At 58.7% G+C, this 45808-nt stretch carries 34 protein-coding genes and 3 tRNA genes; 4 read left to right on the top strand and 33 right to left on the bottom strand.

What is annotated here, in order from left to right; genetic code table 11:
* Nucleotides 1-119: 119 nt before the first annotated feature.
* The 30 genes from I1M21_RS08950 to uvrA form a co-directional block, all read right to left on the bottom strand.
* Nucleotides 120-193, bottom strand: a tRNA-Cys gene (locus tag I1M21_RS08950).
* A 34-nt stretch (nucleotides 194-227) separates the two neighbouring features.
* A tRNA-Gly gene (locus I1M21_RS08945) sits at nucleotides 228-303 on the bottom strand.
* A gap of 117 nt (nucleotides 304-420) precedes the next feature.
* Nucleotides 421-1155, bottom strand: coding sequence for an anti-sigma factor antagonist (locus tag I1M21_RS08940; protein ID WP_195193284.1), 735 nt, complete (start codon nucleotides 1153-1155; stop codon nucleotides 421-423).
* 78 nt (nucleotides 1156-1233) lie between these two features.
* Entirely contained in the window at nucleotides 1234-3579 is a 2346-nt protein-coding gene (locus tag I1M21_RS08935) for a GAF domain-containing SpoIIE family protein phosphatase (protein ID WP_195193283.1), read from the bottom strand.
* Nucleotides 3580-3638: 59 nt separating this feature from the next.
* Nucleotides 3639-3728: transfer RNA gene (locus I1M21_RS08930), tRNA-Leu, on the bottom strand.
* A gap of 593 nt (nucleotides 3729-4321) precedes the next feature.
* The gene (locus I1M21_RS08925; RefSeq protein WP_195193282.1) at nucleotides 4322-5350 is read right to left on the bottom strand and encodes an ABC transporter ATP-binding protein; all 1029 of its coding nucleotides are present in this window, start codon (nucleotides 5348-5350) and stop codon (nucleotides 4322-4324) included.
* On the bottom strand, nucleotides 5350-6441 hold the full coding sequence (locus I1M21_RS08920) for an ABC transporter ATP-binding protein (protein WP_022094887.1): 1092 nt from the start codon (nucleotides 6439-6441) through the stop codon (nucleotides 5350-5352). Before I1M21_RS08920 ends, I1M21_RS08925 begins: the two co-directional genes overlap by 1 nt.
* Before the next feature lie 2 nt (nucleotides 6442-6443).
* Nucleotides 6444-7379: an ABC transporter permease gene (locus I1M21_RS08915; RefSeq protein ID WP_035138881.1), complete on the bottom strand. Its 936-nt coding sequence runs from the start codon at nucleotides 7377-7379 to the stop codon at nucleotides 6444-6446.
* Nucleotides 7380-7393: 14 nt separating this feature from the next.
* The gene (locus I1M21_RS08910; RefSeq protein WP_195193281.1) at nucleotides 7394-8431 is read right to left on the bottom strand and encodes an ABC transporter permease; all 1038 of its coding nucleotides are present in this window, start codon (nucleotides 8429-8431) and stop codon (nucleotides 7394-7396) included.
* Between the two features lie 155 nt (nucleotides 8432-8586).
* A complete protein-coding gene (locus I1M21_RS08905; protein ID WP_229025716.1) occupies nucleotides 8587-10263 on the bottom strand; it encodes a peptide ABC transporter substrate-binding protein in 1677 nt (558 codons plus the stop codon).
* A gap of 294 nt (nucleotides 10264-10557) precedes the next feature.
* Nucleotides 10558-10812 carry a preprotein translocase subunit SecG gene (secG, locus tag I1M21_RS08900; RefSeq protein WP_006236144.1) on the bottom strand — a complete coding sequence of 85 codons (255 nt, stop codon included), beginning with the start codon at nucleotides 10810-10812 and terminating at the stop codon, nucleotides 10558-10560.
* A 163-nt stretch (nucleotides 10813-10975) separates the two neighbouring features.
* Nucleotides 10976-12529, bottom strand: coding sequence for a 2,3-bisphosphoglycerate-independent phosphoglycerate mutase (gpmI, locus tag I1M21_RS08895; protein ID WP_117877273.1), 1554 nt, complete (start codon nucleotides 12527-12529; stop codon nucleotides 10976-10978).
* A 5-nt stretch (nucleotides 12530-12534) separates the two neighbouring features.
* Nucleotides 12535-13302: a triose-phosphate isomerase gene (gene tpiA / locus I1M21_RS08890; protein ID WP_022094882.1), complete on the bottom strand. Its 768-nt coding sequence runs from the start codon at nucleotides 13300-13302 to the stop codon at nucleotides 12535-12537.
* Nucleotides 13295-14485 carry a phosphoglycerate kinase gene (locus I1M21_RS08885; RefSeq protein WP_022094881.1) on the bottom strand — a complete coding sequence of 397 codons (1191 nt, stop codon included), beginning with the start codon at nucleotides 14483-14485 and terminating at the stop codon, nucleotides 13295-13297. Before I1M21_RS08885 ends, tpiA begins: the two co-directional genes overlap by 8 nt.
* 140 nt (nucleotides 14486-14625) lie before the next feature.
* Nucleotides 14626-15651, bottom strand: coding sequence for a type I glyceraldehyde-3-phosphate dehydrogenase (gene gap / locus I1M21_RS08880; protein WP_022094880.1), 1026 nt, complete (start codon nucleotides 15649-15651; stop codon nucleotides 14626-14628).
* A 193-nt stretch (nucleotides 15652-15844) separates the two neighbouring features.
* On the bottom strand, nucleotides 15845-16774 hold the full coding sequence (whiA, locus tag I1M21_RS08875; RefSeq protein ID WP_195193279.1) for a DNA-binding protein WhiA: 930 nt from the start codon (nucleotides 16772-16774) through the stop codon (nucleotides 15845-15847).
* Between the two features lie 6 nt (nucleotides 16775-16780).
* Nucleotides 16781-17701 carry an RNase adapter RapZ gene (gene rapZ / locus I1M21_RS08870; protein ID WP_118256775.1) on the bottom strand — a complete coding sequence of 307 codons (921 nt, stop codon included), beginning with the start codon at nucleotides 17699-17701 and terminating at the stop codon, nucleotides 16781-16783.
* Nucleotides 17702-17802: 101 nt separating this feature from the next.
* Complete coding sequence (locus I1M21_RS08865; RefSeq protein WP_022094877.1) at nucleotides 17803-18489, bottom strand: N-acetylmannosamine-6-phosphate 2-epimerase; 687 nt, start codon at nucleotides 18487-18489, stop codon at nucleotides 17803-17805.
* A gap of 70 nt (nucleotides 18490-18559) precedes the next feature.
* Nucleotides 18560-19525 carry an ROK family protein gene (locus tag I1M21_RS08860; protein WP_022094876.1) on the bottom strand — a complete coding sequence of 322 codons (966 nt, stop codon included), beginning with the start codon at nucleotides 19523-19525 and terminating at the stop codon, nucleotides 18560-18562.
* A gap of 172 nt (nucleotides 19526-19697) precedes the next feature.
* Complete coding sequence (locus tag I1M21_RS08855; protein WP_035138887.1) at nucleotides 19698-20618, bottom strand: dihydrodipicolinate synthase family protein; 921 nt, start codon at nucleotides 20616-20618, stop codon at nucleotides 19698-19700.
* A gap of 68 nt (nucleotides 20619-20686) precedes the next feature.
* A complete protein-coding gene (locus I1M21_RS08850) occupies nucleotides 20687-21538 on the bottom strand; it encodes an acetylxylan esterase (RefSeq protein WP_195193278.1) in 852 nt (283 codons plus the stop codon).
* The gene (locus I1M21_RS08845; RefSeq protein ID WP_195193277.1) at nucleotides 21531-22508 is read right to left on the bottom strand and encodes an acetylxylan esterase; all 978 of its coding nucleotides are present in this window, start codon (nucleotides 22506-22508) and stop codon (nucleotides 21531-21533) included. The genes I1M21_RS08850 and I1M21_RS08845 overlap by 8 nt, the downstream gene beginning before the upstream one ends.
* Nucleotides 22509-22588: 80 nt before the next feature.
* Nucleotides 22589-23416 carry an ABC transporter ATP-binding protein gene (locus I1M21_RS08840; protein ID WP_006236159.1) on the bottom strand — a complete coding sequence of 276 codons (828 nt, stop codon included), beginning with the start codon at nucleotides 23414-23416 and terminating at the stop codon, nucleotides 22589-22591.
* Entirely contained in the window at nucleotides 23417-25432 is a 2016-nt protein-coding gene (locus I1M21_RS08835) for a dipeptide/oligopeptide/nickel ABC transporter permease/ATP-binding protein (RefSeq protein ID WP_035138893.1), read from the bottom strand. It abuts the gene before it with no gap.
* Nucleotides 25433-25435: 3 nt separating this feature from the next.
* Entirely contained in the window at nucleotides 25436-26392 is a 957-nt protein-coding gene (locus I1M21_RS08830; RefSeq protein WP_035138896.1) for an ABC transporter permease, read from the bottom strand.
* A 157-nt stretch (nucleotides 26393-26549) separates the two neighbouring features.
* Nucleotides 26550-28163, bottom strand: coding sequence for an ABC transporter substrate-binding protein (locus I1M21_RS08825; RefSeq protein ID WP_035138897.1), 1614 nt, complete (start codon nucleotides 28161-28163; stop codon nucleotides 26550-26552).
* 364 nt (nucleotides 28164-28527) lie between these two features.
* Complete coding sequence (uvrC, locus tag I1M21_RS08820; protein ID WP_324248736.1) at nucleotides 28528-30468, bottom strand: excinuclease ABC subunit UvrC; 1941 nt, start codon at nucleotides 30466-30468, stop codon at nucleotides 28528-28530.
* A 6-nt stretch (nucleotides 30469-30474) separates the two neighbouring features.
* Nucleotides 30475-32055: a murein biosynthesis integral membrane protein MurJ gene (murJ, locus tag I1M21_RS08815; RefSeq protein ID WP_195193275.1), complete on the bottom strand. Its 1581-nt coding sequence runs from the start codon at nucleotides 32053-32055 to the stop codon at nucleotides 30475-30477.
* Nucleotides 32056-32160: 105 nt separating this feature from the next.
* Nucleotides 32161-32661: a Cys-tRNA(Pro) deacylase gene (gene ybaK, locus I1M21_RS08810; protein WP_006236166.1), complete on the bottom strand. Its 501-nt coding sequence runs from the start codon at nucleotides 32659-32661 to the stop codon at nucleotides 32161-32163.
* Nucleotides 32662-32793: 132 nt separating this feature from the next.
* Nucleotides 32794-35673: an excinuclease ABC subunit UvrA gene (gene uvrA, locus I1M21_RS08805; RefSeq protein ID WP_195193274.1), complete on the bottom strand. Its 2880-nt coding sequence runs from the start codon at nucleotides 35671-35673 to the stop codon at nucleotides 32794-32796.
* Between the two features lie 193 nt (nucleotides 35674-35866).
* Between uvrA and I1M21_RS08800 the strand changes: the two genes are divergently transcribed.
* From I1M21_RS08800 to I1M21_RS08785, 4 genes are all read left to right on the top strand, one after another.
* Nucleotides 35867-38020, top strand: coding sequence for an LTA synthase family protein (locus tag I1M21_RS08800; protein WP_195193273.1), 2154 nt, complete (start codon nucleotides 35867-35869; stop codon nucleotides 38018-38020).
* Between the two features lie 145 nt (nucleotides 38021-38165).
* Complete coding sequence (locus I1M21_RS08795) at nucleotides 38166-38996, top strand: Mrp/NBP35 family ATP-binding protein (RefSeq protein ID WP_055310500.1); 831 nt, start codon at nucleotides 38166-38168, stop codon at nucleotides 38994-38996.
* Complete coding sequence (locus I1M21_RS08790; protein WP_195193272.1) at nucleotides 38997-40268, top strand: NAD(P)/FAD-dependent oxidoreductase; 1272 nt, start codon at nucleotides 38997-38999, stop codon at nucleotides 40266-40268. It begins immediately after the preceding gene.
* Between the two features lie 80 nt (nucleotides 40269-40348).
* Nucleotides 40349-41989, top strand: a complete 1641-nt coding sequence (locus tag I1M21_RS08785; RefSeq protein WP_195193271.1) for an NAD(P)/FAD-dependent oxidoreductase — start codon at nucleotides 40349-40351, stop codon at nucleotides 41987-41989.
* 65 nt (nucleotides 41990-42054) lie between these two features.
* Here I1M21_RS08785 and uvrB read toward each other — a convergent pair whose 3' ends face one another.
* The 3 genes from uvrB to coaE are packed head-to-tail and all read right to left on the bottom strand — an operon-like array spanning nucleotide 42055 to nucleotide 45562.
* Entirely contained in the window at nucleotides 42055-44295 is a 2241-nt protein-coding gene (gene uvrB / locus I1M21_RS08780) for an excinuclease ABC subunit UvrB (protein ID WP_117746698.1), read from the bottom strand.
* 51 nt (nucleotides 44296-44346) lie between these two features.
* Nucleotides 44347-44928 (bottom strand): lytic transglycosylase domain-containing protein, encoded by a 582-nt coding sequence (locus I1M21_RS08775; protein ID WP_195193270.1) that lies wholly within the window; start codon nucleotides 44926-44928, stop codon nucleotides 44347-44349.
* A complete protein-coding gene (gene coaE / locus I1M21_RS08770; RefSeq protein ID WP_117746700.1) occupies nucleotides 44921-45562 on the bottom strand; it encodes a dephospho-CoA kinase in 642 nt (213 codons plus the stop codon). Before coaE ends, I1M21_RS08775 begins: the two co-directional genes overlap by 8 nt.
* Nucleotides 45563-45808 lie beyond the last annotated feature (246 nt).

Raw genomic sequence — 45808 nt, 5'->3', positions numbered from 1 at the left:
TGGCTTTGTAAAGCCGTTTGTCTCCACCCGCGTAGCGGGTGGTTTAAAGCTGGCCGCTGCGCGGCCAGCAGACTAAACTCTTGAAAACAAAACGGGCGCCGGAGCGCCCGGATGTTGCCTGGAGGCGAAGCCCGGATTCGAACCGGGGGTAAAGGCTTTGCAGGCCTCTGCCTTACCACTTGGCCACTTCGCCGAAAAAGGACCGCCTAAACGGTCCGGAAATGCAATGGAGCGGACAACGGGGCTCGAACCCGCGACCCCAACCTTGGCAAGGTTGTGCTCTACCAACTGAGCCATGTCCGCTTGCGGGTTATTAATTTACGCGAGTTATCCAAAAGACGCAAGTACTTTTTTCAAAAAACTTGTCTGCCGCATGTTCTTAGTAGCCAAACGCGCTAAAGCGATTGGCTAGGCACACGATTACAGCGCTCCGCTAAACAGCTTCACCATCTGCACGCGCGTGCCGGCGCCGTCCGTACGACGAGCAACCTCCACGTTATCGACGAGCATACGCATAAGCTTGATACCACGGCCGCGTTCCTCAGATGCAACCGGCTCGCTCGTTTCATCGATAGAATAGCCGGCACCTCGATCAAGCACCTCAACCACAACGCGATCGCCATAGGCTTGAACCGTCAGGACGCACCCGATACCGCCCGCATGGTCATAGGCATTACCCAGCGCCTCCCCCGACGCCAATGCGACATCGTAGCGCTCGTCACGGCGCAACGGAAGCGATTCAAGGAGCTCGGCGATGCGATGTCGGTAGTATGGAAGATTCTCGATACCCTGACGGACCTCGACGCTCTTACTCCAGCGAGGCAGCTCCCCCACCGGAATAGCGGGAATAGACTCCCGTGCCGGCCCCGCGACATGAAGGATATCGACAAGACGAGCAATCTCCAAAAAGCGAACAACTTCACCTGATGCATTGACGAGCGAAAGCAGGCCTTCTCGCCTCATGAGCTCACGAGCGCGCGTAAGCAGGAATGCCAAGCCCGTCGAATCGATAAAGCCAACAGCCTGACAGTTGATGACGACACGACGCACGCCGCGGCCAATCAAAGCATCCAACCGCCGACGCAACGCAGGCACCGTGGCGATGTCGATATCGCCTGGTGGCGTCAAAACCGCTATGTCATTCCACTCATTCATACGACCATGGTTCCCCAAAAAAGCCCACTCGATGCATTCGTTTCCCCAACCGTACGGATTCAGCCCGCCCAGCGTCGTCTATGAACGACCCCGTAAAAACTCAAGGGACACCAATGCAATGTCATCGTCCAGCGCCGATTCGGTAAATCGGTCAAGCTCGCCCAAGACCTTGCCGCAAATGCCCGACACGCCCTCCCCCGAAACAGAAAGCAGAAGGTCGCGCAAGCGCTGCTCGCCAAAGAACGCTCCGGTGCGGTCGCGGGCCTCAATCGTTCCATCCGTATACATGAAGAGCATGTCGCCGGGGGCGAACGTAAACACGCCTGTCTCGTACACCATGCTCTCAAAGGCACCGATTACGCCCGATTGGCATCCAAGCAGCTCAACCTCTCCCCCACGGGCTTCGCCGCCACCCAGCGGCATCGACTCTGGCCTGATGACCATGGTCGGAGGATGGCCTGCCGAACAATACGTTGCGCGTCCGGCTTTAAGGTCAATCTTGGCGATAAAGGCCGTCACGAACGTCTCGACCCTCGAAAAGCCCATGAGCATGCTGTTAAGGGAGCGTGCCATGCGGGCCGGTCCAGCGCCCTCCCAAGCATATGCCGTCAGGGCCGTCTTGACGAGCGCGGACATCGATGCGGCCTCAATGCCTTTGCCAGACACATCACCCAGAATCATGACGGCGCAGTCGTCGGGAAGACGGATGAGCGTATAGAAATCGCCGCCAACCAACGCCGAGTTCGTGGCCGACAGGTACACCGAATCGGTTGCGATACCCGGAACATCCCCCAGGGAATTTCTCATGCCGATCTGGAGGGTCTGAGCGATATGGCGCTCCTCGCGCTTTTGAGATTCGCCTTCGTAGATCAGTTCAAAGTCATGCGCCAAGTGCACCAAGTAGTCATATTCAAGGTCATCAATCGGCTCTTGGCTACCATCACGAAGCAGCAGCGCGCGCGTCGTCGGGCTCTTCGCAACAGAAGCAGGAACAATCGCGTCGTTACTGTGCTTGCCATCGCCCTCAGAGCGCGGGCGCCCCGCCTCGATGCCGGAGTCGACGTAGAGACCTTGACAAGGCAGACCATGCGCCCTAAGCCAGCCTCCCATAGGCATCGATTCGTCAACGCGAGTTATACGGACGTGTTTAAGGTCCTCGGCACTCGTACCTCCCAAAACAGACGCCTCAAAGCCATCAGGGCCAGCCCCCAGACGTGCCGCTGGCGCCGTCGTGGAAAAGAAAAGCTTCTCGGGATCGTCCGGCAAAGCAACGCGACTGCCGCCTTCAAAATCTATGACGTAGGAGTCCAGACTGGCGTCATACTCAACAGGACAAAAATGGCAGTTGAGCATATTGCAAATCTCGGACGATACCGCCTGGGTAGCCGCGGCGGAATCGTCTAGAAAGGTAAACAACTCATCACGTAAGACATTGAGCGAGCGGCCAAGCTCGGCCGTGCGACGGGAGCGAAGGCTCGATGCCATGCCGACCAGCTGGATAGACAGGTAATCGCAAATGACCTCGAGTACATTAACGTCATAGGCGAGCGGTGCCTGGGGGCGTTTCCAACCAACTTCCAGCACGCCAAGGATCTGCGTACCGTAAAAAACGGGAAGACAAATCTCGCTGCGGTACGGAGGCATATCCTGCACGCGCAACAGGTGCTTAGAACGATTGTCCAAGTCCATGAACATACCGGAGGCGGCCCTATCGCCCTCAAGGTCCTGTTGAATCGACAAGCGACAGGCACGCGACTCGCGAAGAACATACGTCGGAATGCCAGCGCCATACGGCAAAAACTCGGGCAGGTAGCTGTCGTACAGCTCCTTGGAAACACCGCGTAGCTTAAAACCGCCGCTCTCAGAAAAATAGATAGCGGCACCCGAAGCATCGAGCGTTCCTACAAGCTGGTTCAAAACAGTATCAAGCAGGCTGGGTAGCTCATCGGAGCCCACAGTGCTCATAATGACCGAGAGCGTGCCAGAGAGGCGCTTGTTCGCCACTCTAAGCTCCGAAAGAGCACGCTTGAGCTGTCGGTCGTGCGAATACTGTTCTTCGATGCTATGGAGCGCCACCAAGACACGTGGCGCGCGGCGCCCAAAGATGCGTGGAGGCGTTACGGAGCCCGCACGAACCAAGACGGGGATAAAGGAGCCGTCACTCAGCTTGAGCATCAGTTCGTTCTCGGAGCCATCAGTTTCAAATGGCAGACGATGTTCCGTCGCACGTTCAAAAGCGGAAGAGTACAGGACGTCTTTAACATCTCCACCGATGACGTCGGCGCGTTCCTCGCACATCAAACCAAGTAAGCGATTATTCACATGCAGAATGGTTCCGTCGAGCTCGCAAATGATGACAGCATCGCTCGTGATCTCGACCAGTTGGGCAACGTCTGCCCACTCGTTGCGCTCAAGCGTTTCCATCGTGGACCTCACCGTCTATCGGTAACAAAAAAGCCTCCGAAGAGGCTTCTCAAATGCGATGGTGTCGGAGGCGGGACTTGAACCCGCATGACCAAAAAGCGGTCACTAGCACCTCAAGCTAGCGCGTCTGCCAATTCCGCCACTCCGACATGCTATGTTGTTGACTCGCGGTTCGTTTTGTTGGACCCGCGCGTTCAACGAGGAAGATAATAACCTATGATTCGAGAACTGTGCAAGCACTTTTTTCAAAAAAGTTTACGAATTTGTAAATGCGCAGGTAGACTGACCTGTTCGGGCCGGAATGAGGTTGCTTTCCAACGCGTCCTCGGGCATGCGGCATTATTTTGCTCCGCGCTTCGCGCTACAAAATAATGCCGCCCCCTGCGGAATGCGTTGGAAAGCAACCTCATTCCGGCCCTAGGGGCACATACTTCAGGCACAGTTCTCAAACATGTTCTGGGGGCTGATGCAAATTTTGTGGCTCGGCTTTACCGAGCCCTTATATAAGGAGGCCGGAGCTAAAGCTCCGGCCTCACTCAATTTCTCATCAGATTAAGTGAGCGATCAAGGAATCGCGCTCCTCCTGCAGAGCTACCGCAGGGCCCGCCCTGGTGTTGCTTTTCAGAACATCCCGCAGGACGCAAGAAACCCCCGCCGCACAAAGTGCGCAGCGGGGGTTTCTTGCATGTCCGAGGACGTTCTGAAAAGCAACACCAGGGCGGGCCCGGACGAGAACAACCGGCTACAGGTCGATGTGCGATTCCTTGATCGGGAACGGCCCCGCGAAGTGGCAGGCGCAGCAGTGGCCCGGGGCAACTTCCTTAAACTCAGGAAGCTTCTCGGAGCAGATACCCTGAGCGATCGGGCAGCGCGTGTGGAAACGGCAGCCGGTCGGCGGATCCAGCGGTGACGGCGGATCGCCGGCGAGGATAATGCGCTTGCGGGTCTTCTGGATATCAGGATCGGGCACCGGCACGGCAGACAGCAGCGACTGCGTGTACGGATGGTGAGGCTCGCTGTAGAGCGTCTTCCAGTCCGAAACCTCGACCATCTTACCCAGATACATAACGGCAACGCGATCGGAGATGTGCTGCACGACGGACAGGTCGTGGGCGATAAACAGATACGCCGTACCGAACTTGTCCTGCAATTCCTTGAGCAGGTTCAAAACCTGGGCCTGAATGGAAACGTCAAGTGCAGAGACAGGCTCGTCGCAGATGATCAGCTTGGGCTTCAGAGCGAACGCGCGGGCAATGCCGACACGCTGACGCTGACCGCCGGAGAACTCGTGCGGATAGCGGTTGATGTGCTCGGGGTTCAGACCGACGACGTCCAGCAGCTCGCGGACGCGCTCAATGCGCTCCTCCTTGGTACCCACGCCATGAATGGTCATGGGCTCGGAGACAATCTCTCCGATGGTCATACGAGGGTTGAGCGAAGCATAAGGATCCTGGAAGATAAACTGCATCTCGCGACGCATGTCCTTGATCTCATGCTTGCTCATCTCGGCAACATCTTTGCCCTGGAAGAACACCTTACCGGCGGTCGGCTTGGTCAGACGCATGATGGTGCGGCCCGTCGTGGACTTACCGCAACCAGACTCGCCAACCAGACCAAAGGTCTCGCCAGGATAAATCTCAAAAGAGATGTCATTTACAGCAGAGACGACACGCTTGGAAAAACGCTTGGCGAACATGCCGGACTCAGCGGGGAACTCCTTAGAGAGGTGTTCGACCTTCAGCAACGGAGTACGCTCGTTGGTATCTGCCATTACGCCTCGCCTCCCTTCTTGGAATCCTTGCGCGTACGGGACGTCTCAGGAGCGTTCTTGAGAAACTCGGGGTCACCGGAGTAGTGGCACGCAGAGTAATGACCAGACTCGGTGACAACGCGCTCGGGGCGCTGCTTGCGGCACTTATCGGTCGCATAGGGACAACGAGGCGAGAACACGCAGCCCTCGGGCAGGTTCATGAGCGAAGGCGGGTTGCCGTGAATCGGCGTAAGCGGCTTCTTCTCTTCGATGGCCTGCTCCGGGATGGAGCGGATAAGGCCCCAGGTGTAGGGGTGGCGGCTCTCGTAGAAGATTTCCTCAGCAGTACCGAACTCGACGGGACGGCCGGCGTACATAACCATGATCTTGTCGGCCATGTCGGCGACGACGCCCAGGTCATGGGTAATCATGATGATGGCGTTGCCGTTCTTCTCCTGCATTTCCTGCATAAGCTCAATAATCTGAGCCTGGATGGTAACGTCCAGAGCCGTCGTGGGCTCGTCGGCAATCAGAATATCGGGATCGCAGGCAAGAGCCATGGCAATCATGACGCGCTGACGCATACCGCCAGAGAACTGGTGCGGATACTCGTTGACGCGCTTCTCGGGCTCGGGAATACCAACGAGGTCCAAAAGCTCGGTGGCACGCTTGAGCGCCTCCTGCTTGGAGTAGCCACGGTGCAGACGAAGGCCCTCGCCCACCTGCTTGCCGATCTTATAAACCGGGTTCAAGGAGGTCATAGGATCCTGGAAGATCATCGCGATATCGTTGCCGCGAATGTGCTGCATCTCTTCCTCGGTCATCTCGAGGATGGAGCGGCCGCGATAGCGAACGTCACCGCCCTCGATCTTTCCCGGAGGCATCGAGATAAGGCCCATGATGGTCATGGCGGTCACGGACTTACCGGAGCCGGATTCACCGACTACTCCCAGGGTCTCGCCGCGATCGAGCGTGTAGGAGACACCGTCGACAGCGCGAACGACGCCATCCTCGGTGTGGAAATACATCTTAAGGTCATCGACCTCGAGCAGATGCTGGCCCTCGGGAACCGGTTGGTCCTTCAGGTCCACATAGTTCTTGTTCTTCTTCATCCTTATGCGTCCTTCATCTTGACGTCGAGGGCGTCGCGCAGACCGTCACCCAGCAGGGTGAAGGCGAGCACCGTCGAGAGAATTGCCAGACCGGGCATGATCATCATCCAGGGAGCGGTCAGAAGATACTGCTGACCGTCCTGAATCATGGAGCCCCACGAAGGCGTAGGCGGAATAACGCCCATGCCGAGGAAGGACAGAGCGGACTCGGTCAGAATGGCGCCACCAATGTTCATGGTTGCGTAGACCACGATAGAGGCGACGGAGTTCGGGAAGATGTGACGCACGACGATACGAGCATCGGATGCACCCATCGCGCGCGCAGCGTCAACATAGTCGTTTTCCTTGACCGTCAAGATTGCAGAGCGGAAGACGCGCGCAATCGAAGGCCAGCCGAGAATACCGATGGCGATAAAGACGTTCTGAAGACCACGGCCGATAACGGCGATCATGGCGACAACGAACAGCACGTACGGGAACGCCAGGAAGATGTCCGCACAGCGCATGATGATCGTATCCCAGATGCCGCCGTAGAAACCCGCCAGAGCACCCATGACCAGACCGATCAGCGTGGAGATGGCGGTGGCCATAATGCCGACGGACAGCGAAACACGTGCTCCGTAGATAACGCGGACGAGAATGTCACGACCTAGGGCGTCGGTGCCAAACGGGTGCTCGGCACACGGAGCCAGCAGCGACGTCTCGGCCATGGTGGTCGAGTCGGAAGCCGTCGGCGAACCGAGCCAGGGCTTAGCCCACAGATCTGCGGTCAGGGCAACCACAACGACGATGATGATCCAGCAGACACCGATAACGGCGAGCTTGTTCTTACGAAGACGCTTAAAAGCGTCGCCCCACAGCGTGCGGGACTTGGCGGGAGCAGATGCGGCCTTGGTGGCGGTAGCCTGCTCCTGAGACTGAGAATCAGTTTCCTGCATGAGACGTACCTCCCTTAGGCCTTATCCGACGGACCGCCAAGGCGGATGCGCGGGTCGAGGAATGCATAGCTAATGTCGACGAGCAGGTTGATCACCATGACGACGACGACGATGAGCGTAACGCCGCCCATAACGATGGGCCAGTCGCGCATGCTAATGGCGCGATAGACCTCATAGCCGATACCGGGCCAGTTAAAGACCGTCTCGGTCAGGATGGCGCCCGAAAGCATACCGCCAAAGTCGACACCAATATAGGTAACGACAGGGATGAGTGCATTCTTAAGCGCATGCTTGATGATGATCGCGCGATTGGAGAGGCCCTTGGCCTTTGCCGTACGGATGTAATCCTGGTTCATGACGTCGAGCAACTGCGAGCGCATGATGCGGGCAGCATAGGCGGTCGAAACCGAAGCCAGCGTGATGGTCGGAAGCACATAGTGCATCCAATCCTGATACTGAGAGCTAGCACCGCCGGCACCCGAAATAGGCATGGAGAATGCGCCGCCGGTGGCATCCTTAAGGATGACGCCAAAGAACAGCTGCAGCAGCATACCGAGCCAGAAAGCAGGAACGGCAACGAGGATCGACGTGGTCAGCGTTACCAAAATATCCCAGAAGGAGTAACGCTTTACCGCCGAAATGATACCCGCACCGATACCCATGATTGCCTCGAGCACGATGGCGCACGCGGCAAGTTTGACCGTATACGGATACTTTTGGGCAAAGATATCCGTAACCGGCAGCTTGCGCTGGTACGAATTGCCCAAATCGCCATGAAGCAGACCGTTCATGTAATACACGTAACGGTTCACGAGCGACGTTTGAACGGGATCGCCGTTCTCGTCAAGGATCGCGTTGCCGTCCTCGTCCGACTGGACCAGGTGATAGCGCACGCGAAGCTGAAGCTCCACCTCGGGGGACAGAGCCTTGTCTCCACCGATCAGCTTGATCGGGTCTCCCGGCACGATATTCTGGAGGGCGAACAGAATCAGCGTAACGCCCAAAAATACCGGGATGAACTGAAGCACACGTTTAACGATGTACTTACCCATACCACTCCCCTATCTAGGGATTAACCTAAATGGGATGCCGATCGCCAGACCGGCATCCCAAAATTACGATCAGCCAGTTTACCCCAGGTTAGGGGGAACTGTATGTTTCCCATGAGGTCTACGTAAAAACTTGACCCTCACCAAAGCTGCAAATCTTATGCGAGCTCAGCGGTACCCAGATCAGCATGCTTCTGCGGATCAACATAGAGGTGCTTGATGCGGTCGGAACCAGCGAGGGTGTGCGTGTAGAACATCAGCGGAATAACCGGGCAGTCGGCAGCGACCATGGCGTCGGCCTCCTGCATCTTCGCGATACGCTCTTCGTCGTCAACCGTGGTACGGGCCTCGTCGACCTTGGCATCGAACTCGGGGTTGTTGTAACCGGAACGGTTGTCGCCACCGAGGGAGTCGGAATGGAACAGCGGATACAGGAAGTTGTCCATAATCGGGTAATCGGCGATCCAGCCCAGACGACCGAACTGATAGTCAAAGTTCTGGTACTGCTCGAGAAGGGCAGACCACTCGGGGGTATCGGAGACGGCGGTAACGCCAACCTTGGCGAGGTCGCCAATGATGGACTCCATAATCTCCTTGTGGCCACCGTCCTGGTTGTAGGAAAGGGTCACGTTAATGCCACGATCGCCGTTAGCGCCAGCGGGAGCAACCTTGTCGAGGTACTCGTTAGCCTTGTCGACGTCGTAGGCGCAGAACTCCCATGCGCCCTCCTTGTAGCCATCGATGCCCGGAGGAACAATGCCGTCGGCGGGGGTACGGGTACCCTTGAAGATGGTCTTGCAGATGGCCTCACGGTTAATGGCCAGGGAGATACCCCTGCGCAGGTCGGCGTTGTTGAACGGCTCGGCCGTGGTGTTGCAGGTCAGGTAGTAGGTGGAAGGCTCGGCGCCGAGCAGCATGCGCTCGCCGTCGCCCATGGTGTAGCCGTCCTTGGACACGCCGCGATCCTTCTTGGCGGCATCGATCTGAGCAACGGGAACGTCGCAAACGTCGAGGTTACCGGCCTGGAACTCCTTGTAAGCGGTCTCCATGTCCTTGATGACCTGGAAGTGAATGCCGTCGATCTTGGCCTTGTCGCCATAGTAATCGTCGAACTTCTTGAGGTTGATCTCTTGACCATCCTCCCACTTGCCGTCCATCATGAACGGGCCGTTACCAATCGGGGCAAGGTAGAAGCTCTTGGCATCGGACTCGGCGCACTCGGGAACCGGGGCCAGAGCCGGGTGAGTGGCGACGAAGGGGAAGTCGGCGTAGGCGGAAGTCAGCTTGACGACGAGGGTCTCATCGTCGGGGCAGGTGACACCGGTGAGCTCGGTAGCGTTACCGGCAAGCAGATCGTCATAGCCCTCGACCATGGAAAGGTGATAAGCGACCTCGGAAGGACCATACTCGGTAGCGATAGCCGACTTGGTGTTGACCAAGCGCTCCCAACTGAACTTGAAGGACTTGGAGGTAACGTCGTCACCGTTGTGGAACTTAGCCTTCTTGATCTTGAAGGTGAACTCGGTGGCGTCATCGTTAGCCTCAAAGGACTCGCAGGCCAGCGGGACGATCTCGCCCTTCTCGGCGTCGTAAGAGGTCAGAGGGTCGAAGAGCTGATACTCGACCTGAGTGCCCTGGTCCTCCTGGACGTTGTAGGGGTCGATGCAGACCGGATTGTTGATGTAGAAGTTCAGCGTCGAACCGGACTCAGAACCGGAAGCGTCGCCACCCTTCTTGCCGCACGCGGCAAGAAAAGCCATGGAGCTCGCAGCGAGGGTGCCGCCAACAAAGGCGCGACGACCCATAACGGGCTGGTGGAACATAGAATCAGCCATGCCATCCTCCTTATGAGATAGGACAAAGAAATGTTCAGTCGGACACATGTCGAAACAATCCGATCCGAACCATCAAAACGCCGCCCGCTGCTATGGCTGGTTATGCACAACGGACCAACGTTTTGCAATAGTGTAGCGCATTTTATACACGATTTGGGGCTAATTCCGGTTAACGGTCGAGAATTTCTTTAGTTGGGCGAAGTATGTGAGGATATTTTGACTCTGTTACAAATATGTAAACAAAAAGGGTCCCGCACTTACGGGACCCTTTTTGAATATTTATGCGGCTCGTGCTTAGTAGCCGACGATGCCCTGCGGGAAGAAGAACATACACAGCACGACGCACACGGCAAACACGACAGCCATGATGACGGTCAGGCGGTCGAGGTTCTGCTCCATGACGCCCGTGGCAGAGCTGGAGTTATACAGCGAGCTAGCGATCATATCCGAAACGCCGGTGCCCTTACCGGAATGCATCAGGACGAGAATCGTCAGCGCCACGGCAGAGACAGCCCAAACGACAAACAGAAGAATCTGGAACGGACCCATAGATAAGCTCCTTAATAGAACAGTTAAACTCCAGTACTGTACCACAATCCCCCGCTCTCCCCTACCTGCCACTCAAGGACGGGGTGGAAATGGCAGAAATACCAAAAAGGGGGTTGTCCGGTTGTGGACAACCCCCTTACTAGAAAACGGTATTTGTTTTCTATTAGGCCTCGGTGGCGAGCACGCGGCCCGTCATCTCGGCGGAAGGCTCAATACCAGCCATGGTGAGCATGGTCGGAGCGATATCGGAAAGACGGCCGTCCTCGATACCGGTGAGCTTGGCCTTCTCGTCAACGATGATGAACGGCACGCGGTTGGTGGTGTGAGCCGTAAACGGATGCTTGGAACCGTCGGAAGCAACGTCAAACATGTGATCGGCATTGCCGTGGTCGGCGGTAATCAGCGCAAAGCCGCCCTTGGCGAGAATCGCCGGAACAACCTTGGACAGGGCATCGTCAACAGCCTCGACGGCCTTAACGGCGGCGTCGAAGACACCGGTGTGACCAACCATGTCGCAGTTCGCGAAGTTCACGATGTAGAAATCAGCGCGATCCTCGTTAATAGCAGCGACGAGCTTCTCGGTAACCTCGGGAGCGCTCATCTCAGGCTGCAGATCGTAGGTAGCGACCTTGGGGGAAGCGACGAGCACGCGCTCCTCGCCCTCCTTGGGCTCCTCGATGCCGCCGTTGAGGAAGAACGTCACGTGTGCGTACTTCTCGGTCTCGGCGGTGTGCAGCTGCTTCAGGCCATTGGCGGCGATAACGTCGGCCAGAACGTTCTCGGGGAACGTCTTGGGGAAAGCGACCTCAACGTCAAACGTCGGGTCGTACTCGGTCATCGTCACAAAGTGCGAAAGCTTGATCTGCTCGCGCTCAAAGCCGTCGAACTCCTTGTCCGTGAACACGCGGGTCATCTGACGAGCACGGTCGGGACGGAAGTTGAAGAAGATGGCCGCGTCGCCCTCGTGGATGCCCTCGTTGTGGGCAGCGAAGGGCTCGACGAACTCGTCGCCGCGCGGATCCTTCTCATAGTAGGCCTTGATACCGGCAACGGGGTCGGTATCGGCATCGGACGCGTTGACCATGACGTCGTAGGCGCGCTGGATGCGCTCCCAACGATTATCGCGGTCCATGGCCCAATAACGGCCCGAGACGGTGGCAACGCGAGCGTCGCAACCAGTCTCCTCGGAGATCTTAGCCAGGAAGGCGCAGAACTCACTCATGTAACCGGCACCGGACTGCGGGTCAACGTCGCGGCCATCCATGAAGGCGTGGACGCGAACGGTCTTGACACCATGCTCGGCAGCCATCTTGACCAGAGCCTCGACGTGGTTCATGTGAGAATGAACACCGCCAGGGCTCATAAGGCCCATGAGGTGGAGAGTCTTGCCGTCAGCCTTGACGTCGTCCATAGCCTTGACGAAGACCTCGTTCTTGGCGATGGAGCCATCCTTGATGGCGTTGTTGATGCGCGAAAGCTCCTGGAACACGATGCGGCCGGCACCGATGTTGAGGTGACCCACCTCGGAGTTGCCCATCTGGCCATCGGGAAGGCCCACGTCCTCGCCCGAAGCGCCGAGCGTAGTGTGGGGGTACTTCTCGTACAGGCTATCAAGGAAGGGCGTCTTGGCAGCGGCAACGGCGTTCTCGCCATCGGCCGGAGCCAGGCCGCAGCCGTCCATGATGATCAGGAGTGCAGGAAGATGACGCTGTGCCATATGTCCTACTCGCCTGCCTTGACGACCATAGAGGCAAAGTCGGCAGCCTTGAGCGAAGCGCCGCCCACGAGGGCACCGTCAACGTCGGGCTTGGCGACGAGCTCGGCGATGTTGCCGGGCTTGGCAGAGCCACCATAGAGAACGCGGATGCCGTTAGCGAGCTCCTCGCCGAACATCTCCTTGAGGGTCTCACGGATAGCGCCGCAGACCTCCTGAGCGTCCTCGGCGGTAGCGGTCTTGCCGGTGCCGATGGCCCAGATGGGCTCGTAGGCGACGACGACCTGCTTGGGGCAGGTGATCTCAAGACCAGCAAGGCCAGCCTTGACCTGGTTCACGACGTGCTCGACATAAGTGCCAGCCTCGCGGACCTCAAGGGACTCGCCGCAGCAGAAGACGGGAACAAGACCGGCGGCAACGAGGGCCTTGGCCTTCTTGTTCTGGTCCTCGTCGGTCTCGTGGAAGTAGTCGCGACGCTCGGAGTGACCGATGATGCAGTAGGTGCAGCCAGCGGACTTGAGCATGTCGCAAGAGGACTCACCGGTGAAGGCACCCTTGGCCTCCCAGTACACGTTCTGCGCACCGAGGGCAATGGGGGCAGCCTGAATACGGTCATGAACCGTGGTGATGTCGATGGTCGGAGGGCAGACGAGCACCTCGACGCCAGCCGGAACCTCGGGCAGAGCCTGAGCCAGCTCGTCGGCGAGCTTGGCGGCCTCGGCGACGTCGTTGTTCATCTTCCAGTTACCAGCGATAAGAAGGGTGCGATTAGGCATCGAGAAGCGCCTCCACTCCGGGCAGGGCCTTACCCTCGACGAGCTCCATGGAAGCGCCACCACCGGTGGAGATCCAGCTCATCTTGTCGGCCAGGTTGAACTTGTTGACAGCTGCGACAGAGTCGCCACCGCCGATGATCGAGGTGCAGTCGGCCTCGGCGACAGCCTCGGCGATAGCCTGGGTGCCGTGAGCGAAGTTGTCGAACTCGAAGACGCCCATGGGGCCATTCCAGAACACGGTCTTGGCGCCCTTGACAGCCTCGGCGTAGAGCTCCTCGGTCTTAGGACCGATGTCCATGCCCTCACGATCGTCGGGAATAGCGTCGGAAGCGACAACCTCGGGGACAGCGTCCTCGCCAAAGTGATCGGCAACGCGGTTGTCGATGGGGAGCAGGATCTTGACGCCCTTCTCCTCGGCCTTCTTAAGCATCTCGCCGGCGCGCTCGACCCAGTCCTCTTCCTTGAGAGACTGACCGACGGACAGGCCCTGAGCCAGGAAGAAGGTGTAGGCCATGCCGCCACCGATGATCAGGGTGTCAGCGGAGTCGATGAGGTGATCAAGAACGCCGATCTTGGAGGAAACCTTGGAACCGCCGACGATAGCGACGAAGGGGCGCTCGGGCTCGGCGAAGATGCCGGTCAGCGTGTCGACCTCCTTCTCGAGCAGGAAGCCCGCGACGGCAGGCAGGTAAGCGGCGGGGCCCACGACGGAACCCTGGGCGCGGTGAGCGGTGCCGAAGGCATCGAGAACGAAGACGTCACCATAGGAAGCGAGCTTCTTGGCGATCTCGGGATCGTTCTTCTTCTCACGCTTGTCGAAGCGGACGTTCTCGAGAACGAGAACCTTGCCCGGCTCGACGGCAGCGACAGCCTCGGCAGCCTTCTCGCCGTAGGTGTCGGCGACAAAGGCAACGTCGAGGCCAGAGAGCTCGGCGAGCTTCTTGGCGACGGGCTCGAGGGACAGCTCGGGCTGGAAGCCGGTGCCATCGGGACGGCCGAGGTGGCTCATGAGGATGACGCGAGCGTTGTGCTCAACGAGATAGTTGATGGTGGGCAGGGCAGCCTTGATACGGGTGGTGTCGCCAACGACGCCATCCTTGATAGGCACGTTGAAGTCAACGCGGACGAGAACGCGCTTGCCGTCGACATCGATGTCGCGGACGGTCTTCTTGGTAAAGGCCATGTTTGCTTCTACCTTTCGTACGTGTCTGCCTCCCATTACGGCAGACGATTTCCTATAAAAAGGGCGCGACCCTAGGGTGTAAGCCCTATAAGGCCGCGCCCTTCTTTAGACGCTCAACGAGCTATTCGCTAAAAGCTAAATTAAGCAACGAACTTCTCGAAGTACTTGATGGTGCGGACCATCTGAGAGGTGTAAGAGTTCTCGTTGTCGTACCAAGAGGTGACCTGAACGAGGGTCTGGCCGTTGCCGAGGTCAGAGCACATGGTCTGAGTGGCGTCGAAGATGGAGCCGTGGGTCTCGCCGATGATGTCGGTGGAGACGATGTCGTCCTCGTTGTAACCGAAGGTCTCGGAGATGGTGGCAGCATAGGCCTTCATAGCGGCGTTAACCTCGTCGACGGTGACCTTCTTGTCAACGACAGCGTAGAGGTTGGTGATGGAGCCGGTCGGCGTCGGGACGCGCTGGGCAGCACCGATGAGCTTACCGTTGAGCTCGGGGAGAACCAGGCCGATAGCCTTGGCAGCACCGGTGGTGTTGGGGACGATGTTGACGGCGCAGGCGCGGCTACGACGCTTGTTGCCCTTGCGCTGCGGGCCGTCGAGCGGCATCTGGTCGCCGGTCCAGGCGTGAATGGTGGTCATGATGCCGGACACGATGGGAGCGAAGTCGTTCAGACCCTTGGCCATCGGGGCGAGGCAGTTGGTGGTGCAGGAAGCAGCGGAGATGATGTTGTCCTCAGCGGTCAGCGTCTCATGGTTGACGTTGTACACGATGGTGGGCAGGTCGCTGCCGGCCGGAGCGGAGATGACGACCTTCTTGGCGCCAGCGTTGATGTGGGCCTGAGCCTTAGCCTTGCTGGTGTAGAAGCCGGTGCACTCGAGAACGACGTCGACGTCGAGGTCGCCCCAAGGCAGGTTGTTGGCGTCGGCCTCCTTGTAGATCTTGATCTCCTTGCCGTCAACGGTGATGGAATCCTCGCCAGCAACGACCTCGTGATCGCGAGCGTAGTTGCCCTGCGTGGAGTCGTACTTCAGCAGGTAAGCGAGCATATCGGGAGAGGTGAGGTCGTTGATAGCGACGATCTCGGAGCCCTCATGACCGAACATCTGACGGAAAGCCAGACGACCGATGCGACCGAAGCCGTTAATAGCAACCTTTACTGCCATTGTGTCTCCTTTCGTAAGGCCCCCGCGAGCTACAGCGCCCGCCGTTGAGGCCCACAAACTAACCACTCGCCTAATATACCTTTTTTTTGACTTGAATTTCACGAGAATGCTCGAAATTGAAAATCAAATTTACGTTAAAACGTTTTAAAGAGTAAAACAGCAGTTCAATCCCTATATAAGCAGTTTCGCTCAACTACCTGTTTGCTTCAATGAGCTTTTCAAGTCTCAAAACTCGATGGTAGAGGGCCGACTTCGACAAGGGAGGGTCAGCCATCTCCCCCAGATCGCGCAGTGACAGATCGGGATAGCGCTCGCGCAGGTCGCAAAAGACCGCCAAGGCGTCCGGAAGCGTGTCGCGCAAGCCCCGCTGTTCGAGCTCATCGATCAACGCAAGCTGATGCTGGGCGGCACCCGCGCTTCTGGTCTGATTGGCCAGTTCGGCATTCACGCGACGGTTTACGTCGTTCTTAACCAATTTGACCGCGCGCGCTTCCTCGATCTCGGCAACGCTGCGCTTGGCGCCGACCAGCTTTAGGAGCTGCTCGATCTCCTCGGCGCTCTTAATGTAGACAGCAAAGGATCCGCGCCGCGCGTTAACGCGCGCATGGACCCCAATCTGCTCCAACAAATCGCAAAGCCCCTTGGCATATTGCTCGCCCTGCACCGCGATCTCCAAATGAAAGTCGCCGCGGGGATCGGCCACGAAACCGCCGGCGATGAGCGCGCCGCGGATGTAGGCAAGCCTGCAGCAGGGACGGGCAACGATGTGCCGGGGAACACCAGCGACGAGCCCTCCCCTGCGATCGAGAATGCCCAGCAGCACCAGAGCCTTGTCCAGGTCGGGTTGATCGGGCAAGGTGATGAGGTAGTTTCGGACCTTATGCAATACAGATTTACGAACGGTGAATTCCGTTTTGAGCTTAAGGATGCGATGCGTCAGTGTGATCATCGTGCGCGCGACGGCTCCCGTCTCAGTCGCAACCGTCAAACGATACCGCCCAGAGCCGTTAAGCGAGAGCGTACCGCTCACGCGCGTGAGGGCGGCAAGCGTCGACAAGTCGCAGTATTCACATTCGGGTTCGCAGCGCGCAAGCTCGTCGCGCACCTCAGCGGTAAACGACATGCAGGCCTATGCCTTCGTGTTGGCGCGCGACAGGTCGCGGTGGGAGATGCTCACGTGGTACTGAGCACCTTCCAGGTAACGGGCCGTGGCCTCGGCAATAGCAACGCTACGGTGTTGACCGCCCGTGCAGCCGATGGCAATAGAAAGCTGTGGCTTGCCCTCCGCGATATAGCCGGGCATGACCGTATCGAGCAGCTGCGTCCAAGCTTTCCAGAACTCCTGGGTCTTGGGATGGTCCAGAACAAAGTCGGAGACCTTCTTATCGAGACCGGTCATGGTGCGCATCTCGGGATCGTAGAACGGATTGGGCAGGAAGCGAACGTCGATCATAATGTCCGCCTCAACGGGCATACCGTGCTTAAAGCCAAACGAGAACACGTGAACGTCCATGAGCTGCTGGTCGGACAACTCGGAGAACGCCATGCGCAATTTGTTGCGCAGGGCAGAGGTACGCAGGCGGCTCGTGTCGATGATCATATCGGCTCGATCGCGCACACCCTGCAGCTGCAGGCGCTCGCGCTGAATCGCATCGGCCGTAGTCTCCCCCGGCTTGGCAATGGGATGGCGGCGGCGGTTTTCGCTATAACGACGGATCAGCACCTCGTCAGAGGCCTCGAGAAACACGATGTCGCAGCTCATCTCGCGCTCCTCGAGTGCGGCAGCGGCATCGAGCAGCTCATCGAACAAGCCCTGGCTGCGCAGGTCACAGGTGACGGCGAGATGCCTGCCCACGCCCGTATTGATGCCAACGAGCTCGGCAAGCTGGGCGATGAGACGCGGAGGCAGGTTATCAATGCAAAAATAGCCCATGTCCTCGAACACGTGCATGGCCTGTGTGCGGCCCGATCCGGACATTCCGGTGATGATGACGATATCGGGGATGCGCTCCGAGCGCTCCGCCGCATCCATGGCATCTCCCTTTTGCATGTGCTGCCTCCCGAAAACAAGCGCGGGACCCAGCAACCCGGATCCCGCGCGGTCAATTGCCTATATTGAGTATACCGCCCCGAGCGGATACGAGGCCTGTCTTACGCCTCAAGCGCAGCCTTGAACCAACTCGTAATACTCGTGGGGTGCGTGATGGCGGTGCCGACGACAACGGCCCAGGCGCCAGCATCGATCGCGGCGCGAGCCTCCTCGGGCGTGTGCACGCGGCCCTCGCAAATGATGGGAAGGCCGGGGAATTCCTCAGTCGCCTGGCGCAGGAGCGGCAGATCGGGGCCGTCGGCCATGGTGCAATCGATAGCGGCAACACCATGAGACAGCGTGGTGGATACCAGGTCAAAGCCCATATCAACAGCACGGCGAATGTCCTCGATGGTGGCACAATCCGCCATCAGGAGCACACCCTCCTCGTGCAGCGGGCGGAAGGTATCCTCGACCGTCTTGCCATCGGGGCGCGGACGATCAGTGGCGTCGATCGCCACGATATCGGCACCCGCAGCAACGCAGGCGCGAGCGTGACGCAGCGTCGGCGTGATGTAAACGCCCTCGTGCCCATCCTTCCACAGGCCGATGACGGGAACCTCACAGCGACCCTTAATGGCGGCAATGTCGGCAAGGCCCTGGCAGCGAATGGCGGCGGCGCCGCCGAGCTCGCAAGCACGAGACATTTGAGCCATGGTCTCGGGCGTACGAAGCGGCTCGCCCATATACGCCTGAACGCTCACGACGAGCTTGCCCTTCAGGGATTGAATCAAAGGATCGACGGTCATAAGGCTGTAACCTTTCTCAGAACAGCCTCCCGAGGCGTGTTGTCTCGGGAGGCTCCTACAGAAGATACGTTTACTTCAACGAGGCAAGAAGATGCTCAGCGGCACCGATGAGCGGAGCATCGCCCTCCAGAGAACCGATGAGGATCGGCGTGTCCTGAAGCGGATCGAGCGCCTGGCTGGCATAGCCCTCGTGCACCGAATCCTTCCACGTCTGCGAACGCCAATCGGGACCCTGGTGAATCACGCCGCCCGAAAGCACGATGACCTCAGGGTCCAAGATGTTAGCGAGCGAGCCCAAGCTGGCACCCAGCGCAAAGCCGGCGTCATGGATGACCTCGGTCGCCTTTGCGTCGCCCGCACGGCACAGGTCGTTCACATCGCGACCAACCGAAGGACGGCTGGGGTCGACGCGACCAAAGCGCTCATCGTACATTCGACCAATGGAAGTGCCCGAAGCAACCGATTCAAGATGGCCGGAACGCCCGCAGGCACAGGGAATGCCGGCGGCAGCCGAGCACTCGATGTGGCCCATATGGCCGGCAGCACCATGGAAGCCCTGCATCACGCGGCCGTTCTCGACATATGCGCCGCCGATGCCCGTGCCGATGCCCAGGCACAAGACGGAGAACTTGCCCTTGCCGACACCCCAGTGGGCCTCGCCCAGAGCATGAGCCTGCACGTCGCCCACAACGGCAACGGGGAGACCGAGGTCCTCGCGCAGACGCGGCCCCAACTGAACGCCGGACCAGCCGGGCATGATCTCGTTGGCATACGCGATGGCGCCCGTCTTGGGGTCGACGACACCGGCGGCACCGATACCGACACCGAGGACCTCGACATCGGGATTCGCCTCGAGAGCAGCCTTGATGGACGCCTCGATACGCTGGAAGACGGCCTCGCCGCCCTCCTGGGCCTCGGTAGGAACCTCGGCCTCAAAAACGGGATGGGGCACACTACCGTCAGCCGGGTACTCCATGATGGCAGTCGCGATCTTAGTTCCGCCGATATCGACAGAGCAGACGTACTTGTTCTCCATGTCGCTCTCCTTAGGAGATAAAAACAACTACAGGAAATGCGCCGTCAGGCTAGCCGCCACAGCGCAGTAAAGGTTTTCCAGGTGCCCGAGATCGCCGAGAAACCGTGTGACCATTGACCTAATGGGTCATGGCCGCACGGTTGAACGGCGAGGTCGGGTGCCTGGAAAAGCTTTAAAGGAGACCGTTGTCCTGGAGGACCTTCTTAATCGCCTCAACGTTCTCGCCGGTCATGGCCTTCACCGGGCGCGGCATGGTCGGGCTGTCGAAGATGCCCATGAGGTTCATAGCGGTCTTGAAGGCGCCGACGCCACCGGCATAGCCCTGGACGCCCGAGGTGACATCCCAGATGTGCGAAATCTCATTGAGGCGATCCTGCTCGGCCTTGACGGTAGCCCAGTCACCAGCCTGAGCGGCCTTCCACTGACGCACGTAGCCCTCGGGCTCAACGTTGGCGAGACCCGGGACGGAACCGTCGGCGCCACCGAGGTAAGCGCCGTCGACAACAACCTCGTGACCGGTGAGGATGCTCATCGGATGGCCGTTCTTCTCGTTCTCCTGAACGAGGTAGCGGAACGAGATGTCATCACCCGAGGAATCCTTGACGCCGGCCAGAACGCCCTCGGCACCGAGCTTGGCAAGGAGCTTCCAGGGGAGCTTGGTGTGGACGCAGACGGGAATGTCATAGGCAAAGATGGGCAGGTCGAGCTCCTCGTGCAGGATGCGGAAGTGCTCCTCGACCTCGGTCATGCCCTGCAGGGCATAGAACGGGCAGGTGGCGACGAGGGCATCGGCGCCCAGCTCCTGGGCGACCTTGCCGTGCTCGATCATGCGCTCGGTCTCGGTATCGATGATGCCGACCAGAACGGGAACGCGGTGGTCGACGATACGCACGGCCTCGGCGATAATCTGGCGACGGCGCTCGTCGGTGGAGAAGACGACCTCGCCCGAGGATCCCAAGAAGAACAGGCCATCGACGCCGGCATCGATCATGCGGTTGATGCTGCGCTCAAAGGAGGCAACGTCGAGCTGGTGATCTTCGGTATCGGGAACAACGACGGGAGGGATAACGCCGGTGAATTTCTGAGTTGCCACAAGAATCTCCTTAGCTGTCTGGCGGGCGGCCCTATGCCACCCACTCTTGTTGGCAGTGTCCAGGCCGTCTAGGCCAAAGAACACGAGTAGAACGTTTGGTTAAAAAAGTCGACGACTTCGTTTTCGAACGCATTGATGCGCTCGTGAGCGTATTTTGCATAGATGATATGCCTCCGGTCACACTCAAGACCGTTGAATACGGCAAACTGATCCTTGGGATCGCTCACGGTATCCATAAGCGATGTGCCCATGAGCACCGATCCGCGCACCCGAGACGACAGCGCCTCAAGGCCGCCAGGAAGCGGATTGGCAACCGCCGTGCAGGCGAGGCCCCGCTCGTCCAGAGCAGAAACCGCCAGCGCGACTCCGCCGCCAAGACCCTCGCCCCATGCAAAGATGCGGTCGGGGTCCATGCCATCAAGATTGCGCGCGACCTTCGCCAACGCGCAGCCCCAACGGACGCGCCTGACAAATGCGGGCGAAGAAATCCCCCGCTGCAGGTCGTCCGCACCAGTAACATCGTCATCCAGCGCGAGAACGGCATACCCCATGGCGGCAAATCTCGTCATGTGATGCCAGCCGCGCACAGGCCGATCGATGTCGTGGAACATCAGGCACAGCGGCACGCGCTCAGATACTCGGGCACGACCGACAGGCTCGATCAAACGAGCGTGAATCGCATCGTCACCGAGCTCAAAGGAGACCTCCGAGTAACGGGCGCAGGGGTTAACAAAGTCAATCGCCGTTATGGCCAGGCCTTGAATCTCAAGATTCGAAGCGCATGTCTCTAAATCAGAAACATCTGCTTGGACATCACCGCGCCAGTCCCGATATTCTGCGAGCCTTGACGAAACCGTTCCAGGAATTCCCACGAGTCCGGGGACAATCAGCTCGTCAACATTGCTCTCGCACTTAGACATGAGCCTCCCCTCCCTTGCAGAAAAACGGAATGATCAGATCGTCAAAATCCTGAATCTCCTCGTGGCCAAAGCCTTCAAAGAACTCATGACGCTTTTCGCAGGTCAGGTTGTTATAGACCGCAAACTGCGTCGCTGGCGGACAGACGATATCGGCTGTGCCGGTGCCAAACAGCACGGGGCATTTGACCATAGGGGCAAAGTTCTTGGAATCGAAGTACGCCAGCTTGGCATAGGCTTCGTCAATACGAGTCGAGTCCTCGTCAAACCAGCGAGACCAATAGCGCAGGCCCTCGTAGGCAATGTCGTCGGCATCCAAATCCCAGACCAGGCGGAAATCTGACAGGAAGGGATAGAGGATGGCGGCGCGATTGATAAGCTCGCTGTTAAGCGCACAGGTCGCAATGCCCAGACCGCCGCCCTGCGACGCGCCGTTCACAAATACGCGGGAAAGATCGATGCCCTCGAGCTCGCGAACGATGCGGCACAGGATGCGAATATCTTGGTGCAAGCGGACATAGTAGAGGTTGGCCGGGTCGCCGTCGATACCGGCGACGATATGACCGGCAACCGTCGTGCCTTCAAATCCACCAATATCCTCGGAGGGGCCACCCTGGCCAGGACAATCGAGAGCGATGAGTGCCATGCCCATGCCCGCAAACGACGCCTGCTCAAACCAGCTGCGGCTTGCACCCGGATAGCCGTGGAACTGTAGCACCAGCGGCACGGGCTCGTCCGAGACGGGTTTAAGGTACTTGGCATGCAGGCGCGCGCCGCACATGCCGGTATACCAGAGGTCGAAAAGCTGGCAGGTCGCGGCATCGGCGACCGATGCCGTCTCGATCGCATAGTCAAGCCCGACGGCGTCGGCCTCGGCCATGCGATCCTTCCAAAAGAGATCGAAATCTGATGGACGGGGCATGGCGCCTCGATATTCACCAAATTGATGTTGTAGCTCCTGAGCACTTGGCATGGCTCGTGAACCCAACCTTTCGAAATCGCAACGGAGGTGCGCCCGGCAAGGGAACCGGGCGCACGGGAAGGAAAGCGAGGCTACTCGCCGAGCTTGGGATGCAGCAGCGACGGCGCAGCGCCGAGCAGCATCTTGGTGTAGGGGTCCTGGGGGTGCTGGAAGACCTGCTTGGCCTCGCCCTGCTCGACGATCTTGCCGCCATTCATAACGATGATGTCGTCAGAGATATAGCGGACCGTCTGGATGTCATGGCTGATGAACACCATGGCCAGGCCGAGCTCCTTCTTAAGGTCGGTCAGCAGGTTCAGAATCTGCGCGCGGACCGAAACGTCCAGAGCCGAGGTGGGCTCGTCGGCGATGATGGCATCGGGGTTCAGCGACAGGGCACGGGCAATTGCGACGCGCTGACGCTGGCCGCCCGAAAGCTGGCCGGGAAGAACCTCGGCAGCGGAGCTGGGCAGACCGGTGAGCTCCAAGAGTTCCTTGACGCGCTTCTCCTGCTCGGCCTCGGTACCCAGGTTGTGGACGCGCATGGGGTCGAGCAGCTGCTCGCGAACGACCATGCGGGGGTTGAGCGCCGTGGCCGGGTTCTGGAACACGACCGAGATGACGCGACCCATGTGGCGACGGTCCTCGGCGGTACGTTTGGTAACGTCCTTGCCCTTAAAGTAGACCTTGCCGCTCGTGGGGGCCTGCAGGCCGCACATGACGTTAGCGGTGGTGGACTTACCGCAACCGGACTCGCCGACGATGCCAATCGTCTGACCGGGCATGAGCTTAATCGTTACACCCTGGACGGCGTGAACCAGGTTGGGGTGCAGAATCGAGCCGGTACGGGTCCTAAAGGTGACGTGGACGTCATCAAGGAAGATGATCGGCTCGACGCCGTTTACTGCGGTCTCGCTCATCTACATCACCTCCGCGTGAGGGGTCAAACCATTTGCCTTGAGCACCTCGTCGGGGAGCTCGGAATAGAAGTGCTCGGTGCCAGGCACGCGCTTGAAGACCGGACGGGTGTCCAAGCCAATACGCGGATGGCTCGAGCGGGGCGCGAAGCGATCGCCCTTGGGGAAATCGCGCGGGCTCGGAACGGCGCCGGGCACCTGGTGCAGGCGACCCGAACCGCTCTCGATGGACAGAACGGAGCCCAGAAGACCGCGGGTGTACTCGTGGATCGGGTTGGTGAGCAGCTCCTTGGTGGGTGCCTGCTCGATAACCTGGCCAGCGTACATAACCGTGATGTTATGGGCAACCTCGGCGACCAGAGCCAGGTCATGCGAAACGAAGATCATGGCAAAGCCGAGCTTGGCCTGAAGATCGTTGAGCAGCTTGATGACCTGCTTCTGGACGGTAACGTCCAGAGCGGTCGTGGGCTCGTCGCAGATGACCAGCTTGGGGTCGCGGGTAAGGGCCATAGCGATCAGGACACGCTGACGCTGGCCGCCGGAAAGCTCGTGCGGATAGCTCTCGAGCGTGCGCTTGGGATCGAGGCCGACGAGCTCCAGGAGCTCCTCGGCGCTGCGGGTTCCGCCGCGCTTGGTAAGCTGCTTCATCTGGGCAGAGATGAGCATAGAGGGGTTGAGCGAAGATAGGGCGTCCTGGTAGACCATGGCGATATCGGTACCGCGCAGGCCGAACCACTCCTTCTTGCTCATCTTGAGCAGGTCGCGGCCCTCCCAGAGAACCTCACCGGAAAGATGCTCGTCATCGTCGGTCAGGCCCATGATGGCCAGCGTGGTGATGGACTTACCGCAGCCGGACTCGCCCACCAGGCCCATAGTCTGGCCGGGACGGACGTCAAAGTTAACGTGGTCGACGACGTTGATATCACCGTGGTGCTCAAACTGGATGCAGAAATCGCGGACTGAAAGGATCGGCTCAACGGACTCATCGGGCACATGGCGATCATCACGCTTGAGCTCGACATCGCGCAGGGCGCCAAGGCGAGCGGAGAGGGACTGAGCCTGCTCCTTGTAGGCACGAACGGGGTCGGAAACCAGCAGGTCGGCCTCGCGGCGCTTGGAGGAATCGGTCGGATCCAGGGCGGCGGAGGGAGCAGCGGCCATGGCGTCGGTAATGCCCTCGGAAAGGATGTTGAGCGCCAGGCAGGTGATCATGATGGCCAGGCCCGGGAACAGCGCCTGCCACCAACGGCCGGCGAGCACGCCGCCGCGGGCGTCGGCGAGGATGTTGCCCCAGGTAGCGGTGGGCTCCTGAATACCAGCGCCGATGAAGGTCAGCGAGGCCTCGAAGATGATGGCGTCGGCGACCAGGGTAACGGTGAAGACCATGATCGGGGCGATGCAGTTACGCAGAACATGCTTGATCAAAATCCACGGAGCCTTGGCGCCGGAAACGATGACCGCGCGGACATAGTCCTCGCCATACTCGGACACGATATTGGCGCGCACGATACGGGCAATCTGCGGAGTGTACATAAAGCCGATGGCGAAGATGATCGACGGCACGGAGTTGCCCAGGATGGAGACGAAGACGGCCGCGAGGGCGATGCCCGGGATGGACATGATGATGTCCAAGATACGCATGATCGTCTCGGAGACGGCCTTGCGCGAAACCGCTGCAAGGGCGCCCACGACCGAGCCGCAGACCAGAGCCATGGCGGTGGCGCCAAAGCCGATGATCAGCGAGTAACGACCACCGTAGAGCATACGCGACAGAATGTCGCGACCCTTATCGTCGGTACCGAAGATAAATCCGTTGCCGGGAGCCTGGCGAGCCGTAAAGATCTCGACCGGGCTATAGGGGGCAAGAAGGGGCGCCAGAATCGCAGTCAGGGCGACCAGCACCAGCACGACGGCGGCAATCTTAGAAGACAGCGTCATCTTCTTCCAGCCACCGAGCTTGAGCCCCTTGGAGGCAGCCTTCTCGAGCTGCTCGGTTTGCTTCTCTCGAATCTTTACCATAATCTACACCGTCCTGATGCGCGGGTTGATGAGCAGGTAGAGCATGTCAACCACGATGTTGATGATGATGAAGGCAAGAGCAACGACGATAACGACGCCCTGAACCAGGTTCGCCTCGTTGCCCTGAACGCCCTGCAGAATCGCGGTGCCCATGCCGGGGAGGTTGAAGATAACCTCGATGACGACGGCGCCGCCCATGAGGTAACCGATCTTAAGACCGAGGGTGGTGACCGGGGTGATCAGCGCATTGCGAAGAACGTTGATGCCGACGACGACCTTCTCGGGAACGCCGGCGCCGCGAGCCATACGGACATAATCCTTATCGAGCTCCTCGACCATGGCGGTACGCACGATACGAGTCATCTGGCCCGTCAGCGGAAATGCCAAGGCGATAGCGGGCATAATCATACGTCCCAGATAGCCAACCGGATTCGTGGTGAAGTGAGGCAGAGCACCCGATGCCGGGAGCACCTTAAGGTAGGAAGAGAACAGCAGGATCAACAGAACGGCAAGCCAGAACGACGGGGTTGCCAAGCCGGCGATGGAAAAGACGCGGATCACTTGGTCCGGCCATTTGTCGCGATACAGAGCCGCGATGACGCCGAGCAAAAACGAAACGACCGCACCGATGGCAAGACCGATGAAGGTCAGCTGCATCGTGACGGGCAGGGCCGTGGAGATGCGCTTGGCAACGGAGTTGCGAGCAGCACCATAGGTGCCCATATCGCCATGGATCAGATCGCCCATATAGCGCACGTAACGCACGGGCCAGGGGTCGTCCAGACCATACTTCTCATGGTACTCGGCAACCGCCTCGGGCGAGGCACCGTCACCCAACGCCGTGTAGGCGGGGTCGGTCTTGGAGAACGACATAAGGAAGAACACCAGGACGGTGACGCCCAATGCCATGATCGGCAGCGCCACAAGACGCCTTCCAATCAAACGTAGCAAGTTGTTCACGTTCTCTCCCCTTTCTTTTGTCGGTAGGACCAACTGGTATATGAGTACGGATACTCATTACAAGACCCGAGCGACATCGTTGCCGCCCGGGTCTTTGTTTCAACTATGAGGATACGGTCCCAACGACCGACATCCTGCATACAGACTCAAGCGAGTCTTACGCCTTGACGGTCGCAACGCCCCTGAAGGACATGCTCGTCGTGCCGATGCCCTTGAAGCCATCGAGAGCCTCGCCGTTGGGCGCAGTGGACGGATCGTCCCAGGAAGCGGAGACGGTCTTGACGTGGACAACGGGGTACAGAACGGCGTTGTCGGCAATGATGTCGAAGCACTCGTTCCACTTCTTCTGCTGCTCGTCGCCCTCGGCGGCAAGAGCCTCGTCCATGAGACCATGGAGCTTCTGCCACTCAGCGGACTCCTTCCACGGGCAACGGGTCTGCATCCAGACGTTGTCGCCGTACCACCAGTTGAGCAGCAGGTCGGGGTCGGCGCCGAAGCAGGAAGGATCGCCAGGGGCAAGGAGGATATCGTAGGCCTCGCCGCCGTCGATGGCAGCGTAGGTAGCCGGCGAGGTATCGGTCTGGATGGTCACATCGAAGCCGAGAGCGTCGAGGTCGTTCTTGACCTGGGCGGCCATGCCCTTAATCTGCTCGTTGTCGGTGGTGCGCAGGGTGATGGCACCCGGGGTGATGCCAGACTCCTCGATGAGCTTCTTAGCCTTCTTGGCGTCGGTCTTGTACACCGTGGAAGCCTCATGATAGTTGGTGAAGCTCTTGGGCAGGTAGCAGCTGGCAGCGGTGGCAAGGCCGGCGAAGGTGTTGCTGACCATCTTCTCGGTGTCGAGCGCATACATGACAGCCTGACGGACCTTGACGTTGTTCCAAGGCTCCTTGGCAACGTTGAACATGATGAAGCGGGTGCCGAAACCCTGAACGTTGTCAATCTTGCAGCCAGCGCTCTCGAGCTGGTCGACGGCGTCAGCGGTAACGAGCTCCATAACGAGCGTGGAGCCCTCCTGCTGAGCGGTAACGCGAGCGGTGGGGTCGGTCAGGATGCTGTACTGGATCTTCTTATCCTCGGCAGCGTACTCACCGTTGTACTCGGGGTTGGGAACCAGGGTGATCTCGGTATCGGAGATAGAGTCGTACATCCAGGGGCCGGAGCCGATCGGCTGCTTGGCGCGATCCTCCTCGGTCTGGGTGGCCGGGGTAACGCGGACGATAGCCAGACGATCCTTGAGCAGGGAGAAGTTGGGGACCTTGGTCTTGACCGTCACGGTGCTGGCGTCCTTGGCCTCGATGGACTCGAAGGGCTGGAAGAACGGAGCATAGGTAGCGGAAGCGGCGCAAGCGGTGTAGGAGGCGACGACATCGTCAGCGGTGACCTCGGTGCCATCGGAGAACTTGGCGCCCTTGCGGATGGTGACCTCGAAAGTGGTGTCGTCCACAGACTTGGGATCGTCGGTGGCGAGCTCGTTGAAGGTGCTGTAGTCGTGGTAATCGATGCCGTAGAGGCCCTCGACGACGTGCCAGTTAGCACCCAGGCCCACAGCGGAGCCGGTGCTGGCGGGATCGAAGCTGGACGGAGCGTAAGCGGAACCAGCGGTGATCACGCCGCCGCCACGGTTGGCGGAATCGGTGGAACCGGAAGCGGAACCCTCGTCGCTAGAGCTGCCACCGCAGCCGGTGAGACCAAGCCCTGCGACAGCAGCGACGCTGCCGGTGAGGCCGAGGAACGAACGCCTGGACATACCCTTGTTGATGATGGCCATGTCTTCTCCTATCAATAGAGAATCTTACTCGGGAGCACCTAGACTTGCCCCCGCGCAACTTGCGGACGATATATACCTTACCTACCGACGAACCCAACTGAGGTGCCGCGCTCGGCGACCGATACATACATACGCTTGAACGGTATTTACTACCGTTCACCGAATTCGTTGACAAACGATTCGCCAGACAGTATGTATCGGCGAGGTGAGATATCAGTCTTCGTCAACCCGCAGGATAGCAGGGTTTTCGCTTGGGTTAGTCAAACGTTTTAGCGTTAATAAAACCCGAAACCAGCAGGCAATCATGGCGAAATAAATGGTTGAAAATCGCGCAATCATGTATATCAGTTGTTTAGACTCGTGTTTAGCTATCGGAATGGCCAGCCGCCGCCTCGGCGCGCTCGGCATTCCATGCAACGAGCGCCTCGTGGACCGCCTTGGCAACATCGGCAGGTATGCCGCGAACTTCCGCGATCTCTTGCTCGCTCGCCGCGCGCAAACGCTTCATCGAGCCAAAATGGCGCATAAGGGCACGTTTTCTGGTGGGTCCCACACCTGGAACGTCATCGAGTACCGAAACCGTCATGGCTTTATCGCGCAACTCGCGGTGGAACGTGATGGCAAATCGGTGGGACTCATCACGTACCTGTTTAATAAGATAGAGCGAAGCAGACCCGGTCGGCAGCACGACAGGAGTCTCGTCCCAGGGCACAAAAACTTCCTCGTCGGCCTTCGCCAAGCCACAAACTGGTATATCGAGCCCAAGAGCCTCAAGTTGCTTGATCGCAGCGGTCAATTGCGGCTTACCGCCATCGACAACGAGCAAATCGGGGCGCGATCCAAAGCGCTCGTCGGCCATACGCTCGGGAGCATAGCGTCGTCCCAAAACCTCGGACATCGAAACGAAGTCGTTTGCCTCGTCCAATTCGGCCTGAATTTTAAAACGACGGTACTGGCTCTTGTCGGCGCGCCCGTTGGTAAACACCACCATCGAGGCGACGGTAAAGGTTCCGTGCAGCGTCGAGATATCGAAGCACTCGATACGCATCGGCGGCGCCGGCAGCGCCAGCGCGCTTTCGAGCTCTAGGAGCGCCTGATTGGTGCGGTCGTCAGCGTACCCCGTTCGCATCATGTAGCGCATGAGGGCATGGCGCGCATTTTTGGATGCCATATCGAGCAAACGGTGCTTTTCGCCACGCTGCGGCCTATGGAGATGGCAGGAACGCTCGCGCTTGCCTGCAAGCCACTCCCCCAGCGCCTCCGCATCCTCAAGCTCGACAGAGAGGTTTATCTCAGCTGGAATATCAGCCGTCTCGTCGTAATAGCGCTTAAGAAAGCCCGATTGAAGTTCCTCTTCGTCGACATCCAAACCCTTATCGAGAATAAACTCGCAGGTTCGAACCGTTCGACCCTCACGCACGACAAAGACGCAAGCGGCGGAGATGGTCTCCTCGCGATAGAACCCGATGACATCGATATCGACACTGGAGGGAAAAACGACTTGCTGACGGTCGTCCAGACCCCTGATGACCTCCAAACGACGTTTGACGCGGGCAGCGCGCTCAAAGTCGAGCGCCTCGGCGGCATCCGCCATCTCGGAGGTCAGCTCATCGACGACATCCTTGCGGTGGCCCGACAAAAAGCGCTCGACACGCTTGACGTTCTTGGCATAGTCCGTAGGAGAAATCGCGCCGACGCATGCACCCGGGCCACGACCGACATGGTAGTCAAAGCAGGGACGCCCGTTTTGCGCACAAATCATATTGACGATGTTTTCCTCGCCCTTGTGGGACTCGACGATACGGCGACAACGACGCCACTCCGCACAAGAAGCCGAGCAGATCGGGATCACCTTGCGCAGCGTATCTATCGTCTCACGTGCCGCACGGCTATCGGTATAGGGTCCAAAATAGCGCGTTCCCGGCTTATGACGCTCACGCGTGTATTTGATAGCGGGATACAGGTCGCCCTTTGTAATGGCGATAAAGGGATAGCTCTTGTCATCCTTGAGGTCGACGTTAAAGTACGGATGGTACTGACCAATCAAATTGCGCTCGAGCACCAACGCCTCATGCTCGGTCTCCACCACGATATAGTCAAAGCTCGCCACCAGCTGCATCATCAGCGGGATCTTTTGACGCTCATCCTGCAGTGTCACGTATTGGCGCATACGGGCGCGCAGGTTTTTCGCCTTGCCCACGTAGATGACATCGCCCTTGGCATCCTTCCAAAGGTAGCAACCGGGCTGCGCGGGAACGCGCGAAACCTGTTCGGCAAGCGTTGGAATGTTGTCGTGACCGGCCACACGCACCTACTTGCGACGAAGCAGCGCCGAGACCTCGGGCATCTTAAGGACGACGGCAAGGCCAAAGGTAACAGCAAGCGAGACGACACCCGCAACGCAAACGTAGCCAAGAGTAATCAGAATCGAGCCGCCAAGTGCCCCGACAAAGTGTTCAAGCGCCCACATGACGCCGGCGCCTGCGGCAGCACCTAGGCCACCGAGCAAAAGGCCAAAGAAACCGCCATGCAGGATAGATTTGACCTGAAGGCCACGCAGGCGACGACGCAGCCACCACAGCGAACAGCCGACCAAGATCACGTAGTCGACGACATACGAAAGCGCGATTGCCGGCATACCGAAGCCCAGCACAACGCCAAACAGCAGAACCGAGCCGGCCTGGCCGATGGCGGAATACAGGCAATAGCAGCTATAGGGCTTCATGTCGAGCAAGGCAGAGAAGCTCTTCTGCATCAAGACGACCACGCCGTAGAGCGGCAGCGAGAGCGCCAGGTAGACAAGGTACTCGGACACCAGCGTCACGCCGGATTCATCGAACTTGCCAGCACAGTAGATCATGTTGAGCGGACGCGCGAAGACAATCAGGTACAGCGCGAACGGAATCAGGAAGAACAGCATCTGGGCGACGCCACGCGAAATGCCCGTGCGAACGCTGTCGTAATCCTTCTCCTGTGCGTCGTGAGAGAGCTCGGTATAGAGCGCCGTCGAAAGCGAGGCGGCAATCAGCGCGTAGGGTAGCGTGTACCACAGGCGCGCATAGGCGATGACGGAAGGACCCGTCTCGGGCTGGACCACCAGCGCAGCAGCGTTGGTGATAGAAGTCGAGACAAACATGCACACCGTGGCGAGCAGCGTCGGGATACCGAGCGCAATCGTCTGGCGCAGTGCGGGGTCCTTAAAGTCGATATGGATATGGGGATGCACGCCGTGCTTGCCAAGCGCGGGGATCTGGCATGCCATCTGAACAAAGACACCGAGGGTCGTACCGGCCGCAATCAAGATGATGCCGGCACGTTCGCCAAACTGTGCGGACACGGGCGCAAAACCCATAAAGCTCGCAATGACGATCACATTGTTGAGGACCGGAGCAAACGTCGACCAAAAGTAGTCGCGGTGCGCGTTGAGAACGCCCGAAAACACCGAGCCCAAACCATAAAACAGAATCTGGATGGCAAAGAAACGGAACATGAACGCAGCGATATCCATGCTGCCGCCGTCACCCGAAAGGAACGATTGCGTCCAGATAAAGCCCGGGGCGAACACGGTCCCCAGCAACGAAATGCCGCCCAGCACCAAAAGCAGAATGCCGAGCAGGTTGCCCACGTACTCGTTCGAGGCCTCGCGACCCTGCTCACGCCTCACACCCATGTACACGGGCAAAAACGCCGTCACGAGCATGCCGCCCATCACGAGTTCGTAGAGCATATTGGGCAGGTTGTTGGCGACCTGATAGGAGGACGAGAGTAGCGACATGCCGATAGCGGCCGCCATTGCCCACGTGCGGATAAAACCAGTGATGCGAGACACGATGGTCAGGATGGTCATAAGCCCGGCGGAACGACCAACCGTGGAGTAGTCCGACGAGCCCATGTCGTCAGTGTCATCTCGCGACGAAGAAGCTTCGGATGAGGGTGTCTGAGGCGCAGATTCTTTTGCAAAATGAGCTCCGCACTTCAATTCTTCCTGCGGCATCGCTCAGTCCTCTCTCGTAATCGCGGCAACCGTCGCCCCGCAAAATGCAATTAAATCATCGGGTGCAAGCTCGAGCTGATAACCACGCTTGCCTCCCGAAATAAAAATGGTATCCCAAAGGACACATGTCTCATCAATGAGCGTCCGGTAGCGTTTTTTCATACCGACCGGGCTGCAGCCGCCGCGAACGTAGCCAGTCGCCGCAAGCAAATCCTTCACATGCATCATGGCCAAGGACTTCTCCCCCGCGGCACGCGCGGCGGACTTTAGATCGAGCTCGTCGGCAACAGGGATGCAGCACACGACATAGTCGTTGGACGGTGTCACACAGACCAAAGTCTTAAATCCTTGACCGGGCTCCTCGCCAAGCTGCTCCGAAATCGCGACCCCCAGGCCCACCGACTCATCGCCATCGTCTTCGTACGTATGTAGAACATAGGAAATGCCGGCGCTTTCCAGCTCGCGCATTGCATTGGTTTTTGGCGTCTTTACAGCCTTTGCCATGACATATCCTTTCCCTCGCATTCGGACGCAAGGATTAAGTATATGTCCAATTCGGCTGCATACGTCACTTCGGCACAGCAAGCGCCATCGAATCACAAGGAGTCGATGGCGCCCATAAACTGAATCGCCTATTTATTGAGCATCAAGCTGAGCTTGACGCTCCCGGTCACGCCTGAGCAACGGCGCCAAAAACTTGCCCGTATAACTCTGCGGACAGTCCGCAACCTGCTCCGGTGTGCCCGAAACCACGACGGTTCCGCCGCCGTTACCGCCCTCGGGACCCATATCGATCAGGCGGTCGGCAACCTTGATGACATCAAGGTTGTGTTCAATCACCAGCACCGTGTTGCCCGCATCGACCAAGCGCTGCAGCACATCGAGCAGCTGGCGGACGTCCTCAAAATGAAGGCCGGTCGTCGGCTCGTCCAAAATATAGAACGTCTTGCCCGTCTGGCGTCGATGAAGCTCCTTGGCGAGTTTCACACGCTGCGCCTCGCCGCCCGAAAGCGTCGTGGCGGGCTGGCCCAGGCTCACGTAGCCCAAGCCTACATCGTACAGCGTCTGGAGCTTTCGCTTGATCTGCGGGATATTCCCAAAGAAAGCCAGTGCCTCGGCCACGCTCATGTCAAGTACGTCCGAGATGGTCTTGCCACGGTAGGTGACCTCGAGTGTCTCGCGGTTGTAGCGTTTACCGCCGCAAACTTCGCAGGGAACGTAGATATCGGGAAGGAAGTGCATCTCGATCTTGATCTGTCCGTCGCCCTTGCACGCCTCACAGCGCCCGCCACTCACATTAAAGGAGAAACGACCCGGTGAGTAGCCGCGCGCCTTCGACTCCGGCGTACTCGCAAACAGCGCGCGAAGATCATCCCACAGGCCGATATAGGTAGCAGGGTTGGAACGCGGCGTGCGGCCAATCGGCGACTGGTCGATATCGATAACCTTATCGATACACTCGATACCCTCGATTTTCTTATATGGGCCCACAGGGCGCGTCGAACGGTGAATGGCATTCGTAAGGGCAGGCGCGATGGTGTCGGTAACCAGGGAGCTCTTGCCCGATCCCGACACGCCGGTAACAACCGTAAGCGTACCAAACTCGATCTTGGCGGTAACGTTTTTGAGGTTGTTGGCTCGAGCGCCCGTAATTTTAAGGCAGCCACGACCGGGCTTGCGCCGTTCATCAGGCACCCGGATCATTCGTTTGCCGGTCAGATAAGCGCCCGTCATCGACTCAGGACACGCCATGATATCGGCAGGCGTTCCCGCCGCGACTACGTGTCCGCCGTTGACGCCGGCGCCGGGCCCCATGTCGATCACGTAGTCGGCGGCACGGATTGTATCCTCGTCGTGTTCGACAACGATAACGGTATTGCCGATATCGCGCAGGCGCTCGAGCGTCTTGATCAGGCGCTCGTTGTCACGCTGATGAAGACCGATCGAGGGCTCATCCAGAATATAGAGCACGCCCATGAGACCCGCGCCGATCTGCGTTGCCAGGCGAATACGCTGCGCCTCGCCACCAGAAAGCGTCGCCGAGGCACGATCGAGCGTCAGATAGTCGAGTCCAACATCGACCAGAAAACGCAAGCGCTCCAGGATTTCCTTGACGATGCGCCCGCCGATAAACTGTTGGCGCTCGGTGAGCTCCAGGCCCTCAAAAAACTCGAGCGACTCACGGCACGACAGGCAACAAACCTCGTAAATGGACTTGCCGCCCACGGTGACGGCGAGCATCTCAGGGCGCAAACGAGCGCCGTGGCAGCTCGAGCACGGTTCCTCGCGAATGTACTTCTCCAAGCGCGCCTTGGTGTTCTCGTTCGTCGTCTCGGTATAGCGTTCGTACAGGATGTTGCGAACGCCCGAAAACTTGGTATCCCACTGGCTGCGACGTCCGTCGAGCTTTTGGTAGTCGACCGAGATCTTCGTATCGCCCAGGCCATCCAAGAATGCACGACGCACGCGAGGGGGCAAGTCCTCCCACGGCGTATCGGTGCTCACCTTAAAGTGTTTGCAGACCGCAGCAAAAATCTGCGGATAGTAGTTCGAATTGCCGAACAGGCTACCAAAGACTCCGTCGGCAATGGACTTCGAGGGATCCTCGATCAGCGCCTCGGCATCAACGGTTTTCTTAAAGCCCAGGCCGTCGCACTCAGGACATGCGCCATAGGGAGCGTTGAACGAAAAATCACGCGGCTGAAGATCGTCAATGGAGTGACCATGCTCCGGGCACGCCAAGGCCAACGAATACTCCAGCAGCTCGCCCTCGGTCCCCTCGGGAGCATCACGATCGGGCAGCATGTACACGTTTACATTGCCGTGAGCCAGCGCGGTCGCCTGCTCAACAGACTCGGCGATACGGCCCAGAGAGTTCTCACGGATCACGATGCGATCGACCACGACCTCGATATCGTGCTTGAACTTCTTGTCCAGATCGATCGGATCGTCGAGCGAGCGCACTTCACCGTCGACACGCACGCGGCTAAAGCCCTCGGCGCGAAGGTCCTCAAACAGTTTGGTGTACTCGCCTTTTCGCCCGCGCACCACCGGTGCCAGCACAAACGCGCGGCGGCCCTCCCCCGCCGCCAAGACCTTGTCGGCAACCTGGTCGGTCGTCTGACGCTCAATGACGCGGCCGCATTCGGGGCAGTGCGGGGTGCCCACACGGGCGAACAGCAGGCGCAGATAGTCATAAATTTCGGTTACGGTGCCAACCGTCGAGCGAGGGTTTTTAGACGTCGTCTTTTGGTCAATCGACACCGCCGGCGAAAGGCCGTCGATTGAATCCAAGTCGGGTTTGTCCATCTGGCCCAAGAACTGGCGCGCATAGCTCGAAAGGCTCTCGACATATCGACGCTGGCCCTCGGCATAGATAGTGTCAAATGCCAGCGAACTCTTGCCCGAGCCAGAAAGACCGGTAATGACCACGAGTTGGTCACGCGGAATGGAAACATCGATATCACGGAGGTTGTGCTCACGAGCGCCGCGAATAACGATAGAAGAATCAGACATGGAAGCTCCTTGCCTCCTATTGCATCGAATCATACTGTCGATGAGTTTAGCGCACTCGACGCGCACAGATGTTCGTAATACAAGATTCGCAGACCTTTAGCTTTGCGTATCAGGTGCTTTGTTTCTCGAAATGCCGTGGAAAGGTTACAGTAATCTAATACTGAACTTAATTTGCTGTAACAGAGGAACGTCCATGACCGAAGACATCCCCCTTGAAATCACTTCGAGCGACATGGCCAATCTGCCCATATTCATCGCCGTCCTTATCGTGGCCACCGTCGTCGTGCGCGTGTATTTTTCAATCAAACACAATGAAAAGCCGCCCATTGCCCGCGTCTTTTGGTGCGCGACGCTCCTCATCCCGCTCGGCATGGTAGCTGCATGGATTACGAATCAATTGCTCGTAAATGAGGACAGTTCCCTATGGGTCCTTTCTTATTCGGCGCTCGGTGCTGCCGCCGTCATACTTCTTGTCGAGCCCTTGGTTTCGGGACTTATCGACCAAACCGATCTTGCGACGGGAACGGTTGCCTGTATTTGCCGTGACATCCTTGTCATCGCCGCTGTTTCAGCGCTCTCGTTCGTTTCACTCGAAATTGCCTGCAACGAAACGTTCTATCGCATTCCCGCCAACTCATTCGGGTTTTCCGTCGGGCTGCTCGCGACGGTTCTGCTCTCCCTTTATTTGCTGGGACAGCGTCATGGAGGCGTCATGGCCCTCGTGCCCGTCGTCTGTTGCGTCCTTGGCATTGCCGAGCACTTCGTCATAACGTTTAAAGGCGAGGCCATCCTGCCAAGCGATATCTTGGCCCTTGGCACCGCAATGGAAGTGAGCGAGGGATACGAGTTTACCTTTACCGCCGGAATCGTAACCTCTCTCGCCCTGCTGGAGATTTCCCTGGGGCTTCTTTCGCTTATCCGACCGCGAAAGCTCCGTACGCCCACCCATATCTTCCCCGCAATCGCCGCTAACCTCTGCGCTTTTCTGCTAGTGACCGTTGTGGGGCTCTCGGGCTTTTCCAGCATCGACTTGGAGCAGGCGCTGAATTTTGGATTTGACCGTTGGCAGCCCATCACCACGTATGCATCTCAGGGTTTTATCACTTCGTTTACCGAAATGGTCAACGAGTTGCCCATTGAGAAGCCCGAAGACTATACGCCCGATGAGGCGCAGAGCATCGAGCAGGAGCTCGCCGCTACCTACGACAGCACGTATGGCTCGAGCGAGCAGCGCGCGGCGGCCGTTGCCCAGTTCAATGAAATCAAGCCGACGATTGTTGCCGTCATGAACGAGAGTTTTAGCGATCTTTCGTGCTTTGAGCAACTCCAGGCGGCCGGGTACACCGGCCCCGCATTCTACAACTCGCTTCCCGACACACTTGTTCGCGGCACCATGCTCGCTTCGGTCGCCGGTGGCGGAACGGCGAACTCCGAATTCGAATTTTTGACCGGAGCGACAACGGCCTTTGTCGGATTAGGCAAAATCCCCTATCAGCTGTATCAGATGAATGGCGTCAACAGCCTGGCAAAGGACCTTAAGGAGCTTGGGTATACCGCTACCGCTATGCACCCGCAAAACCCCGTCAACTACCATCGAGATAAAATCTATCAGCAGCTGGGCTTTGGAGACTTTCTTTCAATCGGCGATTTCGAAGGTGCGCCCCGTTACCATGCCGGCGTATGCGACTACGCCACCTACGACAAGATACTCGACCTGCTTAGAACCGACGAAGCCCCGCAGTTCATCTTTGACGTCACGATGCAAAATCACGGCGGCTACGACTATGGCACCGTTCCCGCCGAGGAGCTGACAAACTATTGGGTCGAGGGAGCCAGCGAGGGTGCCAATAGCGCACTCAACACCTATCTTACCTGCATCAACGCATCCGACCGGGACCTCGAGTACTTTATCAACGAGCTCCGCAATATCGGCAGACCGGTTGTCCTTGTCTTTTTTGGCGACCATCAGCCGAGCGCCGCAACGACTCTCAACGACGAGCTGTACCCTCAGGAAGATACGGCAAGCCACGCTTTCCGTATCTATCAGTCGACCTATTTCGTCTGGGCTAACTATGAAATCGCCGGCAATACCGAGCTCAACGTCTACGACACCGTCGGGGCAAACGAGATTGCAGCCATTACCCTTAATAAGATCGGCGCCCCGCTCACCGACTATCAAAAGGCCCTGCTTGCAACAAGGTCAGATGTGCCCACCATCAATGTCGCCGGCTACCTCGGTGCCGACGGGCTGCGCTACGACTTGGAATCTGAAGACAGCCCATACGCCTCGACGATCGACAAGCTGCAGCGCATGCAATACCTCGAGTTCGCCAGCAAAGTTCAGTAAGCCCGCCCATTCGCTTGGGCCCATCGTATTGCAAGCACGCTCGGCCCAAATGCATCGCAAATGGCTCCCGCTCGCAAACGAGGGTACAATGACGCTCGTGTCACATCGCGGGGCCCCGGCCCCAACATATACAAAGGAGTCATACATGGGTTGCGAGCACGCACAGGCCGCCGGCGGACAAACGTCGCCGTCGCAATTTGAGGAGAACACGCTGTCCGAGGTCAAACGCGTCATCGCCGTGCTTTCCGGCAAGGGCGGTGTCGGCAAGTCGTTTGTCACCGGCGCCATCGCCACCGAGCTTGCCCGTCACGGTCACAAGGTCGGCGTCCTCGATGCCGACATCACCGGTCCCTCTATCCCCAAGATGTTCGGTATGAGCGGACGCCACGTCCATGCCCTTGGCAACCTTATGCTGCCCGAAATCTCCGAGCACGGTGTCAAGGTCATGAGCTCCAACCTGCTGCTCCAAAACGAGACCGACCCCGTCCTTTGGCGCGGTCCGGTCATCGCAGGCGCCATTAGGCAGTTCTGGAGCGAGACCTCGTGGGGCCCCATCGACTACCTGCTGGTCGACATGCCTCCGGGAACAGGCGACGTCGCGCTCACCGTCTTCCAGTCACTGCCCGTCGACGGCATCGTCATCGTCACGAGCCCGCAGGATCTGGTCTCGATGATCGTCGCCAAGGCGGTCAACATGGCCGAGAAGATGAACGTCCCCATTCTGGGCATCGTCGAAAACATGAGCTATATTGAGTGCCCCGACTGCGGCAAGAAGATCGAGGTCTTTGGCAAGAGCAAGCTCCCCGAGGTCGCAGAGCGCTATAACCTCGACATCTTGGGCACGCTTCCCATCAATCCGTCACTCGCCGAGGCCTGCGATAAGGGCGAGGTCGAGACCGCGCTGCCCGATGGCATGTTGCCCAAGGCAGTCTCTGCCGTCGAGGCCATTACCCCGCACGAGACCGACGAGGCCTAAGTGAACACGAGCGCCTTCTATGACGTCCTGGTAATCGGCGGCGGGGCTTCAGGCCTCGCCGCCGCCATTACGGCCGCACGTGCTGGCAAAAGCGTCTGCATCGTTGAGCGCGATGTCGCCTGCGGCCTTAAGCTCCTTGCGACCGGTAACGGCCGCTGCAACCTCTCCAACGAATCGATTGATTCTCAGCGGTATAACCACCCCGCATTCGTCGAATCCGTCATGGGCCCCCAACCCGAACAAGAGCTTATGGGTTTCTTCTCCTCGCTGGGCATCATGACAACCTCCGAGGAAGGCCGGCTGTACCCGCGCTCCCTTCGCGCAGAATCGGTGCGCGACGCGCTTCTCAACGTTTGCGACCGCCTAGGTATCACCTTAATCTGCGGAGCCAACGTTGCCTCGGCGCACAAAGCTTCCGAAGGCTGGGCACTCCAAATAGACCGTCCAGCGCGGGCGCTCAAGGCAAAAAAGCACGACGACCGAAAATCGGAGCTCCGCTCGCTTCGGAAAGCGCTCGCCGATGTCCCTCGCAAGAACGAGGCCCTGCAGGCACATACCGTAATTATCGCCACGGGCGGCAACCCCACCGGTATCGCCGATACGTTTAGTCTCCCCCTCACTTCGCTGCGCCCCATCCTCTGCCCCGTATCGGCAACGGTCGTTGGCGATCGGGCGGCACTCAAGACGTTGGATGGTCTGCGCGTCCGCGCCCGCTTGACGCTCACCCGTAACCATAGTGAGCTCTGGCACGAAGACGGTGAAGTACTGTTTCGAGCCTTCGGCATCTCGGGCGTCGCTGTCTTCAACCTCTCCCGTCGTATCCAGCACGGCGATACGATCCTGCTCGACGTTTTCCCCGACCTCTCTAAAGACGAGCTGCTCGATATGCTCAACCGGCGCGTTAAGCTGCTCGGCGGCTTTTCGCCCCGCGATCCCCGTTGGCTCGACGGCATGCTCGCCCCGCAACTCTCCCGCGTCGTCTGTACAGCGTTCGAGCAGTGCCATCCAGGCTCCAACGATGCCATCCACCTGGTCTCGATCCTCAAGCACTTTAAGTTGCTCGTCGAGGGAACAGCCGAGGAGCGCTCGGCGCAGGTCACGCGTGGTGGCGTATCTGTCGAGAGCATCTCAACACCCAGTCTACGCGCGCGCAGCGTTGTCGACGCCCCGCTTTACGTCTGCGGCGAAGCGCTCGACATCGACGCCGATTGCGGAGGCTTTAACCTTGCGTGGGCCTGGCTCTCGGGCATTCGCGCTGCAAGCAGCCTGTAGCCGCGCAGTCTATAATCAAAAACGCATTCGGGCCGTCTGGGATACCGGACGGCCTCTTTCTTGCCTCTAAGGAGACCTCGATGATCGAAATCACCCAAGTCAACGCGTCGCTCGATGAAGCCGGCGATGAAAATGCCTGCCTCATTGTTGGCAAGCGAGTCGCCAAGCGCGTCTTACGTTGCAAGGACTCCGAGATCAAGTCCATCGAGCTCCACCGCAAGTCAATCGACGCTCGCAAAAAACGAGACGTCCATTTTATCCTGAGCTTTCGTGTTGAGCTGACTAGTCCCCACCTCGAGCGAGAAGCGGTCGACAGCGTTGCCGAGCGTGACCGCTCGCGCGTACGCGCGATAGAAGACGATGGGCCTTCATTCCCCTCCCCCGTCTCCGACGCACCCAAAGAGCGCCCCGTCGTCGTCGGCGCCGGATGCGCCGGCCTTTTCGCTGCACTCACCCTTGCCGAAGCGGGTCTGAAGCCCTTGCTTATCGAGCGCGGCGACCCGGCATTTCGCCGCTCGCAGGCGATCGATCTCTTTCTAAAGGAGCGCATCCTCGACCCCGAGAGCAATATCCAGTTTGGTCTGGGCGGCGCGGGGACCTTCTCGGACGGCAAGCTCAATACAGGAACAAAAAATCCCGCCCATCGCCTTATCCTCGAAACCTTCGTCGAGGCGGGTGCGCCCCGCGATATTCTGTGGGATGCCAAGCCGCACATTGGCTCCGACATCCTTCCCAAGGTTGTCACCGCTATATCCCAGCGCATCGAGCAGCTCGGAGGTGTCGTCCGTTATCGAACGAAGCTCGTCGACATTCGCATCGACGCGTCTGGCGCCATCACCAGTATTGATGTCCTATCGTCCCACGACGCCGCTTACGAGTCAATCGAGACAAAGCACCTCATCCTCGCCTGCGGGCATTCTGCTCGCGATATTTTTGAGCTCCTTAAGGACCACAACGTGGCCCTCGCACAAAAGACCTTTGCCATGGGCGTTCGCATCGAGCATCCGCAACGCGACATCGACCGAGCCCAATATGGAGCCTTGGCGGGACATCCTGCCCTCGGAGCAGCCCCCTACAAGCTCGTCGCCCATCTTCCCAACGGCCGCAGCGTGTTCTCGTTTTGCATGTGCCCCGGCGGGCAGGTTGTCGCCGCCTCTTCCGAGCAGGGCCACCTGTGCGTCAACGGCGCCAGCCTCAATGCCCGCGACGGACGCAACGCAAACGCCGCCCTGCTCGTTAACGTCACGCCTGAGGACCTTCCCAACGATGACCCGCTCGCCGGCATCGAGCTCCAGCGCGCCTGCGAGGCGGCCGCCTATCGCCTGGGCGGTTCCAACTGGAACGCACCGGCACAACTCGTCGAAGATTTCCTCGCAGGACGCGCCAGCAAGGCGCCCGGAAAGGTAAAGCCCACCTATCCGCTCGGTGTGACCTGGACGGCAATTGACGAAGCCCTACCACAGCATATCGTCGAGTCGCTCCGCCTGGGACTTCCCCTACTCGGAAAAAAGCTACGAGGCTACGACCGTCCCGATGCCGTTCTTACCGGCGTGGAGACTCGTTCGAGCTCACCGGTCACTGTCATCCGAGACCGAACGTGCCACGCCGTGTCGACCCCGGGCCTCTACCCTTGTGGTGAGGGAGCTGGATATGCCGGCGGCATCATGAGCGCGGCCACCGACGGCATCCGTTGTGCTGAAGCCCTGATCGCAGATCTCTAACGCACAAATTCCAGCGCGCAAAAGACATAGGCCCCGAGCTCCACAGGGAACTCGGGGCCTGTTCGCTATTTCTTAAACCGTGCACCCTGGCGTTTTCTGCCCGATGCGAACGTGGAACCCTTGCGGGCCTGCGAGCGTAAGCGCTCGATCGTCTCGTCCTCAGACGCACCCTCGAGCATCGCCCGAATCTGAACGACAGCATCGCGCAGGCGCGCCGCCTCCTCAAAGTCCATAGCGGCAGAAGCGTTACGCATATCCTCTTCCATGGTTTCGACGATCCGCACAAGCTCGTCATGCGGCAGTTCTTCCAACTGCTCCGCAAGTGTCTGCTCGGGCGCCACCGTTTCCGGCACACCGCCCTCGCCCGACTCATCGGGCGTATAGAATGCGCCATGGCCAAGAGAGTCGCCCTTCGAGCGTCCCTTGGAGCCCACAGTTTTTTCGGCCTCGGCAATAAAACTTGAGATGTCGTTGATGGCCTTGCGCACTGTCTTGGGCACAATGCCATGTTCTTCGTTATATGCCATCTGAATCTCGCGACGGCGCTGTGTCTCCTCGATGGCCTCTTTCATCGAATCGGTCACAACGTCTGCATACATGATGACTTCACCATCGGCGTTACGGGCCGCACGGCCAATCGTCTGAATCAGCGAACGGCGGTTGCGCAAGAAGCCTTCCTTATCGGCATCGAGAATTGCCACCAGTGAGACCTCGGGAAGATCCAAGCCCTCGCGAAGCAGGTTGATGCCAACGAGAACATCGATCTTGCCCTCGCGCAGCGTTCGCAGGATCTCGACACGGTCCATTGTCGCCGTATCAGAGTGCATGTAATTGACCTTAATGCCCGCATCAAGTAGATGGTCGGTCAGGTCCTCGGCCATGCGCTTGGTCAACGTGGTCACCAGCACGCGCTCCTTGCGGGCAACGCGCTCGCGAATCTCGTCCTCAAGATCGTCAATCTGACCGCGAACTGGACGCACGTCAATCTTGGGGTCGAGCAGGCCGGTCGGACGAATAATCTGCTCCACGTCGTTTTGGCTCACCCGCAGCTCGTAGTCGCCCGGCGTGGCCGAAACATAGATAAACTGGGGGATCCTTGCCTCAAACTCATCGAAACGAAGCGGGCGGTTATCGAGCGCCGAGGGCAGGCGAAAACCGTGTTCCACCAGCGTCACCTTACGCGAGCGGTCACCTTCGTGCATGCCGCGAATCTGCGGCACCGTCACATGGCTCTCATCGATGATGCAGAGCATATCCTTGGGAAAGTAATCGATTAGGGTAAACGGCGGCTCACCCGGCTTGCGACCGTCCAGATGACGCGAGTAGTTCTCGATGCCGTTGCAAAAGCCCATCGTCTCGAGCATCTCAAGATCATAATCGGTACGCTGCTGCAGACGCTGCGCCTCGAGCAACTTGTCGGTCGCCTTGAGCTCCGCCACGCGCTTCTCGCACTCTTCGCTGATCGATTTCAGAGCCGCCTTGACCTTCGGCTTCTCGGTCACGTAGTGCGATGCCGGCCATACGGGAATGGCCTCGTACTCACGAAGCATCTCACCGGTGACCTCATCGATCTCGGCAATCAGCTCGACCTCGTCGCCAAAGAACTCAAACCGCAACGGATGCTCGGCATAAGGCGGATACACGTCAACAACATCGCCGCGCACGCGGAACGTGCCACGTGCCAGGTCATAGTCATTGCGATCATATTGAATGTCGATAAGCGCATGGATAAAGTCATCGCGCTCGAGCGGCACCTTCTTGTCGACGTTTGGAGCCAGACCCGCATAGTCCTCAGGAGAGCCAATGCCATAGATACACGAGACCGATGCGACAACGATCACATCACGTCGAGAGAGCAGTGACGCGGTCGCCTGATGGCGCAGCATCTCGACCTCTTCGTTAATCGAGGAGTCTTTCTCGATATATGTATCGCTTTGCGGCACATACGCCTCGGGCTGATAGTAGTCGTAGTACGAGACGAAGTAGACCACAGCGTTATTGGGAAAGAACTCTTTGAGCTCGCTCGCAAGCTGAGCGGCGAGCGTTTTATTCGGAGCCATGACAAGGGTCGGCTTACCCAAGGCCTCAATGGTTTTGGCCATCGTAAAAGTCTTACCCGAACCAGTCACACCCAGCAAAACCTGATAGCGGTCTCCGTCCCTCACGCCCCGCACAAGTGACTCAATGGCCTTAGGCTGGGAACCAGCGGGCTCGTATGGAGACACGACCTTAAACGGCACATCAGCGCCCTCAACGCCAAAGCGCTTAAGTTCACCACCAACGCGTTCTACTTCAAATTCCGCCATGGATACTCCTAACTCATACATCTGCAGTATACGCGGGCGGTGGGCTTAGTCCTATACGAACCGATCGGGATAGAGAGTCTTATATCGAACCCAGGCATTATTGACGCGAATCAGATAAGCCTGAGTTTCAGGGAAGGTAATCGCATTATGGAGCGACGTGTTCTGCTGCGCCCATCCGTCGACATTGCCCATACCGGCGTTATAGGCGGCGATGGCACTATCCGTCGACCCGTTGAAATAGGCGAGAAGATACGAGAGGTATGCGCAGCCAAACTCGATATTCGTAGCCGGATCGTTAAGATTGTCGGCCGAATACTCCCCTCCGTCGACAAGGCCCTTGGCAATCATATCCTGGGCAGTCTCGGGCATCAGCTGCATCAATCCCTGAGCACCCTGATTCGACTCGGCCTCGGGGTCCCAATTCGATTCCGACTTAATGACAGCGCACACCAGATACGGATCAAGATTATGCGAAATACTGGATTGCTTTACATACGCCTCATAGTCAATCGGATACAGCGGCTTAAAGAAAGCGGCAGGAGCACGCGAGTAGACGAGCGAAATAAGGCCGAAGACGAACACAACGGCAAGTGGCGCCACGCGATACCACATAAAGAAACGTGTCTTAGGCATCGGCCTCCTCCTTATCCGGAGTGTCTATAAACCCGTGGCATGCAAGCCACGAGTCAAGCTGCTCAAAGAGCGAATTATCGGCTGCCGAATTATCAATCACCGTTGTAGCGAGATTGCACAGCGCAGACTCATCAGGCTGGCAAGCAGAACGGGCATCGAAATCAGATGGCTCCATGCCACGTTGAATAGCGCGCTCGCGACGAACTGACAAAGGGGCGCTAATGACCAGAATTTCATCAGCCAAGCCAAATGCATCCTCAAAACCAGTCGGAGCAGAAACCTCAACCACCGCAAAGGGGTAACGGGGTGATGAAACCGTACAACAAACCGGATCGAGAATCCTAAGCGAAAGCTGTTCAATCAGAACGGGATGCACAATGCCATTGAGCCGTGCGACCGAATCAGGAGAAGCGAAAGCTCGAGAGGCGAGGATGCTGCGGCGAATGCCGCCTTCCTCATCCAAAATGTCCCAACCGAATTCATCCGCGAGAGCATTGACGATATCAGAGCCCGGCACATACAGCGATTTTGCAAGCTCATCCAGATCGATAAGCATAGCGCCACGAGATTCGAAATAGCGGCAGGCAGTCGACTTACCCGAAGCGATATTGCCCAAGACAAATACGGTAAACATCAAGCCCTCCCTAACGCCAATGCGAGTAATTATCGCTCAAATACACTAGAAGGACTCAAAATACAGCCAAACAGTAAGAGCGCATACGGGGGAGCTAGGTCCCAAAGCACAACGTGTATATAACGCAAAAAGGGGGAGGCCGCGAGGCCTCCCCCTTCTCAGTTCGATGACGGCTCGGTGCCGTCCACCGGTCAGCGGCGCCCTGGCCTCCCACGGGCTGACCCCGCAGTACTCTCGGCGCGATGG

The organism is Collinsella aerofaciens, assembly GCF_015546965.1.
Lineage (GTDB): Bacteria > Actinomycetota > Coriobacteriia > Coriobacteriales > Coriobacteriaceae > Collinsella > Collinsella aerofaciens_X.
This window is presented reverse-complemented; position numbering and strand designations above follow the sequence as displayed.

Excerpts from the sequence above, each read along its gene's own strand:
- I1M21_RS08940 (WP_195193284.1), bottom strand. The coding sequence starts at position 1,155 with ATGAATGAGTGGAATGACATAGCGGTTTTGACGCCACCAGGCGATATC.
- I1M21_RS08935 (WP_195193283.1), bottom strand. The coding sequence starts at position 3,579 with ATGGAAACGCTTGAGCGCAACGAGTGGGCAGACGTTGCCCAACTGGTC.
- I1M21_RS08925 (WP_195193282.1), bottom strand. The coding sequence starts at position 5,350 with ATGGCAGATACCAACGAGCGTACTCCGTTGCTGAAGGTCGAACACCTC.
- I1M21_RS08920 (WP_022094887.1), bottom strand. The coding sequence starts at position 6,441 with ATGAAGAAGAACAAGAACTATGTGGACCTGAAGGACCAACCGGTTCCC.
- I1M21_RS08915 (WP_035138881.1), bottom strand. The coding sequence starts at position 7,379 with ATGCAGGAAACTGATTCTCAGTCTCAGGAGCAGGCTACCGCCACCAAG.
- I1M21_RS08910 (WP_195193281.1), bottom strand. The coding sequence starts at position 8,431 with ATGGGTAAGTACATCGTTAAACGTGTGCTTCAGTTCATCCCGGTATTT.
- I1M21_RS08905 (WP_229025716.1), bottom strand. The coding sequence starts at position 10,263 with ATGGCTGATTCTATGTTCCACCAGCCCGTTATGGGTCGTCGCGCCTTT.
- secG (WP_006236144.1), bottom strand. The coding sequence starts at position 10,812 with ATGGGTCCGTTCCAGATTCTTCTGTTTGTCGTTTGGGCTGTCTCTGCC.
- gpmI (WP_117877273.1), bottom strand. The coding sequence starts at position 12,529 with ATGGCACAGCGTCATCTTCCTGCACTCCTGATCATCATGGACGGCTGC.
- tpiA (WP_022094882.1), bottom strand. The coding sequence starts at position 13,302 with ATGCCTAATCGCACCCTTCTTATCGCTGGTAACTGGAAGATGAACAAC.
- I1M21_RS08885 (WP_022094881.1), bottom strand. The coding sequence starts at position 14,485 with ATGGCCTTTACCAAGAAGACCGTCCGCGACATCGATGTCGACGGCAAG.
- gap (WP_022094880.1), bottom strand. The coding sequence starts at position 15,651 with ATGGCAGTAAAGGTTGCTATTAACGGCTTCGGTCGCATCGGTCGTCTG.
- whiA (WP_195193279.1), bottom strand. The coding sequence starts at position 16,774 with ATGTCGTTTACCGCTGAGGTGCGCGACGAGCTTGCGCGCTGCGAACCC.
- rapZ (WP_118256775.1), bottom strand. The coding sequence starts at position 17,701 with ATGCAAAAGGGAGATGCCATGGATGCGGCGGAGCGCTCGGAGCGCATC.
- I1M21_RS08865 (WP_022094877.1), bottom strand. The coding sequence starts at position 18,489 with ATGACCGTCGATCCTTTGATTCAATCCCTGAAGGGCAAGCTCGTCGTG.
- I1M21_RS08860 (WP_022094876.1), bottom strand. The coding sequence starts at position 19,525 with ATGGAGAACAAGTACGTCTGCTCTGTCGATATCGGCGGAACTAAGATC.
- I1M21_RS08850 (WP_195193278.1), bottom strand. The coding sequence starts at position 21,538 with ATGTCTAAGTGCGAGAGCAATGTTGACGAGCTGATTGTCCCCGGACTC.
- I1M21_RS08845 (WP_195193277.1), bottom strand. The coding sequence starts at position 22,508 with ATGCCAAGTGCTCAGGAGCTACAACATCAATTTGGTGAATATCGAGGC.
- I1M21_RS08840 (WP_006236159.1), bottom strand. The coding sequence starts at position 23,416 with ATGAGCGAGACCGCAGTAAACGGCGTCGAGCCGATCATCTTCCTTGAT.
- I1M21_RS08835 (WP_035138893.1), bottom strand. The coding sequence starts at position 25,432 with ATGGTAAAGATTCGAGAGAAGCAAACCGAGCAGCTCGAGAAGGCTGCC.
- I1M21_RS08825 (WP_035138897.1), bottom strand. The coding sequence starts at position 28,163 with ATGGCCATCATCAACAAGGGTATGTCCAGGCGTTCGTTCCTCGGCCTC.
- murJ (WP_195193275.1), bottom strand. The coding sequence starts at position 32,055 with ATGGGCTCGTCGGACTACTCCACGGTTGGTCGTTCCGCCGGGCTTATG.
- ybaK (WP_006236166.1), bottom strand. The coding sequence starts at position 32,661 with ATGGCAAAGGCTGTAAAGACGCCAAAAACCAATGCAATGCGCGAGCTG.
- uvrA (WP_195193274.1), bottom strand. The coding sequence starts at position 35,673 with ATGTCTGATTCTTCTATCGTTATTCGCGGCGCTCGTGAGCACAACCTC.
- I1M21_RS08800 (WP_195193273.1), top strand. The coding sequence starts at position 35,867 with ATGACCGAAGACATCCCCCTTGAAATCACTTCGAGCGACATGGCCAAT.
- I1M21_RS08795 (WP_055310500.1), top strand. The coding sequence starts at position 38,166 with ATGGGTTGCGAGCACGCACAGGCCGCCGGCGGACAAACGTCGCCGTCG.
- I1M21_RS08785 (WP_195193271.1), top strand. The coding sequence starts at position 40,349 with ATGATCGAAATCACCCAAGTCAACGCGTCGCTCGATGAAGCCGGCGAT.
- uvrB (WP_117746698.1), bottom strand. The coding sequence starts at position 44,295 with ATGGCGGAATTTGAAGTAGAACGCGTTGGTGGTGAACTTAAGCGCTTT.
- I1M21_RS08775 (WP_195193270.1), bottom strand. The coding sequence starts at position 44,928 with ATGCCTAAGACACGTTTCTTTATGTGGTATCGCGTGGCGCCACTTGCC.
- coaE (WP_117746700.1), bottom strand. The coding sequence starts at position 45,562 with ATGTTTACCGTATTTGTCTTGGGCAATATCGCTTCGGGTAAGTCGACT.